The 55,090-nt window shown below is 68.9% G+C and carries 52 protein-coding genes and 2 tRNA genes (1 of these 54 running past the window's edge); 25 read left to right on the top strand and 29 right to left on the bottom strand.

Annotated features, from left to right (window positions below; translation table 11 throughout):
* On the bottom strand, positions 1-150 hold the 5' end (the start) of the coding sequence (locus ACRAQ3_RS10810) for an ABC transporter substrate-binding protein (RefSeq protein ID WP_269396037.1). The gene continues 1,434 nt to the left of window position 1, outside the view; the window shows 150 of its 1,584 coding nt (coding positions 1-150); the start codon lies at positions 148-150; the stop codon falls past the left edge of the window.
* A 233-nt stretch (positions 151-383) separates the two neighbouring features.
* On the opposite strand from ACRAQ3_RS10810, the gene ACRAQ3_RS10805 reads away from it, so the two are divergent.
* From ACRAQ3_RS10805 to nadC, 4 genes are all read left to right on the top strand, one after another.
* Positions 384-1,832 (top strand): hypothetical protein, encoded by a 1,449-nt coding sequence (locus ACRAQ3_RS10805; protein WP_432254624.1) that lies wholly within the window; start codon positions 384-386, stop codon positions 1,830-1,832.
* Positions 1,833-1,903: 71 nt separating this feature from the next.
* Positions 1,904-2,956 (top strand): quinolinate synthase NadA, encoded by a 1,053-nt coding sequence (gene nadA / locus ACRAQ3_RS10800; RefSeq protein WP_432254623.1) that lies wholly within the window; start codon positions 1,904-1,906, stop codon positions 2,954-2,956.
* Positions 2,957-2,964: 8 nt separating this feature from the next.
* Positions 2,965-4,527: an L-aspartate oxidase gene (locus ACRAQ3_RS10795; RefSeq protein WP_432256279.1), complete on the top strand. Its 1,563-nt coding sequence runs from the start codon at positions 2,965-2,967 to the stop codon at positions 4,525-4,527.
* Positions 4,524-5,366, top strand: a complete 843-nt coding sequence (nadC, locus tag ACRAQ3_RS10790; RefSeq protein ID WP_432254622.1) for a carboxylating nicotinate-nucleotide diphosphorylase — start codon at positions 4,524-4,526, stop codon at positions 5,364-5,366. Before ACRAQ3_RS10795 ends, nadC begins: the two co-directional genes overlap by 4 nt.
* Here the strand turns inward: nadC and ACRAQ3_RS10785 are convergent.
* From ACRAQ3_RS10785 to ACRAQ3_RS10765, 5 genes are all read right to left on the bottom strand, one after another.
* Positions 5,363-6,562 carry an OpgC family protein gene (locus ACRAQ3_RS10785; protein WP_269396032.1) on the bottom strand — a complete coding sequence of 400 codons (1,200 nt, stop codon included), beginning with the start codon at positions 6,560-6,562 and terminating at the stop codon, positions 5,363-5,365. The genes nadC and ACRAQ3_RS10785 overlap by 4 nt on opposite strands.
* Positions 6,555-8,315, bottom strand: coding sequence for a glucans biosynthesis glucosyltransferase MdoH (gene mdoH / locus ACRAQ3_RS10780; protein ID WP_432254621.1), 1,761 nt, complete (start codon positions 8,313-8,315; stop codon positions 6,555-6,557). The genes ACRAQ3_RS10785 and mdoH overlap by 8 nt, the downstream gene beginning before the upstream one ends.
* A gap of 1 nt (position 8,316) precedes the next feature.
* Positions 8,317-8,514 (bottom strand): hypothetical protein, encoded by a 198-nt coding sequence (locus tag ACRAQ3_RS10775; protein ID WP_432254620.1) that lies wholly within the window; start codon positions 8,512-8,514, stop codon positions 8,317-8,319.
* Complete coding sequence (locus tag ACRAQ3_RS10770; RefSeq protein ID WP_432254619.1) at positions 8,499-10,109, bottom strand: glucan biosynthesis protein; 1,611 nt, start codon at positions 10,107-10,109, stop codon at positions 8,499-8,501. The genes ACRAQ3_RS10775 and ACRAQ3_RS10770 overlap by 16 nt, the downstream gene beginning before the upstream one ends.
* Before the next feature lie 136 nt (positions 10,110-10,245).
* A complete protein-coding gene (locus ACRAQ3_RS10765; RefSeq protein ID WP_432254618.1) occupies positions 10,246-12,060 on the bottom strand; it encodes a PAS domain-containing protein in 1,815 nt (604 codons plus the stop codon).
* A gap of 225 nt (positions 12,061-12,285) precedes the next feature.
* On the opposite strand from ACRAQ3_RS10765, the gene ACRAQ3_RS10760 reads away from it, so the two are divergent.
* The gene (locus ACRAQ3_RS10760; RefSeq protein WP_432254617.1) at positions 12,286-13,470 is read left to right on the top strand and encodes a M24 family metallopeptidase; all 1,185 of its coding nucleotides are present in this window, start codon (positions 12,286-12,288) and stop codon (positions 13,468-13,470) included.
* Complete coding sequence (gene argE, locus ACRAQ3_RS10755; protein WP_432254616.1) at positions 13,467-14,591, top strand: acetylornithine deacetylase; 1,125 nt, start codon at positions 13,467-13,469, stop codon at positions 14,589-14,591. Before ACRAQ3_RS10760 ends, argE begins: the two co-directional genes overlap by 4 nt.
* 21 nt (positions 14,592-14,612) lie before the next feature.
* Here the strand turns inward: argE and ACRAQ3_RS10750 are convergent, their stop codons facing one another.
* Complete coding sequence (locus tag ACRAQ3_RS10750; RefSeq protein ID WP_432254615.1) at positions 14,613-15,203, bottom strand: copper chaperone PCu(A)C; 591 nt, start codon at positions 15,201-15,203, stop codon at positions 14,613-14,615.
* 186 nt (positions 15,204-15,389) lie between these two features.
* Here ACRAQ3_RS10750 and ACRAQ3_RS10745 point away from each other — a divergent pair, with 186 nt between their 5' ends.
* Both ACRAQ3_RS10745 and ACRAQ3_RS10740 read left to right on the top strand, forming a co-directional pair.
* Positions 15,390-16,406 (top strand): glycosyl transferase family protein, encoded by a 1,017-nt coding sequence (locus tag ACRAQ3_RS10745; RefSeq protein ID WP_432254614.1) that lies wholly within the window; start codon positions 15,390-15,392, stop codon positions 16,404-16,406.
* Positions 16,403-17,350 carry an NAD(P)-dependent oxidoreductase gene (locus ACRAQ3_RS10740; protein WP_432254613.1) on the top strand — a complete coding sequence of 316 codons (948 nt, stop codon included), beginning with the start codon at positions 16,403-16,405 and terminating at the stop codon, positions 17,348-17,350. The genes ACRAQ3_RS10745 and ACRAQ3_RS10740 overlap by 4 nt, the downstream gene beginning before the upstream one ends.
* On the opposite strand, the gene ACRAQ3_RS10735 is transcribed toward ACRAQ3_RS10740, so the two are convergent.
* Entirely contained in the window at positions 17,347-17,889 is a 543-nt protein-coding gene (locus tag ACRAQ3_RS10735; protein WP_432254612.1) for a L,D-transpeptidase, read from the bottom strand. The two genes, ACRAQ3_RS10740 and ACRAQ3_RS10735, sit on opposite strands and share 4 nt — an antisense overlap.
* 73 nt (positions 17,890-17,962) lie before the next feature.
* Positions 17,963-18,163, bottom strand: coding sequence for a heavy-metal-associated domain-containing protein (locus ACRAQ3_RS10730; RefSeq protein WP_370162943.1), 201 nt, complete (start codon positions 18,161-18,163; stop codon positions 17,963-17,965).
* 157 nt (positions 18,164-18,320) lie between these two features.
* Between ACRAQ3_RS10730 and ACRAQ3_RS10725 the strand changes: the two genes are divergently transcribed.
* Together ACRAQ3_RS10725 and cueR are read left to right on the top strand one after the other, a co-directional pair.
* Positions 18,321-20,774: a heavy metal translocating P-type ATPase gene (locus ACRAQ3_RS10725; RefSeq protein WP_432254611.1), complete on the top strand. Its 2,454-nt coding sequence runs from the start codon at positions 18,321-18,323 to the stop codon at positions 20,772-20,774.
* Complete coding sequence (cueR, locus tag ACRAQ3_RS10720; protein WP_269396019.1) at positions 20,771-21,157, top strand: Cu(I)-responsive transcriptional regulator; 387 nt, start codon at positions 20,771-20,773, stop codon at positions 21,155-21,157. Before ACRAQ3_RS10725 ends, cueR begins: the two co-directional genes overlap by 4 nt.
* Positions 21,158-21,161: 4 nt before the next feature.
* On the opposite strand, the gene ACRAQ3_RS10715 is transcribed toward cueR, so the two are convergent.
* The 4 genes from ACRAQ3_RS10715 to ACRAQ3_RS10700 all read right to left on the bottom strand — a co-directional run bounded on the left by ACRAQ3_RS10715 (position 21,162) and on the right by ACRAQ3_RS10700 (position 25,648).
* Positions 21,162-22,655, bottom strand: coding sequence for a replicative DNA helicase (locus tag ACRAQ3_RS10715; RefSeq protein ID WP_085895678.1), 1,494 nt, complete (start codon positions 22,653-22,655; stop codon positions 21,162-21,164).
* A gap of 211 nt (positions 22,656-22,866) precedes the next feature.
* Entirely contained in the window at positions 22,867-23,541 is a 675-nt protein-coding gene (locus ACRAQ3_RS10710; protein ID WP_269396018.1) for an orotate phosphoribosyltransferase, read from the bottom strand.
* Positions 23,542-23,578: 37 nt separating this feature from the next.
* On the bottom strand, positions 23,579-24,631 hold the full coding sequence (gene pyrC, locus ACRAQ3_RS10705) for a dihydroorotase (RefSeq protein WP_432254610.1): 1,053 nt from the start codon (positions 24,629-24,631) through the stop codon (positions 23,579-23,581).
* A gap of 63 nt (positions 24,632-24,694) precedes the next feature.
* Positions 24,695-25,648, bottom strand: a complete 954-nt coding sequence (locus tag ACRAQ3_RS10700; RefSeq protein WP_432254609.1) for a hypothetical protein — start codon at positions 25,646-25,648, stop codon at positions 24,695-24,697.
* A 240-nt stretch (positions 25,649-25,888) separates the two neighbouring features.
* On the opposite strand from ACRAQ3_RS10700, the gene ACRAQ3_RS10695 reads away from it, so the two are divergent.
* Positions 25,889-27,925 carry an OmpA family protein gene (locus ACRAQ3_RS10695; RefSeq protein ID WP_432254608.1) on the top strand — a complete coding sequence of 679 codons (2,037 nt, stop codon included), beginning with the start codon at positions 25,889-25,891 and terminating at the stop codon, positions 27,923-27,925.
* Between the two features lie 253 nt (positions 27,926-28,178).
* On the opposite strand, the gene infC is transcribed toward ACRAQ3_RS10695, so the two are convergent.
* Complete coding sequence (gene infC, locus ACRAQ3_RS10690) at positions 28,179-28,724, bottom strand: translation initiation factor IF-3 (protein WP_373568006.1); 546 nt, start codon at positions 28,722-28,724, stop codon at positions 28,179-28,181.
* 179 nt (positions 28,725-28,903) lie between these two features.
* On the opposite strand from infC, the gene ACRAQ3_RS10685 reads away from it, so the two are divergent.
* Positions 28,904-29,491: a hypothetical protein gene (locus ACRAQ3_RS10685; protein ID WP_432254607.1), complete on the top strand. Its 588-nt coding sequence runs from the start codon at positions 28,904-28,906 to the stop codon at positions 29,489-29,491.
* Positions 29,492-29,598: 107 nt separating this feature from the next.
* Here the strand turns inward: ACRAQ3_RS10685 and ACRAQ3_RS10680 are convergent, their stop codons facing one another.
* The 5 genes from ACRAQ3_RS10680 to ACRAQ3_RS10660 form a co-directional block, all read right to left on the bottom strand.
* On the bottom strand, positions 29,599-30,429 hold the full coding sequence (locus tag ACRAQ3_RS10680) for a ferredoxin--NADP reductase (protein ID WP_269396012.1): 831 nt from the start codon (positions 30,427-30,429) through the stop codon (positions 29,599-29,601).
* A 52-nt stretch (positions 30,430-30,481) separates the two neighbouring features.
* Entirely contained in the window at positions 30,482-30,889 is a 408-nt protein-coding gene (locus ACRAQ3_RS10675; protein WP_432254606.1) for a DUF934 domain-containing protein, read from the bottom strand.
* A gap of 65 nt (positions 30,890-30,954) precedes the next feature.
* On the bottom strand, positions 30,955-31,698 hold the full coding sequence (locus ACRAQ3_RS10670; protein WP_432254605.1) for a phosphoadenylyl-sulfate reductase: 744 nt from the start codon (positions 31,696-31,698) through the stop codon (positions 30,955-30,957).
* Positions 31,688-33,370 (bottom strand): nitrite/sulfite reductase, encoded by a 1,683-nt coding sequence (locus ACRAQ3_RS10665; RefSeq protein ID WP_432254604.1) that lies wholly within the window; start codon positions 33,368-33,370, stop codon positions 31,688-31,690. The genes ACRAQ3_RS10670 and ACRAQ3_RS10665 overlap by 11 nt, the downstream gene beginning before the upstream one ends.
* Positions 33,371-33,372: 2 nt before the next feature.
* Positions 33,373-33,672 carry a DUF2849 domain-containing protein gene (locus ACRAQ3_RS10660; RefSeq protein ID WP_085895688.1) on the bottom strand — a complete coding sequence of 100 codons (300 nt, stop codon included), beginning with the start codon at positions 33,670-33,672 and terminating at the stop codon, positions 33,373-33,375.
* A gap of 141 nt (positions 33,673-33,813) precedes the next feature.
* On the opposite strand from ACRAQ3_RS10660, the gene ACRAQ3_RS10655 reads away from it, so the two are divergent.
* A complete protein-coding gene (locus ACRAQ3_RS10655) occupies positions 33,814-34,275 on the top strand; it encodes an Lrp/AsnC family transcriptional regulator (protein ID WP_017928309.1) in 462 nt (153 codons plus the stop codon).
* A 21-nt stretch (positions 34,276-34,296) separates the two neighbouring features.
* Here the strand turns inward: ACRAQ3_RS10655 and ACRAQ3_RS10650 are convergent, their stop codons facing one another.
* Entirely contained in the window at positions 34,297-35,463 is a 1,167-nt protein-coding gene (locus ACRAQ3_RS10650) for a cytochrome P450 (protein ID WP_432254603.1), read from the bottom strand.
* Between the two features lie 61 nt (positions 35,464-35,524).
* On the opposite strand from ACRAQ3_RS10650, the gene ACRAQ3_RS10645 reads away from it, so the two are divergent.
* The 5 genes from ACRAQ3_RS10645 to ACRAQ3_RS10625 all read left to right on the top strand — a co-directional run bounded on the left by ACRAQ3_RS10645 (position 35,525) and on the right by ACRAQ3_RS10625 (position 41,918).
* Positions 35,525-37,240 (top strand): sensor histidine kinase, encoded by a 1,716-nt coding sequence (locus ACRAQ3_RS10645; RefSeq protein WP_432256278.1) that lies wholly within the window; start codon positions 35,525-35,527, stop codon positions 37,238-37,240.
* Positions 37,237-38,484 (top strand): sigma-54-dependent transcriptional regulator, encoded by a 1,248-nt coding sequence (locus ACRAQ3_RS10640; protein ID WP_269396007.1) that lies wholly within the window; start codon positions 37,237-37,239, stop codon positions 38,482-38,484. The genes ACRAQ3_RS10645 and ACRAQ3_RS10640 overlap by 4 nt, the downstream gene beginning before the upstream one ends.
* 218 nt (positions 38,485-38,702) lie before the next feature.
* Entirely contained in the window at positions 38,703-39,707 is a 1,005-nt protein-coding gene (locus tag ACRAQ3_RS10635; RefSeq protein WP_269396006.1) for a TRAP transporter substrate-binding protein, read from the top strand.
* Between the two features lie 88 nt (positions 39,708-39,795).
* The gene (locus tag ACRAQ3_RS10630; RefSeq protein WP_269396005.1) at positions 39,796-40,488 is read left to right on the top strand and encodes a TRAP transporter small permease; all 693 of its coding nucleotides are present in this window, start codon (positions 39,796-39,798) and stop codon (positions 40,486-40,488) included.
* A 2-nt stretch (positions 40,489-40,490) separates the two neighbouring features.
* On the top strand, positions 40,491-41,918 hold the full coding sequence (locus ACRAQ3_RS10625) for a TRAP transporter large permease (protein WP_269396004.1): 1,428 nt from the start codon (positions 40,491-40,493) through the stop codon (positions 41,916-41,918).
* Positions 41,919-41,985: 67 nt separating this feature from the next.
* Here ACRAQ3_RS10625 and tpiA read toward each other — a convergent pair whose 3' ends face one another.
* The 7 genes from tpiA to ACRAQ3_RS10590 all read right to left on the bottom strand — a co-directional run bounded on the left by tpiA (position 41,986) and on the right by ACRAQ3_RS10590 (position 47,066).
* Positions 41,986-42,735 carry a triose-phosphate isomerase gene (tpiA, locus tag ACRAQ3_RS10620; RefSeq protein ID WP_432254602.1) on the bottom strand — a complete coding sequence of 250 codons (750 nt, stop codon included), beginning with the start codon at positions 42,733-42,735 and terminating at the stop codon, positions 41,986-41,988.
* A 117-nt stretch (positions 42,736-42,852) separates the two neighbouring features.
* Positions 42,853-43,233, bottom strand: coding sequence for a HesB/IscA family protein (locus ACRAQ3_RS10615; RefSeq protein ID WP_085895695.1), 381 nt, complete (start codon positions 43,231-43,233; stop codon positions 42,853-42,855).
* A 63-nt stretch (positions 43,234-43,296) separates the two neighbouring features.
* Complete coding sequence (locus ACRAQ3_RS10610) at positions 43,297-44,934, bottom strand: mechanosensitive ion channel family protein (RefSeq protein WP_432254601.1); 1,638 nt, start codon at positions 44,932-44,934, stop codon at positions 43,297-43,299.
* 107 nt (positions 44,935-45,041) lie between these two features.
* Entirely contained in the window at positions 45,042-45,398 is a 357-nt protein-coding gene (locus ACRAQ3_RS10605; RefSeq protein WP_269396001.1) for an SUF system Fe-S cluster assembly protein, read from the bottom strand.
* A gap of 257 nt (positions 45,399-45,655) precedes the next feature.
* The gene (arsC, locus tag ACRAQ3_RS10600) at positions 45,656-46,078 is read right to left on the bottom strand and encodes an arsenate reductase (glutaredoxin) (protein WP_432254600.1); all 423 of its coding nucleotides are present in this window, start codon (positions 46,076-46,078) and stop codon (positions 45,656-45,658) included.
* A complete protein-coding gene (locus ACRAQ3_RS10595) occupies positions 46,075-46,749 on the bottom strand; it encodes an aquaporin (protein WP_370163261.1) in 675 nt (224 codons plus the stop codon). Before ACRAQ3_RS10595 ends, arsC begins: the two co-directional genes overlap by 4 nt.
* A complete protein-coding gene (locus tag ACRAQ3_RS10590; RefSeq protein ID WP_085895902.1) occupies positions 46,746-47,066 on the bottom strand; it encodes an ArsR/SmtB family transcription factor in 321 nt (106 codons plus the stop codon). The genes ACRAQ3_RS10595 and ACRAQ3_RS10590 overlap by 4 nt, the downstream gene beginning before the upstream one ends.
* An 82-nt stretch (positions 47,067-47,148) precedes the next feature.
* Between ACRAQ3_RS10590 and tgt the strand changes: the two genes are divergently transcribed.
* From tgt to ACRAQ3_RS10570, 4 genes are all read left to right on the top strand, one after another.
* Positions 47,149-48,273 carry a tRNA guanosine(34) transglycosylase Tgt gene (gene tgt, locus ACRAQ3_RS10585; RefSeq protein ID WP_432254599.1) on the top strand — a complete coding sequence of 375 codons (1,125 nt, stop codon included), beginning with the start codon at positions 47,149-47,151 and terminating at the stop codon, positions 48,271-48,273.
* A gap of 175 nt (positions 48,274-48,448) precedes the next feature.
* Positions 48,449-49,546: an alkene reductase gene (locus ACRAQ3_RS10580; RefSeq protein ID WP_432254598.1), complete on the top strand. Its 1,098-nt coding sequence runs from the start codon at positions 48,449-48,451 to the stop codon at positions 49,544-49,546.
* A 191-nt stretch (positions 49,547-49,737) separates the two neighbouring features.
* The gene (lon, locus tag ACRAQ3_RS10575; RefSeq protein ID WP_269395995.1) at positions 49,738-52,152 is read left to right on the top strand and encodes an endopeptidase La; all 2,415 of its coding nucleotides are present in this window, start codon (positions 49,738-49,740) and stop codon (positions 52,150-52,152) included.
* Between the two features lie 356 nt (positions 52,153-52,508).
* A tRNA-Val gene (locus tag ACRAQ3_RS10570) sits at positions 52,509-52,583 on the top strand.
* 41 nt (positions 52,584-52,624) lie between these two features.
* Here the strand turns inward: ACRAQ3_RS10570 and ACRAQ3_RS10565 are convergent.
* The gene (locus ACRAQ3_RS10565) at positions 52,625-53,521 is read right to left on the bottom strand and encodes a 5'-methylthioadenosine/S-adenosylhomocysteine nucleosidase (RefSeq protein ID WP_432254597.1); all 897 of its coding nucleotides are present in this window, start codon (positions 53,519-53,521) and stop codon (positions 52,625-52,627) included.
* Positions 53,522-53,593: 72 nt separating this feature from the next.
* Positions 53,594-53,842, bottom strand: a complete 249-nt coding sequence (locus ACRAQ3_RS10560; RefSeq protein ID WP_432254596.1) for a hypothetical protein — start codon at positions 53,840-53,842, stop codon at positions 53,594-53,596.
* A 79-nt stretch (positions 53,843-53,921) separates the two neighbouring features.
* Here ACRAQ3_RS10560 and soxR point away from each other — a divergent pair, with 79 nt between their 5' ends.
* The 3 genes from soxR (at position 53,922) to ACRAQ3_RS10545 (ending at position 55,070) form a co-directional block, all read left to right on the top strand.
* Positions 53,922-54,389, top strand: coding sequence for a redox-sensitive transcriptional activator SoxR (soxR, locus tag ACRAQ3_RS10555; RefSeq protein WP_432254595.1), 468 nt, complete (start codon positions 53,922-53,924; stop codon positions 54,387-54,389).
* Positions 54,386-54,982 carry a histidine phosphatase family protein gene (locus ACRAQ3_RS10550; protein ID WP_432254594.1) on the top strand — a complete coding sequence of 199 codons (597 nt, stop codon included), beginning with the start codon at positions 54,386-54,388 and terminating at the stop codon, positions 54,980-54,982. The genes soxR and ACRAQ3_RS10550 overlap by 4 nt, the downstream gene beginning before the upstream one ends.
* A 12-nt stretch (positions 54,983-54,994) precedes the next feature.
* Positions 54,995-55,070, top strand: a tRNA-Val gene (locus tag ACRAQ3_RS10545).
* The last annotated feature ends 20 nt before the right edge of the window (positions 55,071-55,090 follow it).

The following is a 55,090-nucleotide window of genomic DNA, read 5'->3' as shown; positions in this document are numbered from 1 at the left end:
CGAGGCGTCGAAAGTGGTGCCGGAGGTGTAGAGCGCCGGGTCGAAGCCCTCGGGGCTGCCTTCCGAGCAATAGACGAGGTTCTGCGCCTGGGCGGCGCCCGCAAGCGCGAGGGTGGCGGCGCCGGCGGCGAGCCATGTCTTCATCTTCATGTCGTTCTCCCTGTCAGCCCGACCTTCTCCGGCACATGTTTCGCCGGTTGGCCGATGCGTTGTGACGGCAGCCTGTCCCAGCGGGACGCGTCAGGCAAGACCCCCCGTTCCTCTGACCCGGCGGAAACGGGACGATCCGACCGGTTATTCGCCCCGCTTTCGGCGGCGCGGCCTGCCTTGCGGGCGCCTGCGCGCGGGGCCATGGTCGCGCGAGCAATTCCGGACCCCGATTCATGGCCTTCCAGTTCCGCTTTCCCGTGCGGCGCGCGGCGCGCCCCGCCCGCGCCGGGCACGACGCGCCGCCTGCCGCCATGCGGCCCGAGCCTCTGCTCGGCATGGCGCTGGTGACGCTGACCCTCTGCGTCACGCTCAAGGATTGGGCTCCCGCGACCGGGGCGGGGCGGGCCGCGGCGCTGCTGGTGCCGGTCGTCGTGGCGCTGCTGGCATGGCGGTTGCGCGGGCGGCGGCTGGGCTTCGTGGTGGTGGCACTTCTGGTCACGGCGGCGCTCTGGGCGCAGGGCGGCGACTGGACCGCGCGAGTCCTCGCCGGCTTCGGCTCCGCGGCCTTCATCGGCGCCTTCTTCGTGGCGCTCGCCACGCTGCGCTCGGCGGCCGAGACCTCGCCCGCGATCCGGGCCTGCGGCCAGTATCTGGCGGCGCAGCCGCCGGGGCGGCGCTACCTCGCGCTGACGCTGGGAGGGCAGGCCTTCTCGGTGCTGCTCAATTACGGCTCGATCGCGCTTCTGGGGAGCCTCTCGGTCGCCAGTTCCGAGCGCGAGCCGGACCCCGAGATCCGGTTTCACCGCACCCGGCGCATGCTGCTGGCGATCCAGCGCGGCTTCGTGTCGGTGCTGCCCTGGTCGCCGCTCTCCTTCTCGGTCGCGATCACCGGCGCGCTGCTGCCGGGTGCGCCTTATAAATCCACGGTGCTGCCCGCGATGGTGACCGGGCTGATCGTTGCCGGCACCGGTTGGGCGATGGACCAGATCTTCAAGCCGAAGCTCTCGCGCACCCCGGTGCGCCACGCGCCCGAGGGCGGCCCGAAGGCGGTGCTGCCGCTGGTGCTGCTTCTGGCGCTGCTCGGTCTGCCGGTCTGGCTGCTGCACGTGGCCTTCGAGGTGCGGGTGGTCGGCGCGGTGCTTCTGGTGGTACCGCTTCTGGCGCTGGGCTGGGTGCTGTTGCAGGAGGGGCCGCGCGGGGCGCTCGCGCGAGCGGGCCGCTACACGGCGCGCGAACTGCCGCGCTACCGGCCCGAACTGACGCTGCTGATGATGGCGGGATATATCGGCACCGCGGGTGCGGGACTGCTGGCGCCGCATGTGGCCGAGTTCGCGCCGCTGATCGAGGCGCTGCCCGGACCGTTGATCCTTGGCCTGCTGGTCTGGTTCATCCCCGTGACCGGTCAGGTCGGCATGAACCCGATCCTCGCCGTGACGCTGCTGTTCCCGCTGCTGCCGTCTCCCGAGGCGATGGGGGTGAGCCCTGTCGCGCTGTTCATCGCGATCACCGCCGGCTGGGCGATTTCGGGGATCACCTCGCCCTTCACCGCGACGACGCTGCTCACCGGCAATTTCGCGGGCAAGAGCGCGCTGCATGTCGGGCTGAAGTGGAACGGCGCCTACGCGCTGGTCACCGGCGTGCTGCTGACGCTCTGGGCGGTGGGCTTCGGCCTTTGGTCCTGAACGCGCGATCTGGAACTTCTCCGCCGGGCACTGTATGTGCCAACGCCATCGACTGACGCAAGGTGAGGCACATGTTCGAGACACGCATCATGCGCGAGGAACTCGCGCGGCATTACGATCTCGCACCATCGGTGGAGGCGGCGGAGCGCCAGGCCGATCTCTACGCCCGCATGGACAAGGTGCTGAGCCCGGTCGACTGGGCGATGCACGCCCCCTATGTCGAAGCGATCAACAAGCTCAAGCGCGAGCGCGACGCGGTGATCCTCGCGCACAATTACATGACGCCCGAGATCTATCACGGCATCGCCGACGTGGTCGGCGACAGCCTGCAGCTGGCGATCGAGGCCACGAAGGTCGAGGCGCAGGTGATCGTGCAATGCGGCGTGCATTTCATGGCCGAGACCTCGAAGATCCTGAACCCGGCCAAGACCGTGCTGATGCCCGACATGGAGGCTGGTTGCTCGCTGGCCGAGAGCATCACCGCCGAGGGCATCGCCGAGATGCGTCGCCGATACCCGGGCGCGCCGGTGGTGAGCTACGTCAACACCACCGCCGAGGTGAAGGCCGCCTCGGACATCTGCTGCACCTCGGCCAACGCGCTGCAGATCGTCGAGGCGATGGAGAGCGACACGGTCATCATGACCCCCGACCAGCACCTCGCGCGCAACGTGGCCAAGGCTTCGTCGAAGCGCATCGTCTGGTGGGAGGGCAGCTGCATCGTGCACGAGCAGTACACCGCCGAGGAGATGCGCGCCTACCGCGCCGCCGACCCGGAGGTGAAGATCATCGCCCACCCCGAATGCACGACCGAGGTGACCGCCGAGGCCGATTTCACCGGCTCCACCAGCGGCATCATCGACTGGATCGACCGCGAGCGCCCGAAGAAGGCGCTTCTGGTCACCGAATGCTCGATGGCCTCGAACATCACCGACGCGTTCCCGGACGTGGCGTTCCAGAAGCCGTGCAACATGTGCCCCTACATGAAGATGATCAGCCTCGAGAAGGTGCTGTGGTCGCTGCATACCCTGTCGCCCGAGGTGGTCGTCCCCGAGGAGGTCGCGGTGCCGGCGCGCCGCGCGGTGGAGCGGATGATCGAGCTGTCGCGCAGCCTGGCCAAGGCCTGATCTTGACGATGACCCGCCTGCGCACCGAGCGCGTCGTCATTATCGGTGCCGGTCTCGGCGCGATTTCCGCCGCCCTCGCTCTGGCGCCGCGCCCGGTATTGATGATCGCGCCGGAGCCGCCGGGGCAGGGCGCGAGCAGCGCCTGGGCACAGGGCGGCGTCGCCGCCGCCATGGACGCCGCCGACAGCCCCGAGGCCCATGCCGCCGACACGGTGGCGGCGGGCGCGGGCACCGTCGACGCCGCCATCGCCGATCTCGTCACACGGGCGGCGCGCGAGCATATCCACGAGCTGACCGGTCTCGGCACGCCCTTCGACCGCGATGCGCAAGGCGGCTACGTGCTGTCGCGCGAGGCGGCGCATGGCGCGGCGCGTGTGGTGCGGGTCAAGGGCGATCAGGCCGGTCGGCAGATCATGGACACGCTGATCGCGGCGCTGGCGCGCACGCCGTCGGTGCAGATCTTGCCCGGCGCGCTGCTCACCGGCATCGCGGCCTCCGGTGGTCGGGTCACGGGGGTCGAGATCGAGGCCGTGGCGGGTTCGGCCCCGGTGACCATCGAGGCCCCCGCCGTGCTGCTCGCCGGCGGCGGTTCGGGCGGGCTGTGGCTGCACACGACCAACCCGCCCCGCATCCGGGGCCAGGTGATCGGCGCCGCGGCGCGCGCGGGCGCCATGATCGCCGATGCCGAGTTCGTGCAGTTCCATCCCACCGCCATCGCGACGGGCGAGGACCCGCTGCCGCTCGCCACCGAGGCGCTGCGCGGCGAGGGGGCGTGGCTGGTCAACGGTGCGGGCGAGCGCTTCATGACGGCGCAGCATCCCGATGCCGAACTGGCCCCGCGCGACATCGTCGCCCGCGCCGTCTTTGCCGAGCGGCAGGCGGGCCGCAACCCGGCGCTCGACACCCGCGCCGCCCTTGGCCCGAGCGTGGTCGAGAAGTTCCCGGCGGTGGCAGAGGCCTGCGCGCGGGCCGGGATCGACCCGGTCGCGGGGACCATCCCGGTCGCGGCCGCCGCGCATTACCATATGGGCGGCGTCGAGACAGACGCGCGGGGACGCAGCAGTCTCGAAGGCCTCTGGGCCTGCGGCGAAGCGGCTTCGACCGGTCTGCACGGGGCGAACCGCCTCGCCTCGAACGGGCTCCTGGAGGCGCTCGTCTTCGCACGTCGCTGCGCCGAGGACATCATGGGCCGGACGGGCATGCCCGTCACCGCGCCCGAGATCGCCGTCGCCTTCGGCCCCGGCGGCCATGGTCCTGCACCCGAAAACGTGGCCGCTTTGCGCCGCCTGATGACCGACCATGTCGCGGTGCTGCGCGACGGGCCCGGGCTGCGCCGCGCGCTCGCGGGCATCGCCGCGCTTGAGACTGCCGAACCCGCGCCCGCGTTCCGCACCATGACCGCGACCGCGACGCTGATCGCCGCCGCGGCCCTGCGACGCACCGAAAGCCGGGGCGGCCATTGCCGCACCGATTTCCCCGATACCGACCCCGCGCAGGCGCATCGCAGCCGCCTGACGCTCGAAGATGCCCTGAAGATCCGCGCCGAATGCGCGGCCACGGAGACCGCATGACCCTGATCCCCGACCTGTTGCTCGAGCCGATGGTGCGCCATGCGCTGCACGAGGACCTGGGCGCCTATGGCGACGTCACCACCCGCGCCGTGATCCCGCCCGACACGACCTATGCCGCGCGGATCAACGCGCGCGAGCCTGGCGTGGTGTCGGGGCTTCAGATCGCGGCCATCGCGTTCCGCCTCGTCGATCCGACGCTGCGGGTCACCACCCGCCTCGCCGACGGCGCCGCCTGCGCCCCCGGCGACACGCTGATGGAGATCGAGGGCTCGGCCGCTTCGATCCTCTCGGCCGAGCGCGTCGCGCTCAACTTCGCCGGGCGGCTCTCGGGCATCGCCACGCTGACCGCCGGTTTCGTGAAGGAGACGGCCGGCACCGCCACCCGCGTCACCTGCACCCGCAAGACCACGCCCGGCCTGCGCGCCGCCGAGAAGCTCGCGGTGCTGCATGGCGGCGGCTTCAATCACCGCTACGGCCTGTCGGACGCGATCCTGATCAAGGACAACCACATCGCGGCGGCGGGCGGCATCCGCGCCGCGCTGCGTGCCGCGATGGCCTCGGCCTCGCACATGCTCAAGATCGAGATCGAGGTCGATACGCTGGACCAGCTCGCCGAGGTGCTGGAGGTCGGCGGCGCCGATGTCGTGCTGCTCGACAACATGTCGACCGCCGACCTGGCCCGCGCCGTCGAGATGGTCGGCGGGCGTCTCGTGACCGAAGCCTCGGGCAACATGCGGCGCGAACGGGTGGCCGAGGTCTGCGCCACCGGGGTTGACTACGTCTCCTCCGGCGCGCTGACCCATTCGGCACGCACCCTTGATCTCGGGCTCGACTTCTAAGCGGCGAGCGCCTTTTCCGGTGCGGGCGAGGCAGCCGCGACCCGCGCCGCGGCATCGCGATCGGCGGGCCAGTACTGCCGCGCGGCGGCGAAGGCGAATTGCAGCGCCAGACCGGCGCCGAGCATCATCGTGTCGAGCGCGAAGTTCTCGCCGGTCTCGGTCTTGATGCCCTGGATCAGGTAGATGGTGATCGAGCCCAGAGCGAAGACCGGCAGCGCCTGCCGCCCCAGGAGCGCGAAGGGGGCCGCGAGCCGCGAGGCGCAGGCGCGACGCACCGCGCCCCATGATGCCAGCACGTAGAACAACGCCAGCAGGTGCAGCAGCCGCGGCAGGTTCAGATATGGCTTGTTGAAGCTGGTCATGAAACCCGGCACGCCCTGCTGGTTCGCCATCCAGAGTAGGTGATTGCCGGTCTTGCCAAAGCCCGGAAGGTTCATCCAGGCCAGCGACAGCACCAGAAAGGCCACGGCCACCCCCATGATCCAGCGCCGCGCGGGCACGAGCCTGCGGCCCTGCTTGGCCATGATGCCCGTGACGAGGCCGAGCACGAACAGCAGCTGCCAGGCCGGCGGGCTGAACTGCCAGCCGCCCGTGGGATAGTTGGGCAGCGTCAGCCGGAAATGCGCGGCCGCCATCCACAGGAGCGCCGAGGCCGCGAGGGTCCAGAGCGGTCGCCGCACCGCCGCCCAGAGCACAAGCGGCGCCGCCATCAGCAGCACGAAATAGAGCGGCAGGATGTTGGCATAGCCGATCTGGAAGCCGAGCGTCGGCACACCGATCAGAAAGCCCAGCGGATCACGGAACAGCAGGCCCATGCCGTGCTTCCACAGCATGGCGGGCATGTCGGCGAAACGCGCCAGCGCCGCCGCGATCATCAGCGCGGACAAGGTGATCAGCAGGTGCACGAGATAGAGCGTCCAGGCCCGGCGCCAGATCTTCGCCACGCCCTGCCACGGCCAGCGGACCCGGAAGCCCGCCGAATAGGCCAGACCGGCCGAGATCCCCGCCATCAGCACGAAGCCCTCGGCGGCATCGGAAAAGCCGAAATTGCGGCTGGTCCAGTCTTCCCAGAAATTGCCCGGCACGTGGTTGATGAAGATCATCACCAGCGCCAGCCCGCGCAGCACGTCGAGCCGGGGGTCCCGGGGTTTCGGCAGCTGGCGCGCGACCGGGATCGAGACGGTTTGCTCAGGCATGTTGCGGCTCCTGCCGGGGGTGGGCGGCCTCGCTGTCGCTCAGCGGGGCCCAGGCCGCGAGAACCTCGTCCTGCTGGCCGAGGATCGGGTCGGGTCGGGTTTCGGACGGCACCGCGAACAGCGCGCGGCAGGGCAGGGAGGTGGCCCAGATCACCAGCGGCGCCGCGATCATCGGCCCCGCCACCGGGATCAGCCAGCCCACCAGCTCGGGCGACAGCCGCCAGGTGGCGGCCAGACCGGCAAGGCCCGCGACCGAGATCCAGCGGCTCGCCTGCCAGCTCTCGACGAGGCCCAGACGGCCCTCGCCGCGCGCCGAGGCCGGCCAGCCGCCATCCCGGCCCGATAGCACCTGCAGCACCGAGCGGGTCTGGAACATCAGGAAGATCGGCGCGGTGACGCTCGACAACGCGATCTCGGCCATGGTCGAGGCCATGAGGCGCACCGAGCCGCCAAAGCCCGCCGCGCGGCCCGACCGGATCGCCTGCACCGCGATCATCAGCTTGGGCAGGATCAACAGCCCGAGCACGCCGATGATCAGCCCGGCGGTGCGGGTGGTCTCGTTGGGCGGCAGCACCGGAAAGGACCAGCCGGGGAGCGGGAAGTAATCCGGCTCGACCCGCAGCGCCGGGGCGATGATCGTCGTGGCGAGGAAGCCCAGCCAGAACAGCGACGAGACATAGGCGAGAATGCCCTGCAGGAACACGAAGCGGCTCCATGGGCGCAGCCCCGGCGCCGTCAGCAGCCGCGCGTGCTGCAGGTTGCCTTGGCACCAGCGGCGATCGCGCTTGGCATGGGCGAGGATGTTCTCGGGCCCTTCCTCGTAGGAACCCGCGAGATCCTCGTCGAGCCGCACGATCCAGCCCGCCCGCGCCAAGAGCGCCGCCTCGACATAGTCGTGGCTCAGGATGTGACCGCCGAAGGGCGGCGGCCCGGCGAGGTCGGGCAGCGCGCAACTCTCCGCGAAGGCGCGCATCCTCACCATCGCGTTGTGGCCCCAGAACGGCCCGGTCTCGCCCTGCAGCCGCGCCACGCCGCGCGCGAAGATCGGCGAATGCAGCGCCGCCGAGAACTGCATCGCCCGCCCGAAAACGGAGCCGGCACGGATCACGCCCGGAAGGCTCTGCAAGAGCCCGAGCCGTGGCTCGCCCGCCATGCGGCGCGCCATCTCGATGATGGTCTCGGCCGACATCAGGCTGTCGGCGTCGAGGATCAGCGCATACTCGTAGGCCGCGCCCGAACTCTTGATGAAATCCTCGATATTGCCCGCCTTGCGACCGGCATTGGAGGTTCGGCGGCGATAGAAGATGCGCCCTTCCGCGTCACGCGCCCGCAGCAGCGCGAGATACCATGCCGCCTCGCGCGTCGCGCCCTGCGCCGAGCGGGTGTCGGACAGGATCGCGAAATCGAACAGCCCGGCCTGCGGCGTCCGGGCCAGCGCCGCGTCCATCGCGGCGATGCGCGAGAAGGTCGCGCGCGGGTCCTCCTCGTGCACCGGCACGAGGATCGCGCAGCGTCCCTGCGGCTCGGCGCGGCGTGGCGCGCGCGCGCGGCCCGGCCACAGGCCGAGCACGGCCTGCGCCGCGCCCCAGCTCAGCCAGAAGGTGGCCATCAGGATCAGCAGGCTGCGCGCGAACTCGACCCAGAGCCCGCCGGTCTGGCGCTGGGCGAAGAACAGGGTGAAGGCACCGGCCGCGAGCGCGAGGCTCGCGCCCAGCGCCGCGACCCGTGCCCGCATCGGGCCTGTCGGGGACATGTCAGGCGTCCAGACGCGGTGCCAGAAGCGCCCGCAGGCGGGCCAGCAGGGCGGGCGTCGCCGTCCGCTCCAGCCGCTGGCGCGGCATGGCCAGCGGGGCATCGGGCAGCGCTCCGCGCTCCGCGGCCTCCGCTTCGAGGCGGGCGGTGTCGAGGTCGGGCAGCGAAAGGGTCCGGTCGAGCATCAGGCGTTGATCCACTGATAAAGCCAGGTTTCCGAGAGCTTGCGGCCGAAACCGGCCACATGCGCGGTCAGTTCGACCGTAGCGTCGGGCGGGGCGGAGACATCAAGCACCGCGCGCCACTGGCCGCTGGCCTCGATCCGCTCCAGCGTCTGCGACAGGATCTCGCCGCCATGCGCCTCGGCCTTGAGTTCGACCTCGGCCTCGGCCGAAAGGCGCTCCAGCGCGCCGCCCTTGAGATCAATGACGAATTTCCGGGTGCCGGCCACGCTCTCGACGCCCGAGACACCGCCCGCCCCGGCCCGGGTCTCGGCCACATGGGCGGTCTCGGAAGCGGTGTCGGCGGACAGATCGCCCCAGCGCAGACGGTAGGCGAACTCGCGCTCATCGCCTGCGGCAATTTTGCCTTCGGGCACCCAGAAGGCGACGATGTTGTCGTTTGCCTCGAGATCGGTCGGAATCTCGACGAGCCGGACCGCGCCGCGGCCCCAGTCACCGATCGGCTCGACCCTGAGCGAGGGGCGCCGCTCGTAACGTGCGCCGCTATCCTGATAGTTCTCGAAATCGCGGTCGCGCTGGTACAGGCCGAAGGCGCGCGGGCTTTCCTCGCCGAAATAGGACGAGGAGAGGCGCGGCGGGTTGTTGAGCGGACGCCACAGCACATCGCCGTCGCGCCGCTCGATCCTCAGCCCGTCGCTGTCATGCACGGCAGGGCGGTAATCGTCGAATTCGGCCCGGTTCTTCTCGGAGAACAGGAACATCGAGGTCAGCGGCGCGACGCCGAGCTGCTCCGGGCTGCGGCGGAAGAACAGCCGCGCGGTCACCTCGATCTCGGTGTCCTGCCCGGGCGTCACCATGAGGCGGTAGGCTCCGGTCAGCGTCTCGCCCTCGAGCGCGGCATAGATCGTCACCTGCCGGTCGCCCGGCTCCAGCCAGAACCGGCTGAAGCGCGGGAATTCCTCGGCGCGCGAGGTGGCGGTGTCGACGGCGACGCCGCGCGCGCTCAGCCCGTAGCGGCTGTCGCGGCCCAGAGCGCGGAAGTAGCTGGCGCCGAGAAACGCCACCAGCTCGTCCTCGCGATCGGGCCGGTTCAGGGGCGCGTTGAGCCGGAAACCCGCGACGCCCGGAAGCTCGGCGATCTTCTCGGCCTTCTCGGAGAGGCGGCCGTGATAGTCGAAATCCTGCGTGTCGAAGCGCATCGGCCGGGCCATGCCGTCGCGCATCTGGTAAAGCCGCACCGGCTCTTCGAACAGCCAGCCCATGTGGAAGGCGTGCAGCCGGAACGGCGTCTCGGCGCCGCGCCAGCGCGCGTTCTCGGGCTTGAAGGCGATGAGGCGATAGTCGTCGTAACCCAGCGGGCCCAGGGGCAGGGCGGGGCGCTCCACCGGGGCGGGGGGCTCGGCGGCGAGGGCCCGCATCTCTGCGGTCAGCATCTCGAAGTCGAAGGGGGTCGCCACCTCCTCTTCGGCCGGGGGGATCACCCTCGGACGGTCGGTCTGGGCACGGAGCGGTGCGGCACCGCCGAGGCCGGCCAGAAGCGTGGCCGAGGCGCCGATGGCGCGCAGCAGGCTCCGGCGGTCGAAGCGCGGTGAAGTCGTCGGGAAATCGGGCATGGCTGGTCTTTTAGGCGTTTGGGGCGCAACGGGAATCGCCCTGCGCATTTCGTCTTCCCATGAGGCAGCCGGGCGCAGGTTGCAATGCGCTTGTCGGTCTACCAGCCATGCATTGGCGGCACTTGGCCAAGTCTGATCAGCCCTGCGGCGGCAAGTGGATCTCGTGCCTCATTCCAGGCAGGCTATGGCTCTTGAGCCGGGCCCCGATCTGCGCGCAGAGCCCGGCCACGAGCCGCGACCCCATGCCCGATCCGGAGCAGGGATACGACGTCGTCTCGGGCGTGTCGGGCGCGGCCCCCTCGGGGCCGTACCCGTCATCCTCGACCACCACCAGAAGCCCACCATCCGCCTTGCGGGACAGCCCGAGGCGGATCAGTCCCGCGCCTTGCGGGAAGGCGTGCTTGATGGAGTTGGTGACCAGCTCGTTGATGACGATGCCGAGCGGCACGGCCAGGTCGAGATCGAGATCGAGGGGCTCGGCGGTGCAGTCGAGCCGGATGCCGGTGCCCTCGAGCAGAGAGCGGCGCAGCTTGCCCGCGAGATCCTCGAGATAGCCGCAGAAGCTGACGCGCCCGGCGCCCTCGGAAAAGCCGAGCTGCGCGTGCAGCGCCGCCACCGCCTCGATCCGCTCGATCGCCGTGGCAAAGGAGTCCGGGCCTTGGAACCGCCCCGCCTCCAGCCGCAGCATCGACAGGATCAGGTGCAGGTTGTTCTTCATCCGGTGGTTCAGCTCGGCCAGCAGCGTCTGGCGATGCGTGAGCGCCGCCTCGCGCTCGGCCTCGTGGCGCTTGGTTTCGGTGATGTCGGTGATGGCGCCGATGAGCCGACGGCTCCCATCGGCGAGCCGGACCAGCCGGCCACGCATGCTGACCCAGCGTTGCGGACCATCGGGCGGCGCAAGGCGGTAGACCCGCGCCATTTCGGCCCCCTCGACCCGGGCATCGCGCATGTCCTGGTACACCGCGTCGCGATCCTCCGGGTGGACCCGGTCGAGATAGTCTTCGAACGGGCGCGGGCCCTCGCTTTCCGGCAGCTGGAACATCGCCTGCACGCGGGCCGAGGCGGCGATCAGGCCGGTTTCGGGGGCGAACTCCCAAGTCCCGATCGCCGCGATCTCGATGCTCATTCCCAGCATCATGGCCGAGCGTTCGAGCGCGGCTTCGCGTTCGCGCTGCTCGGTGATGTCGAGCATCACCCCGTCCCAGATCAGCGCGCCATCTGCCCGCGGGCGCGGTTGCGACAGGGAGCGGATCCAGCGGCTTTCGCCGTCGGGCAGCACCAAACGTCCCTCGCAGTCCAGCCGGCCCATGGTGCTCACGGCCTCGGCATAGCGTACCTGCATCGCAGGCAGATCCTCGGGATGGACCATCTGACCCAGCGCCTCGGCGCCGAAACGGGCCGTGCCGCCGTTCTCCCGCTCACCGGCACCGTTGAAGATCGGGTATTCGGCCCGTCCGTCGGGATGCACGATCCGCTGGAAGATGTAGCCCGGGACATTCTCCGTGACGCTGCGCAGCCGCGCCTCGTTCTCGGCGAGGGTCATTTCGGCCTCGCGGCGGACCGTGATATCGACACAGCTGCCGATGAACCCGATCAGCTCGCCATCCGGCGCGAAGCGCGGTGCGCCGGTATCCAGCATCCAGCGCCAGACGCCGTCATGCCGGCGCAGCCGGTACTCCACCTGATAGGGCCGCCCCGCCGACAGCGCGATCCTGTAGGTGTCGAGCTTGTCGTGGTCCTCAGGATGGATGCCCGTGAACCAGCCCCGGCCCAGTTCCTGCGACAGGGTCCGGCCGCGAAACTCGAGCCAGGCGCGGTTGAAGTGAACACCGCCGCAGACCGGATCGGCCACCCAGGTCGGCGACGGCAAAAGATCGAGCGACGCCGCGAGCGCCTCCTCCTCGATCCCCGCGCCGCAGCGGTGGAGTTCCGTCACGCAGCTCTGACTCATATGCACCGCCACTCATATACCACTACTTTAGAATAGGTCGATTTTCAGGGCGCGACCAAGCGCTCTCTGGATGGAAACGGAACCGGCGATTTGCCGCCGATCGTTGTGGCGGATCGACTCGCTTCGATGCGTGGGAAGGTCGCTTTTCGGACAGTTTCCGCCGCCATCGGAATTGACCCATGGTCATCGCCCGGGATCGGCTGGTCGGGTTCAGAGGAGAGATTCATGGGACCTCACGCCGCCCCGTTCGAGCGAGCCGAATACGAGCGCCGCCTTGCCGCGACCCGCCGTGCCATGGCCGAGGCAGGCATCGACGTGCTCTTCGTCACCGACCCGTCGAACCAGAACTGGCTCACCGGTTATGACGGATGGTCGTTCTACGTGCATCAGGGCGTGATCCTGCCGCTCGACGGAGAGCCCTGCTGGTGGGGCCGGATGCAGGACACCGCCGGGGCGCTGCGCACCGTCTGGATGAGCGAGGCCTGCATTCTCGGCTATGACGACCGTTACGTGCAGTCGGCCACGCGTCACCCGATGCAGGATCTCGCGGCGCGGCTGATCGGCATGGGTCATGGCGGTGCGCGGATCGGCGTCGAGATGGACAACTACTACTACTCCGCGCGGGCCCATGCGGTGCTGGAGACCGGGCTGCCCGAGGCGGAATTCATCGATGCCACGGCGCTGGTGAACTGGCGGCGGCTGGTGAAGTCGGCCCCCGAGATCGCGCTGATGCGGCGCGCGGCGCGGATTTCCGAGACCATCGCCCGGCTGGCGATCGAACTGGCCGAACCGGGGCGGCGCAAGAACGAGCTTGTGGGCGAGGTGATGCGTGCCGCCGTGCGCGGGGTCGGCGAGGATTGGGGCGATTACGCCGCCATCGTCCCTTTGATGCCGTCCGGCGCCGATGCCAGCGCACCGCACCTGACATGGAACGGCGAGGAGATGCGCCGCGGCGAGGCGACCTTCTTCGAACTGTCGGGCTGCGTCCGCCGTTACCACGCGCCGCTGTGTCGCACGGTCCATCTCGGCGAGCCGCCCGCCGACATGGCCCGCGCCGCCGAGGCGCTGACCGAGGGGCTGGAAGCCGGGCTGGAGGCGGCGCGGCCCGGCAACACCACGCAGGACATCGCCGCGGCGTTGCACGCGCCGCTGCGGCGCATCGGCATCCACCGGCCGAACCGCTGCGGCTATCCGGTGGGGCTGAGCTACCCGCCCGATTGGGGCGAGCGGACCGCGAGCCTGCGCAAGGGCGACCTGACGGTGCTGGAGCCGGGCATGACCTTTCATTTCATGCCGGGCATCTGGATGGAGGGCTGGGGGCTGGAGACCACCGAGACGATCCTGATCCGCGACAGCGGTTCCGCCGAAACGCTGTGCGATCTCGACCGCAAGCTCTTCGTGAAGCCGTGAGCGTCTTGGAGCAGGCGATCGCGCTTCTGTCCGAGATGGTGGCGCATCCGACCGTTTCGGACCGGTCCAACCGCGCCCTGGCCGAAATGCTGGCGGAGCGGCTTGCCGGGCAGGGGGCGCGGGTATCGCTCTTTCCCGACGCGAGCGGCGACAAGCTCAATCTCGTGGCGTCCTTCGGGCCAAAGGCGGAGGGCGGGCTGATGCTCTCGGGCCATCTCGACGTGGTGCCGCCCGGGGAGGGGTGGTCCTCGGACCCGTTCCGGCTTCGGCGGGCGGAGGGGCGGTTTTACGGACGTGGTACCTGCGACATGAAGGGGTTCAACGCCGCCTGCGTGGCGATGGCGCCGCGCTTCGCCGGCTGCGGTGCGCCGGTGCATCTCGTCTTCACCCATGACGAGGAGGTGGGCTGCCTCGGCGCGCGGGCGCTGGCCGAAATCCTGGTCCGCGAAGGACCGCGCCCGGCGCTGGCGATCATCGGCGAGCCGACGCGGATGCGGGTGATCGAGGGGCACAAGGGCTGCCATGAATACACCACGCGCTTCACCGGGCGCGACGGCCATGGCTCGGCCCCCGACCGTGGCATCAACGCGGCCCAGGCGGCGGCGCGCTTCGCGCTCCGGCTCGAGGCGCTGGCACAAGAACTGAAGGCAATGCGCCCCGAGGGTGTCTTCGATCCGCCATGGGCCACGATCAGCGTCGGGCGGATCGCGGCGGGCACGGCGCGCAACGTGATCGCGGGGCAGGCGGAGGTCGAATGGGAGATGCGCCCGGTCGATGCGGCCGAAGCGTCGCACGTGAAACGCCAACTCGCGGCATATGAGGCGGCGGAGCGGGCTGCCCATCCGGGGCTCGGCATCGAGGCCGAGGTCTTCGGCGAGGTGGCGGGGCTCGAGCCGCGCGCCGCCAATGCCGCGCGCGACCTGCTCCTGGGGATCGTCGGCGGTGCCCCGGGCCTCGTGCCCTTCGGGACCGAGGCCGGGATCTGGCAGGCGCTGGGCATGGATGCGGTGCTGTGCGGACCCGGCGACATCGCGCAGGCGCATCGCCCGGACGAGTATCTCGAAGAGCGCCAGCTCGCCGCCTGCCTCGATATGCTCGACGGCCTGGCCGCGCGCCTCTAGGGACGCGGTCAGCTTGTGGCCTTATTGTGCGGCGGCAGGAGCGTCGTCGCCTTCGATCATGGCGCCGTGATCCATATCGCCATGGTCCATCTCGCCCTCATTCATCGCGCCATGACCCATGGCCTCGTGATCCATGTCGCCGTGATCCATGCCCTCACGGGGGGTGCCCGCCTCGGGGCGTGGCTCGACCACGAACTCGACCTCGACCGGCCCCGCCGTCTCGAAGACCAGCGTCGCGGCAAAGCGCCCATCGACCTCGAACGGGTTCTCGAGCCCCATGAACATCACGTGGCCGCCCCGACCGGGGGCGAGGGTCACCGTTTCGCCCGGCGCGATCTCGATGCGCTCCAGCGGCTGCATCGTCATCATCCCATCGGTCTCCACCGCCTCGTGCAGCGCGACCTTCGGAAAATCGGCCTCCACCGCGATCAGCGCGTCGGCGGCATCGCCATCGTTGCGGATCGCGAAGTAGCCGGCACCGGTGGTGGCGCGCTCGGCCGTCTCGATGGCAAAGGGGTGCAGTACGGTCAGGTCGCCGCTGCCGTAGTCATGCGCCTGCGCCGCACCGGCGAGGCCGATGGTGGCGAGAAAGGCGAGGGGGCGAAGGGTCATGGGGGATCTTCCTGAATGCAGGGGCGTTTCGCGCATTGCACATAACAGCGGCACCCTGCCCGAAAAAGCGACCCGGCGTCGCAGCCCGCCCGGCCCGGCGGCGCAGGTCGCATTGACCCCATGCCCTTCCTCTGCGCCTCTGGCGCCCTAATCTGAGGCGTGATTCCGACGAAAAGGGCCATGGACATGACGCAGCCATCCGTATCGCGCGACGCCAACGCGCTCGCGCCGTTCGTGGGGGCCGTGGCGCGCGGGCCGGGGCGGGGTCGTCACCTGACCCGCGAGGAGGCGGCGCAGGCGCTGCGGCTGATCCTCGACGGGACCGCCGCGCCAGAGGCGGCGGGAGCGCTGCTGATGGTGATGCGCTATCGCGGCGAGGACGCGGCCGAGATCGCGGGCTTCGCCGACGCGCTGGCGAGCGGCGAGGACTGGCGCCGGGCCGCCCCCGATCTCGACTGGCCCTCCTATGCCGCCGGGCGGACCCGCGGCCTGCCTTGGTTCCTGCTCGCCGCCAAGCTGGTGGCGGGGGCGGGGCACCGCGTCGCGCTGCATGGCTGGAACGCGCATCGCCACGAGATTCGCGATGCGCTGCCGGGCTTGGGCATTCCCGTGGCCGAGACCGGCGACGCGCTGGGCCGCGCGCTCGACAGCGCCTCGATCGCCTATGTGCCGCTGGAGGCCTGGTCGCCCGACGGCTACCGGCTGATCCGCCTGCGCGAGGTCTTCGGCCTGAGATCCTGCATCAACACCGTGCTTCGGATTGCCAATCCGTTCGGCGCGCGGGCACAGGTCGAAGGCGTGTTCCACCCGCCCTATCGCGGGCTGCAGGCCGATGCGGGCGCGCTGATGGGGCAAGAGAACCTGCTCATCCTCAAGGGCGCCGGCGGCGAGTTCGAGCGCAACCCCTCGAAGGAGATCGAGCTGTTCGGCCTGCTGGGCGGGGCGGAGGTCGATCTGACCGCGCAGGCGCTGCGCGACGAGACGAGGCGGCTCGCCGATCCGGGCGGTCGACCTGAGGATCTGCGCCGGCTCTGGCTCGGCGAGAGCGACGATGCCTTCGCCACGGCGCTGGTCACCGGGACCGCCGCGCTGGCGCTTCTGGCGCTGGGCGCCGCGCCGGGGCTGGCGCGGGCCGAGGCGCTGGCCGAGGCGCTCTGGCAGGCCCGCGACCGTGCCGCGCTGCCCGGAAAGGACGCGGCATGAAGGCCTTCCCGATGTTCCTCGCCACCACGGGGCGGCGCATCGTGATCCTCGGTGGCGGCGAGCAGGCGGCGCAGAAGGCGCGGCTGGTGATCCGCACCGATGCCGAGATCGTGGTGGCGGGGTTCGAATTCGACGAGGAACTGCGCGCGCTGGCCCAAGAGGGGCGGGTGCGGCTCGAGGATGCCAAGGAGATCCGGGCCGGTCTGTTCGAGCGCGCGGCGCTGGTCTTCGTGGCCACCGGCTCGGCCGGGGCGGACGGGGCGCTGCACGCGCTCGCCAAGGCGCTGGGCGCGCCGGTGGTCAACGTGGTCGACCGCCCGGCCTTGTGCGACGCGCTTACCCCCTCGATCGTCGACCGCGACCCGGTCGTCGTCGCGATCGGCACCGAGGGCACGGCGCCGGTGCTGGGGCGGCAGATCAAGACCGCCGTCGAAACCATGCTCGAGCCGCGGCTCGGCGCGCTGGCGGCGCTGGCGGGTCGCATGCGCGGCGCGGTCGGGCAGCGTTTCTCGGCCCGGGCGCGGCGCGATTTCTGGGTCTGGGTCTTCTCCGGCCCGGTACGCGCGGCCCATGCGGCAGGCTCCGAACGCCGCGCCGCGCAACTGCTCAAGGCGCGGCTCGACGAAGGTCCCGGCCCGGTCGAGGGCTCGGTGGCCTATGTCGGCGCCGGGCCGGGCGAGGCGGATCTGCTGAGCCTGCGCGGCGTGCGCCGGATGCAGGAGGCGGATCTCGTGGTGCATGGCCCCGACCTGCCGCCGGCGCTGCTCGAACTGGCCCGGCGCGACGCCGAGCGCCTCGTCTCCGACGATCCGGTGGGCGCGGGGCTGGCGGCGGCGCAGGAGGGCGCGCGGGTCGTGGTGCTGGTGCCCGGCGCCGCCGCGACGCTGCCCGAACCGCTGCAGGCCGCCCGCGTCGCGGTCGAACACGTCCCGGGGGTGGGCTAGACCACGGTGACGTGCGTGCCGATCTCCACCGCGTCGTAAAGCGCGATCACGTCCTCGTTGCGCAGCCGGATGCAGCCGTTCGAGACCGAGCTGCCGATGGTCTCGGGGTCGGTGGTGCCGTGGATGCGGTAATAGGTGTCGCGCCCGTTGCGATAGAGATAGAGCGCTCGCGCCCCGAGCGGATTCTCCGGGCCGCCCGGCACGCCATCGGCGTATTGCGCGTATTTCTCCGGCTCGCGCCCGATCATGTCGTCGGTCGGTCGCCATGACGGCCATTCCGCCTTGCGCTGGATCACCGCTGCGCCCTTGAACTCGAGCCCGGCGCGGCCGACGCCGACGCCGTAGCGCATCGCGATCCCGGGCCGGCGGATGTGGTAGAGATGGAAGTCCTCGGGGATCACGTAGATGTCTCCGGGCATCAGCCCCGGATGGACCCGCACCTCCGTCGGCAGGAGCGCGGCGCGTTCATGGGCGCGCGCATTTCGTGCGATCGGCGCCATGAGCCCGGCAAGGAGAAGGCTGCGGCGTGTGATGCTCATCTGATCGTCCTCATCAGTCGTTCGGCCCGGCCCGCGCCGCCATGTTCGTGCGGCGGCAGCCGGCCCGGATGTCTCAGCCGACGGCTTTCGCCGGATAGCCCGCCTCGGCGAGCTTGGCGCGAACCGCCTCGTCCGGTGCGGCGCTGGCGATCTCGGCGGTGCGGCTCTCCAGATCCACGGCAACGCTGGCCGAAGGGTCGAGCTCGCGCATCGCGGTTTCCACGGCGGCGCGGCAATGGCCGCAGCTCATGTCGGGGATCGAGTAGGTCGCCATCGGTGCCTCCTGCGAAAGATGTGCATTCGATATGAGGGGGCGCGAGGCGCTCGGGTCAAGTCCGCCCCGCTGTTATCCAATGACAGGCAGGGCCGCGTCTTGACCTTCCCATGACTGGAACCCTAAGTGTCGCACCGGCCCACCGAAGGATCGCCGGATGACCGTCCAACCGCTCGCATTCCAGATCGACAACATGTCCTGCGCCTCCTGCGTCGGCCGGGTGGAGCGCAGCCTGCGCGCCGTGCCGGGCGTGACCGAGGCCCGCGTGAACCTCGCCACGGAGCGGGCCGAGGTGCTGGGCGGGCAGGCGGAGGAACTGGTGGCGGCGCTTGACCGCGCGGGCTACCCGGTGCGCCGCGAGACGGTGCGGCTGCGCGTCGAGGGCATGTCCTGCGCCTCCTGTTCGGGCCGGGTGGAACGCGCGCTCGCCGCTGTGCCGGGGGTGATCGCGGCGCGGGTCAATCTCGCGGCGGAAACGGCCGAGATCGAGCGCTTCGCCGGATCGGCCGGAATGCCGGAACTGATCGGGGCGGTGAAGGCCACCGGTTACGCGGCACGGGACGCCGGGGATCGGGCTGCCATGGAGGCACCTCGCGATCGCAAGGCCGAGGAGGCGGCGGAACTGAGCCGCCGCAGCTGGATCGCGGCGGCGCTGACCCTGCCTGTGGCGGTGCTCGCGATGGGCGCGCATATGGTCCCGGGCTTCCACATGGCGATCGAGGCTTCGATCGGCATGCGAGGCAGCTGGCTGATCCAGTTCGTCCTGACGAGTCTGGTGCTGGCGGGGCCGGGCCGGGTGTTCCTGGCGCGCGGATTGCCGGCATTGTGGCGCCGTACCCCCGACATGAACAGCCTTGTCGCGCTCGGCACGCTGGCGGCATGGGGCTATTCGAGTGTTGCCACCTTCGCGCCAGCCCTGCTGCCGGAGGCGGCGCGCGCGGTCTATTTCGAGGCCGCCGGCGTGATCGTCACCCTGATCCTGCTGGGCCGGGCGCTCGAGGCGCGGGCCAAGGGCCGCAGCGGCGCCGCGATCCGCGCGCTTGTGGACCTGCAAAGCCCGGTGGCGCGGGTCGAGCGCAATGGCGAGACGATCGAGATCGACGCGGGCGATCTGCAGCCCGGCGACGTGATGCTGGTGCGCCCCGGCGACCGGATCGCCACCGATGGCGAGGTGATCTCGGGCGAGAGCCGGGTCGACGAGGCGATGCTGACCGGCGAGCCGCTCCCCGTGGCCAAGCGCGCGGGCGACGCGGTCACCGGCGGCACGGTCAACGGCACCGGCGTCCTGCGGGTGCGCGCCACCCGTGTCGGCGCCGAAACCCGCCTCGCGGGGATCATCCGCATGGTCGAGGCGGCGCAGGGGGCGAAGCTGCCGATCCAGGGGCTTGTCGACCGCATCACGCTGCGCTTCGTGCCGGCGGTGCTGGGGCTGGCGGCGCTAACCGTCCTGCTCTGGCTGGGCTTCGGGCCCGAGCCGTCACTGACCCATGCGCTGGTCGCCGGGGTGTCGGTGCTGATCATCGCCTGCCCCTGCGCCATGGGCCTCGCTGTGCCGACCTCGATCATGGTCGGCACCGGGCGCGCGGCCACGCTCGGCGTGCTGTTCCGGCGCGGCGATGCGCTGCAGGCGCTCGACGGGGTGCGCATGGTGGCCTTCGACAAGACCGGCACCCTGACCGAAGGCCGCCCGGCGCTGACCGATCTCGATCTGCTGCCGGGACATGACGAGGCGGAGATCCTTGCCCTCGTCGGGGCGCTGGAGCGGCAGTCCGAGCACCCGCTCGGCGCGGCGATCGTGGCGGCAGCGCAGGCACGCGGGCTGCCGATGGAGACCGCCGAGGCGGTCGAGGCGGTGCCCGGGCGCGGCCTCAGGGGGCATGTCGGCGGGCGGGCGCTGCTGGTCGGCAATGCGCGGCTGCTCTTGGAGGCGGGGATCGACGCCGCGCGGCTCGAACCGCTGGCCCGGGCGCAGGCCGAGAGGGGTCGCACGCCCGTGCTGGTCGCGATCGACGGCGTGGCGGCGGCGGCGCTGGCCGTGGCCGATCCGGTTCGCGTCGAGGCGCGCGCCGCCGTCGCGGCGTTGCGCGAGATGGGGCTGGAGGTGGCGATGATCACCGGTGACACCCGCGCCACCGCAATGGCCATCGCCGCCGATCTCGGCATCGATCATGTCGAGGCCGAGGTGCTGCCCGAAGGCAAGCTCGCCGCGATCGAGGGCCTGCGCGCCCGCGGTCCGGTGGCCTTCGTGGGCGACGGCATCAACGACGCCCCGGCGCTTGCCTCGGCCGATGTCGGGATCGCCATGGGATCGGGCACGGAGGTCGCGATCGAGAGCGCCGAGGTGGTGCTGTCCTCGGGCCGGATCGGCGCGGCGGTCGATGCGCTGGCCATCAGCCGCAAGGTCATGCGCAACATCCGGCAGAACCTCGGCTGGGCCTTCGGCTACAACGTCGCGCTGATCCCGGTGGCGGCAGGGGTGCTCTACCCGTGGAACGGCATGCTGCTGTCGCCCGTGCTGGCGGCGGCGGCGATGTCGGCCTCGTCGGTGCTGGTATTGTCGAACGCGCTGCGGCTGCGGGCCATGAAACCCGTCATGGGAGAGACGTCATAAACATCGGAGAGGCCGCGCGCCGGGCTGGTCTGCCCGCCAAGACAATCCGTTACTACGAGGATATCGGGTTGGTCGCGCCGCATCGCGATGGCAATGGCTATCGTCGTTTCGGCGAGAGTGAGGTGCACAAGCTCGCCTTTTTGGCCCGGGCCCGATCCCTGGGCTTCTCGATCGATGACTGCCGCATGCTGCTGTCGCTCTACGAGGATCGGGGCCGGGCCAGCGCCGAGGTGCGCGGCCTTGCCCAGCGCCACGCCAAGGAGATCGACGCCCGCATCGCGCGGCTGAAGGAGATGCGCGCAACGCTGGGCGAGCTGATCGAGGCCTGCGCCGGTGACGAGAGGCCGGACTGCCCGATCCTCAAGGATCTCGCCGGGGGCTGAGCGCTCAGAACTCGCGCGGGCCGCCGTCCTGCCAAGGCTTCACGAGGTTGCCGAAGCGGGTGAAGCGGCCTTCGAAGCTGAGGTCGACCGAGCCGATCGGGCCGTGACGCTGCTTGCCGATGATGACTTCGGCCTTGCCGTGCAGCCGCTCCATCTCGTCCTGCCAGACCGCCATCTTGTCCATCTCGTGGTCGCCCGGCTTCTCGCGCTCCTTGTAGTATTCCTCGCGGAACACGAACATCACCACGTCGGCGTCCTGCTCGATCGAGCCGGATTCCCGCAGGTCCGAAAGCTGCGGCCGCTTGTCCTCGCGGCTTTCCACCTGACGCGACAGCTGCGACAGCGCGACGACGGGGATATCGAGTTCCTTGGCGATGGCCTTCAAGCCTTGGGAGATCTCGGAGATTTCGTTCACCCGGTTCTCGCCCTTGCCGGTGCCCTTCACCAGCTGGAGATAGTCCACGAACAGCGCGTCGAGCCCGTGCGTCCGCTTGAGACGGCGGGCGCGGGCGGCGAGCTGGGAGATCGGCAGGGCCGGGGTATCGTCGATGTAGAGCGGACAGCTCTCGAGCTGCTTGGCGGCATCGACGAAGCGGCGGAACTCGGCCTCGGTCATGTCGCCGCGGCGGATCTGCTCGGACGGCACCTCGGAGGCCTCGGAGAGAATACGTGCGGCTAGCTGTTCGGCCGACATCTCGAGGCTGTAGAAGCCGACGACGCCGCCATTCACGGCGCCCTCGGTGCCGTCATGGGTGATGCCGCGCTTGTAGGCCTTGGCGATGTTGAAGGCGATGTTGGTCGCGAGCGATGTCTTGCCCATCGAGGGGCGGCCCGCGAGGATCAGCAGGTCCGAGCGATGCAGGCCACCGAGCTTCTTGTCGAGATCGACGAGACCGGTCGAGACGCCGGCGAGGCCGCCATCGCGCTGGTAGGCGGCGTTGGCGACCTTCACCGCGTCGGTCACGGCGCGCAGGAAGGACTGGAAGCCCGATTCCGAGCTGCCTTGTTCGGCCAGCTTGTAGAGCTTCTGCTCGGCCTCGACGATCTGCTCCTTGGGCTCGGAGGAAACCTCGACCTTGGCGGCGCGGTCGGCGATGTCGCGGCCGAGCATGATCAGCTCGCGCCGGATCGCCAGGTCGTAGATCATCTGCGCGTAGTCGCGCGCGGCAAAGCCCGAGATCGCGGCGCCGGCGAGGCGCGCGAGATAGGCCGGGCCGCCCAGCTCCTTGAGCCCCTCGTCATCCTCGAGAAAGGTCTTGAGCGTGACAGGCGAGGCCAGCGCGTTCTTGGCGATGCGCTGGGCGGCGACGTCGAAGATGCGGGCGTGGACCGGGTCGTAGAAATGGTCCTTCGACACGATCATCGCGATCCGGTCGAACACGTCGTTGTTGGTGAGGATCGCGCCCAAAAGCTGCTGCTCGGCCTCGATCGAATGCGGCATCTGGTCCGGCTTCGCCTCTTCGAGCGCACCCGGACGGAATGTCGTGATCTCGTTCATCGCTGCTACCCCTTGGCCCGCGCGCCGTGCCCGCGGCGCGTATCGTCGCTGATAGGATGCGACGGGGCGGGGACGCAACTTGTATAAGGCTGTGGATAACCGGTGGAGAAGCCGCGCCCTGCCACATCTTGGCGCGGATCGCGGCTTCGGGTCAACATCTGGTTTCCGTTAGGGCGGGCGGGATCGGCCATTGCTGGCCGACCGTCACCTCTCAGCCACGCGCCGCCGCCCAGCCCGTCGGGTTGCGGAGGTATCGCTCGACCTCGTCGAGGGTCCCGGCGTCGAAGGCCTCAGAAGCGCGGGCCTCGGCCAGAACGTCCCACCAGGTGCACAGGTGGATGAGGCCGATGCCCTTTTCCGCCAGCGCCTCGGTCACGCCCTCGAAGATGCCGTAATAGAAGATCACGGCGGTCCAGTCGCAGGACGCGCCGGTCTCGCGGATCGCCTCGACGAAGCTCAGCTTCGAGCCGCCATCGGTGGTCAGGTCCTCGACCAGGATCGCGCGCTGGCCCTCGGTCATTACGCCCTCGATCCGGGCATTGCGGCCATAGCCCTTCGGCTTCTTGCGCACATAGGTCATCGGCAGCGCCAGCCGCTCGGCGATCATCGCGCCGAAGGGGATGCCCGCGGTTTCGCCGCCCGCGACGTTGTCGAAGGCCTCGAAGCCCGCCTCGCGCATGATCGACACGGCCAGGAAATCCATCACCGTGGCGCGGATCCGCGGAAACGAGATCAGCATCCGGCAATCGACATAGGTCGGCGCCTGCTTGCCGGAGGCATGGGTGAAGGGCTCGGTCGCGTTGAACTTCACCGCGCCGATTTCCAGCAGCATCCGCGCGGTCAGCCGCGCGATCTCGTCCTTCGGGGGGTAGCCGGTGGGGATCATCTCGAACTCTTCGTGTAGGGAATGCGTCGGGGGAGGGTCAGTCTTCGACGCGCCAGTGCAGCGCGAAGCCGGGGTCGAACACGGTCACGGGGCCGTCGCCGGTCTCGATCCGCTCGGGATAGGTCACGGGCGCGCCCCGGACCAAGGTGATGGTGTCCTCGTTGACGGGAAGCTTGTAGAAGCGCGGTCCGTTGAGCGAGGCGAAGGCCTCGAGATGATTCAGCCGGCCCGCCGCCTCGAACACCTCGGCGAGGCAGGACATGGTATTGGGCGCGGTGAAGATCCCGGCGCAGCCGCAGGGTTGCAGCTTGGCCGGATCGCTGTGCGGCGCGCTGTCGGTGCCGAGGAAGAAGCGCGGATCGCCCGAGACCGCCGCCTGTACCAGCGCCACGCGATGCCGCTCGCGCTTGGCGACCGGCAGGCAGTAGTAATGCGGCTTGATGCCCCCGGCGAGGATGTGGTTGCGGTTGATGATCAGGTGATGCGTGGTGATCGTCGCGGCGAGGTTGCGGGGGCTGTCGCGCACGTAATCCACCGCGTCGGCGGTGGTCACGTGCTCCATGACGACGCGCAGCTCCGGCGTCTTGCGACGGATCGGCTTCAGCACCTTGTCGATGAACACCGCCTCGCGATCGAAGATGTCGATCGCGGAATCGGTCACCTCGCCATGCACGCAGAGCGGCATGCCGATATCGGCCATCGCCTCGAGCACCGGACGGACCTTGTCGAAGTCGCGCACGCCGGAGGCCGAGTTGGTGGTGGCACCGGCCGGGTACAGCTTCACCGCCGTCGCGATGCCCGCGCGATGCGCCGCGCGCACGTCCTCGGGATCGGTGTCCTCGGTGAGATAGAGGGTCATCAGCGGCGTGAAGCCCGATCCCTCGGGCAGGGCGGCGCGGATCCGCTCGCGATAGGCCTCGGCCTGCGCGGCGGTGACCACGGGCGGCACGAGGTTGGGCATGATGATGGCCCGGCCGAAATGGCGGGCGCTCTCCGGAGCCACGGCCCGAAGCATCGCGCCGTCGCGCAGGTGCAGGTGCCAGTCGTCCGGGCGGCGGATCGTGATCCGGTCTGGGCGTAGGTCTTTCATGGCCGACCTCCTACACCGGGCCGCGCGGCCTGACCATAGGTCACGACCCTCACGGTCCTCGGGTCAGCTGGCGCGCGAAACCGGGCCCGTGGCGCGTGGCGCGGAGCCGGGCAGAGCCTCTAGGCGACGCGCGTAATGCGCGGCCTCGGGCGTGGCGAGGCCATGGCGGCACAGCCGCGCCAGCCGGGCCGGGCGGTCGGCCGATTCGAGCTGTCGCAGCAACCCGCGCAGGTAAAGCGCGTTCTCGCGCCGGGCGCGCCAGAGCCGGGCAAAGGCCGCGCGGTCGAGCCGGTCCTCCATCGCCAGTTCGAGCAGTTCGGGGATGAGGCCCGCCTGATCGAGGATCTGCTCCAGCCGGGCCCCGGCATGGGCCGCGCGCAGCGTCGTGACGTTGGGCCTGCGAAACAGCGCGGCGTGGACCGCGTCGGCGGCATGGCGCGGGTCGTGGATCACCGTCACCCGCTCGGCGGCGTCGATCATGTCGGGGGCGTAACCATAGCGGCTGGTGAAATCGAGCCGGCGCGCCGCGAGGTGGCGCCGGTCCCAGCCCGCCACCTCCGGATCCAGCGTGGCGATGGGGCGCAACGCCAGCACCCGCGCCCCCGGCGAAGCGACCGAGAAGGCAGCGGCGGCATAGCCGGTCGCGTGGTGACCGTAGAACAGCACCCGCTCGAAATCCTCGAAGAAGCCCTCGTCGATCAGCCGGTCGACATAGTTCCAGACGCGCGGCGCCCTGAACCATCCCTCGTTGTCGCAGATCAGCACCAGGAGCGACCACCCGGTCCTTTGCAGCATCTCGAAGCCGCGCGGCAGGCCGCGCGGGTTGCGGCGAATCGCGTCGCGCGTCTCGAAGCTGACCAGCAGCCGAGGCCCGGCATCGATGAAGAGCGCCGCGTGGTCCGATCCGAGCCGCTCGTAATAGCCATGCTCCTCGCCGATCGCGTCGATGCCCTGCTGCCAGGCCTCGACGGGCAGGCCGCTCAGATCGATCTCCGGATCGGGCAACATTTCGTTCATCTGGCGCTCCAGCGGCTGGGGGAGGTGGGGACTGTCCCTTGGCTTTCTAAAATCCTGCGCGATTACGGCGGAAATTGGCAAGGCCGGTGCTCTTATTCCGTCCTGTGGCGCCGCGACCATCCCATGACGCCACGCTGTTATTGCATAGCGCGCCCCCTCACGGACCCATGCCGCCACCGCCCGCGTTGCACTGGCAATGCCGGTCCCGTCCGACGCGGAGCGGTCCGAGAGGAGATTCTGATGAAACGAAGCTACCGCACGACCACGGCCCTCGTGGCCAGCCTGTCGCTCATGCTGCCGAACCTCGCGCCGCTGGCCTCCGCCCAGCAGGGCAGCGAGGCGCTGTTCTGCTCCGACGGGGCGACCCCGCCCTGCGAAGGCGAAGCCGATCCGCAAGGCACGCCGCTGATCGAACTGCGGGCCCGCGTGCTGCAGAAGCTCGCCGAATCCGGCCAGATCGACGCGGAGACGGCCGCGGAGGCCGGTCTCGATTTCGACCTGCTGCTGAGCGGCGACCGCGAAGCGATCCAGCAGGCGCTGCGCGCCGCCCGTTCCGCGAACCGGGCCGCTGCCAATGCAGCCGACACGGCCACCGAGGCGGTCGAAGGCGCCGCCGATGCGGCCGCTGACGCCGTGACCGGTGCCGCGGCGCAGGGCGAGGCACAGGCCGAACAGGCGCAGGCCGAGGCAGAAGCACAGGCTGCCGAAGCACAGGCGGCCGAGGAAGCAGCACGTGCCGAGGAGGCCCAGGCTGCCGAACGCGCTGCAGCCGAGGAGCAGATCCGTCAGGAGGCCGAGGCACAGGCCGAAGCAGAAGCCCAGGCTGAAGCGCAGGCAGAGGCCGAGGCTGCCGAAGCACAGGCGCAAGCCGAGGCCGAACAGCAGGCCGAAGCCGAGGCAGAAGCCCAGGCTGCGGCCGAAGCCGAAGAGCAGGCTGCTGCCGACAAGGCAGAGCGCAAGGCTGCTAGGAAGGCTGCTAAGAAAGCCGCCAAGCAGGCCGAGATCGAAGCCGAGGCGCAGGCCGCTCTCGAGGCGGAGGCGGGCAGCGCCGAGGGCGAGCAGGCCGAGGCCGGTGCCGCCGAGGAGGCTGCGCCGAAGCTGACCGCCGAGGAGCGTGCCGCGCGCCGCGCCCAGCGTGAGGCCCGCCGTGCCGAGCGCCGCGCCAATGCCGAAGAGCAGGACGTCGATCCGACCGCGCAGGAGCCGCAGCAGGCCGTCGCGGCGGCGGCCGCTTCGAACGAGGCCGAGGTCGCCGAGGTCACCGAGACCGAGATCGACGAGGAGAACTCGCGTCAGAGCGACGAGGAATTCGCCGCCAAGGTGAACGCGAATGCCGCTGCCGAAGCGCAGGCCACCGAGGCCGAGGATGATGACGACGGTCTTTCGGACTTCCAGAAGGCGCTGCTCCTGGGCATCGGTGCCGTCGCCGTCGGCTCGCTTCTCAACAATGGCCGCGAAGTCGTCGCCAATACCGGCGACCGGGTCGTGGTCGAGGGCGACGACGGGCTCGAGATCTACCGCGACGACGACGCGCTGCTGCGCCAGCCTGGCGCTGACCTGCGGACCGAGACGTTCAATGATGGCTCGACCCGCACCACGCTGACCCGCGAGGACGGCACCAAGGTGGTGACGATCCGCGACGCGCAGGGCCGCGTTCTGCGCCGCAGCCGGATCTTCGCCGACGGCACCGAGATCGAGCTGTTCGACGATCTGGCCCAGACCGAGCCGGTCGATGTGCGGTCGCTGCGCGAAATCGAACCGGCGCCGGTGACGCTTTCGGCTGCCGAGGCCGACCGGGCCGCGCTTCTGGAGGCGCTGCGCGCCGAGGCTGCGGTCGATACGGGACGCAACTACAGCCTGCGGCAGGTGCGCGAGATCGAGGCGGTGCGCTCGCTGGTGCCGGCCATCGATCTCGACACGCTGACCTTCGCCACCGGTTCGGCGGCGCTGCGGCCCGAGCAGGCCTCGACGCTGGTCGATCTCGGTCTCGCGATCGAGGATCGGCTGGCCGAGAACCCGCGCGAGGTGTTCCTGATCGAAGGTCATACCGACGCCGTGGGCAACGATGCCTACAACCTCGCCCTGTCGGATCGCCGGGCCGAGACGGTGGCGCTGGCGCTGACCGAGAACTTCGACATCCCGCCCGAGAACCTCGTGGTGCAGGGCTATGGCGAGCGGTTCCTGAAGGTCGAGAGCGAGGGCGACGTGCAGGCGAACCGCCGCGCCACGGTGCGCCGGATCACGCCGCTGCTGCAGCAGGTGGCGTCCGCGCAATAAGGCCAAGGTGACGGGCTTCGCGCCCGATGAGGACGGGCCGCTCCGAAAGGGGCGGCCCGTTCGCGTTCTGCCAAGCCACTCAATATCGGCAACCGCCCCCGCAAGCCGGGCGCCGATTCCGCTTCGGCAATCCCGGCCGAATCAGCCGTCAGTTGTACAGTCCACGGTCGCGCCGTGCTCGGAGCCGAGCCGGAAATGACAAAGGCCGCCCCGATGGGCGGCCTTTCGCATCGGCGCTTGCGCGCGAGGCGGATTATTTCTGGGTCGGCCCGATCATCATGACCATCTGGCGGCCTTCCATCTTCGGCATGTTCTCGACCTTGCCGATTTCGGCCACGTCGGAGGCGACGCGCTCGAGCAGCTCGCGGCCGAGCTCCTGGTGCGCCATCTCGCGGCCCCGGAAGCGCAGCGTGACCTTGACCTTGTCGCCGCCTTCGAGGAACCGCAGCACGTTCCGCATCTTCACGTCGTAATCGTTCGTGTCGGTGTTGGGGCGGAACTTGACCTCCTTGATTTCGAAGGTCTTCTGGTTCTTGCGGGCCTCGGCCTCTTTCTTCTGCGTCTCGTATTTGAACTTGCCGAAGTCCATGATCTTGCAGACCGGGGGCGTGGCATTGGGCGAGATCTCGACGAGGTCGAGACCGGCCTCTTCGGCAAGGGCCAGGCCACGCTCGGGGCTGACGACGCCGATATTCTCGCCGTTCTGTCCGATCAGTCGGATTTCGGCCACGCGAATACGATCGTTGACGCGAGGGCCGGTGTCGCGCGTTGGCGGCGCGTTGTGAGGTCTGCGGGCTATGGTGCAAGTCCTTCGGTTGTTCGATTGGGTAGGGCGAAAGGTAATCGCCCCGGTAGTGCGATTCAAGCCGCAAAACAAGGCCAATGCGCCTGTTGCGCTTCCCTCTCGCGGTGGCATCTGGCATGACCCGTGCTATGTGGGCCGACAAAGGTTCAGGATTTTCAGCAAGGATGAGCGCAATGATGAAAATTGTCGGCATCATCGCCGCCGCGGTGCTCGCGGTCGTCGTGGTGACTACGATCTGGGGCGGTGACGACGCCGAGGTCACGACCAATCAGGCCACCGACGAGGAAGTCGGCCAGCTGGCGGAGCCGCCGACCGCCGACATCGCCGGCGAAGAAGCCGAGGCGCCCGCCGCCGACATCACCCCCAATGACGAAGCCGGCGAGATCACCCCGCCCGAAGGCGGTGCCGCCGATACCGAGGCGCTGACCGACGAGGTCGAGGAAGAGACCATCCCCGCACCCGAGGGCGCGGAGCCGGTGATCCTGATGGATGATGTGAACCTCGCCGAGGAAGTCGAGCAAGAGGCCGAGGAAACGCTCGGTACCGAGGCCGCCGGCAGCAACGAAGGTCTCGCGATCCTCGACGCGGCGCTCGAGCCCGAAACCTTCGACTACGAGGCGGTACAGCAGGCGATCGCCGACAGCGCGCTCGAGAGCGAGCGCCGCGAGCAGCTGGCCACCGCGCTGGAGCGCGCGCGCCGCTATCCCGCGATCCGCGATTCGCTGCTCGAGGACATCCGCGCCGAGCTGGGCGTCGAGTGAGGGTGGCGCGGCCCGGATGACCGGGCCGCCTATCGCCAGCAAGGCAAAACGAAAACGCCGCGCGGATCGCTCCGCGCGGCGTTTTTTTCATGTCGATGCGGACGGGCTCAGCCGACGAAGGCCTTCTCGATCACGAACTCGGCCGGGTCGGAATTGGCACCCTCGCGCAGGCCGGCCTTCTCGAGCAGCTCCTTGATGTCGAGGTTGAAGGCGAGGCTGCCGCAGACCATCGCCCGGTCGGTCTCGGGATCGAGCGCCGGCACGCCCAGATCCGAGAACAGCTCGCCATTCTCGATCAGATGCGTGATCCGGCCCATCTTCGGGCTCTCCTCGCGCGTGGTGGTCGGATAGTAGACCAGCTTGTCGAGGTTCTCCTCGCCGATCAGCTCGCGCAGCATCTCGTCGGTCTTGACGCTCTCGACCAGCTCGCGGCCATAGGTCAGCTCGGCCACGTCGCGGCAGGTATGGGTGACGATGACTTGCTCGAACTTTTCGAAGGTCTCGGGATCGCGCAACAGCGAGGCAAAGGGTGCGAAGCCGGTACCGGTCGAGAACAGCCACAGCCGCTTTCCCGGGATCAGCGCGTCATGGACCAGCGTGCCCACCGGCTTGGGGCGCAGGATGACGTGGTCGCCTTCCTGGATATGCTGCAGCTTCGAGGTGAGCGGGCCGTCGGCGACCTTGATCGAGTAGAATTCCAGCTCTTCGTCCCAGTTCGGCGAGGCGATGGAATAGGCGCGCATCAGCGGCTTGCCGTTGTCGCCCATCAGGCCGATCATCACGAATTCGCCCGAGCGGAAGCGCAGGCTCGCCGGCCGGGTGATCCGGAACGAAAACAGGCTGTCGGTGTAGTGACGCACGGCGGTCACGACCTGTCCGTCGGGAGATTGTGCGACGCGGGCGGCGTTGGTCTGGGTCACTGGGCTTTGCTCGGTCATGTCTTTCTCGTTCGGCTCGAATAGGGGAGGAGGCGTTACGGGTAAAGGCGGCTCAACCGCGCAGCCGCGCCTGGTAGTGATGGGCCTGCCAGTCGGCGCGGGCGCGCCACTGGTCCTCGGGCTGGCGCTGCGCCAGATCGTCGGAGATCTCGACCTCGTCGAAACCCGAACGCCGGGCCATGGCGTATTGATCCGCGATCACGTGGCCCGCGGCGCGCAGTCGACCGGTGAAGCCCAGGGAGCGCAGGTCACGCGCATGGGTGAAGCCGCGCCCGTCGGAAAAGGCGGGAAACAGCACCCGGATGGCGGCGATCTCGCCCAGACGCCCGACCAGCTCGCGCGGGTCGTCGCCGGGGGCGATCTCGACGGCGGTGTCGGCCGCGTTCACCTCGGCCAGCGGCACGAAGCTGCCGGTGAAGTCGTCTGGGGCGAAGCCCTTGTCGGTCACGATCACGGTCATCTCGTCCTCTCGGGGCCGGGCCCCTGTTCATCAGTCTTCAAATCTGCGGCTTCGCCGGATCGGTTTCAGGCTTCGGCGGGCTTGCCGCGCACCATCTTCCCGTTCACGAAATGTATGCCGCACTCTTCCTTGTCGCTGTCGCGCCAGCGACCGGCACGGGGGTCTTCGCCAGGCGCGACCTTGCTGGTGCAGGGCGCGCAGCCGATCGAGGGGTAGCCCTGCGCCACCAGCGGATGCCGGGGCAGGCGGTTCTCGGCGATATAGTCCTGCAGGTCGGTGCTGGTCCAGTGGGCCAGCGGATTGATCTTGATCCGCAGGTCGTCCTCGTTCTCGAAGAACTCGAGCGCAGCTCGGGTCTTGCCCTGGTAGCGCTTGCGCCCGGTGATCCAGCTGTCGAAGCCCGAGAGCGCGCGTTGCAGCGGCTCGGTCTTGCGGATCGCGCAGCACAGGTCGGGGTTCGACTTGTGCAGCAGGTTCTCGGGGTCGTGCTCGGCCAACGCCTCGGGACGGGCCTTGATGGTGCGCACGTTCTTGAGGTTCAGCCGCTCCGTCAGCTCCATCTGGTAGGCCAGCGTCTCGGCGAACAGCATCTCGGTGTCAACGAAGAGCACCGGGGTGGTGCGGTCGATCACCGAGACGAGGTGCAGGAGCACGACCGATTCCGCGCCGAACGAGCTGACCAGGGCTATCCGGCCGAGCGCGTGCTCGGCCAGCGCCTTTTCCAGCACCGCGGTGGCGCCATGGTGGCGGTAGCGGGCGTTCAGGTCACGGATGGTCTCGTCGATGCGATGTGGCGTCTCATGCAGCATCAGCCCGCTCCCGCTTCGCCTCTTGCTCGGGGTAGAGCACGGCCTTGAACGGCGCGGGCCCGAGCCGGCGATAGGCGGCGAGGAAGGTCTCTTCCGGCCCCGAACGCAGGTCGAGATAGCCCAGAACCAGCCGCTCGATCGCGGGCACGATCTCCTCGGCCGAAAAGCCGGGGCCGGCGCGCTCGCCGATGCTCGCGGTCTCGTCGCCCGAACCGCCCAGCGTCACCTGGTAGTTCTCGACCCCGGCGCGGTCGAGCCCGAGGATGCCGATATGGCCGACATGGTGATGGCCGCAGGCGTTGATGCAGCCCGAGATCTTGATCTTGAGCGGGCCCACGTCGTGCTCCAGCTTCAGCTCCTCGAAGCGCAGCGCGATCTGCTGCGCCACCGGGATCGAACGGGCCGTGGCCAGCGCGCAGTAATCCATGCCCGGGCAGGCGATGATGTCCGAGACCAGCCCGATATTGGCCGCGGCGAGGTCGTGCTCGCGCAGCTTGGCGTGAAGTGCTGGCAGGTCCGACTTGTGGACATGCGGGATGATCACGTTCTGCTCGTGGCTGATGCGCAGCTCGTTGTGCCCGTAGAGATCGGCGAGCTCGGCCAGCACCCGCATCTGCTCGGCGGTGGCATCGCCCGGCGTCTGCCCCGGCTTCTTGAGCGATACCGACACGATGGCGTAGCCGTCGGCGCGGTGCTGCGCGAGGTTGGTATCGGCCCAGCTGCGGAACAGCGGGTCGGCGGCATAGGCCGCGTCATAGGCCTCGACCGGCGCGTTGCGCCACGCGGGCGGGGCGAACTGGGCGCGGATCTCCTCGAACAGCTTCACGTCCACGCCCGAGAAGGCGGGCTTGGTGCGGGCGAACTGCTCGTTCACCGCGTCGCGGAACGCGTCGAGGCCGTTCTCGAAGACGGTGATCTTGATGCGCGCCTTGTACTTGTTGTCGCGCCGGCCCATCAGGTTGTAGGCGGCGACGATCGCCTCGCAGTAGGGCAGCAGGTCTTCCTGGCTGACGAACTCCTCGATCACCTTGCCGATCATCGGGGTGCGCCCGAGGCCGCCACCGACCAGCACCTTGTAGCCGATCTCGCCCTTGGCGTTCTCGACGATCTGGATGCCGATGTCGTGGGCCTGGATCACCGCGCGGTCATGCGCCGCGCCGGTCACGGCGATCTTGAACTTGCGCGGCAGGAACTGGAATTCCGGGTGATCGGTGGACCACTGGCGCAGCAGCTCGGCCACGGGGCGCGGATCGGCGATCTCGTCGGCGGCGGCCCCGGCGAAATGGTCGGCGGTCACGTTGCGGATCGTGTTGCCGGAGGTCTGGATCGCGTGAAGGCCAACATCGGCCAGCGCCTGCAGCATGTCCGGCACGTCGCGCAGGGCGGGCCAGTTGTACTGGATGTTCTGGCGCGTGGTGAAATGGCCGTAGCCGCGATCCCACTTCTCGGCCAGAAGCGCCAGCGTGCGCATCTGGTCGGAATTGAGCGTGCCATAGGGGATCGCCACGCGCAGCATGTAGGCGTGCAGCTGCAGGTAGAGGCCGTTCATCAGGCGAAGCGGGCGGAACTCCTCCTCCTTGAGCGAACCGTCGATCCGGCGCTCCACTTGGCCGCGGAACTGGTTCACGCGCTCTTGGATGAAAGCGCGGTCGAAGTCGTTGTAGTGATACATGCTCAGAGCTCCACCTGCTTGCCGTGGGCGTAGTTCGACGGACCGCGGGTACGGAAGGTTTCGCGGAAATGCGTGGGCTCGGGGCCCTCGGCGCCGGGCTTGGCATCGGCGAGATAGGGGCCGACGACGATGTCGGCCTGGCTCTGCGCCGCCAGCAGCCGCAGCTCGGCATGCGCCTCCTCGTCGATCAGCTCGGCCTCGCGCATGTCCGGAGTCCAGCGCCCGTCGGCGGTCAGCCAGACGGCGTCGCCCTCGAGAAGGCGGTTGGCGGTCACGACCTTGGGCGTGAACTTGCGGGGCATGGCGCGATCTCCGTCCTGTGTTCTGACGTCGATATAGGACAGATGTCTTGCTTTTGGCCACCCGGCCGGGCAGATAAGGAATGCGTGTTCTTCTGGGAGCCTTCCGGGGGACATGCGTTCCAAAACCGAGGAGTGCCGCGAATGTCGTTCCAGCCTGACGAGATCGACCGGAAGATCCTGATCGAGTTGCAGCGCGACGCGGGTCGCTCGCTCGACGAGATCGCCAAATCGGTGGGCTCGTCCAAGACCCCGGTGTGGAACCGGATCCGCAAGATGCGCGAGCGCGGCATCATCGGCCCGCAGACCGTGGTGCTCGATGCCGAGGCGCTGGGCTTCGAGGCCTGCTTCTTCGTGCTGATCCGCACGAGCGCCCACGAGGCCGACTGGCAGGCCAAGTTCCTCGCCACGCTGCGCGACCGCCCCGAGGTGCAGGAGGCGCACCGGCTCGCGGGCGACATCGACTACATCCTGAAGGTGCGGGTCCGCAACGCGCGCGCCTATGACGCCTTTTACCAGGCGCTGATCGCCGAGGTGCGGGTGCAGAGCGTCACCGCGCTGCTGTCGATGGAGGAGATCAAGTCGACGGTGGCGCTGCCGCTCTGATCGGTGGGCGGTGATCCGGCGTCAGAACGCGCGCACCATCAGTCGCTCCAGCCCGTGGAAATGATAGAGGTCCGAATAGCGCGGCGCCTCGGCCAGCGCCAGATCGGGGCATTGGCGCATGAGCAGGCTCAGCGCGCATTGCATCTCGAGCCGCGCCAGCGGCGCGCCGACGCAGAAATGGATGCCCGCGCCGAAGCCCAGATGCGCCGGGCCGCGGCGCGCGGGGTCGAAGCGATGCGGGTCGGGATAGACCTCCGGGTCGCGGTTGGCCGCACCCAAGAGGCAGGCGATGCGGTCGCCGCGCGAGAACCGCTGGCCGAAGATCTCCAGATCCTCGTAGACCCAGCGGGTGAACATGTGCAGCGGCGGGTCGAGCCGCACCAGCTCCTCCACGCAGGCCGCGTCGATCTCGCGATGGCCGTGCATCAGCAGGGTGCGCACGGCATTGCCAAGTGAATGCACCGTCGCCTCGTGGCCTGCGTTCAGGAGCAGGATGCAGGTCGAGACCAGCTCCTCGGTGCTCAGCTTCTCGCCCTCCTGCTCGGCGGCGATCAGCTCCGAGATCAGGTCGTCGGCCGGGTTGCGGCGCTTTTCGGCGATATAGACCGCGAGGAAGTCGCAGAAGGCCTGCGTGGCCATCTCGGCGGCGTCCTCCATCGCGCGGGTGCGCTTGGCTTGGTACATGCCGACCATCGCGTTGGACCAGGCCAGCAGGTCGTCGGCGCGGCTTTCGGGCAGGCCCATGAGCCGGGCGATGACGATCACCGGCACCTGCCGCGCATAGGCGTCGAGCAGGTCGAACGGACCCTGCGGGAAGCCGTCGATCAGCCGGTGGCACAGCGCCTCGATTTCGGGTGCCAGGGCGTTGACGCGGCGCGAGGTGAAGGCGCGCAGCACCAGTCCCCGCAGCCGCGTATGGGCGGGCGGCTCCAGCTCCAGCATCGAATGCGCCTCGCAGGCATAGAAGGCGGCAAGATGCTGTGGAATCTCGGGCGCGCGCTCAAGCGGCACCTCGCGGCCCATGCGCCGGTCCCGAAGGATCGCGGAGACGGCGGCATGCGAAGTGGCGCAGGCCATGTCATATTCGCTCCAGCGGAACAGCGGCCCCGCCGCCCGCGCCCGGTCATAGAACGGGTAGGGGTTCTGCACGAAGGCGGGCTCGGTCGGGGATTGGGACAACTCCTGCATGATCGGGAGGTTGGCCCGTGGCTCTGGCCTTGGCAAGCGCGCAGACGATATGATGGGCGTCATGGACGGGTCGCGGATCAGGCGGGCGCTGCGGGTGCTCGGATTTCTGGCACTGGTGGCGGCGCTGGCGCTGGCGGTGCAGCATTGGGGCTATCGCGCCGCGCTGTCCGAGATGTCGCGACGCGGCGCCTCGGACCTAGCGTTGGCCTCGGACAGGCTCACCAGCGAGTTGCAGCGCTACCGCCAGCTTTCGGTCCTGACCGCGCGGCACCCCTACCTCGCGCCGCGTCTCGACGGGCCGGATGGCGGGCGGGCCACGGCGCTGCTGCGCCAGACCGCCGACATGACCGGCGCGCTCGACATCGTGCTGCTGGACCGGTTCGGTCGGCAGATCGCGGCGGCCGGTTCCGTGGCACGGCGCGGCGATGCGGGTACGCCGTGGTTCGAGCGGGCGATGGACGGGGCGCTTGGCGTCGCGCATTTGTCGAGCCGCCGTTACGGGCGGCGGATCTTCCTCTTCGCCGCGCCGATCTTCTCGCCCGAAGGGCCGGTCGCGGGCGCCGTGGTGGTGGTCACAGATGTCGAGGCGATCGAGGCGGGTTGGCGCGGCGATCCGCCGGCGCTGTTCTTCACCGACGATGCGGGGGAGGTCTTCGTCTCGAACCGCTCCGAGCTGGTCGGGCGCAGCGATCTGGGGCTGGTCGGGCGCGTCCGCGAGGCCGGGCACGAGATCTGGCGAATGCGCGCCGGTCCCTATCTGCCCGAGCGGGGCCTGCACCTGTCGCAGCCCCTGCCGGTGATCGGCCTGACCGGCGAGGCGCTTCTCGACACCGCGCCGGCGCGCCGCATCGCGCTGTTGCAGGCCTCTGCGGCGGCGGCGCTCTGCCTCGCCTTCGGGGCGCTTTTGTTTCTTGCCACGATCCGGCGGCGCACGCTGGCGCGCGCCAATGCCCGGCTTGAGGAGCGGGTGGCGCGGCGCACGGTGGCGCTGCAGGCGGTCAATGCCAGCCTGCAGCGCGAAGTGGCAGAACGTGCCGCCGCCGAGGCGCGGCTCCGGCGGGCGCAGGCCGATCTGGTGCAGGCGGGCAAGCTCTCGGCGCTGGGCCAGATGTCCGCCGGGATCAGCCACGAGCTGAACCAGCCGCTGATGGCGATCCGCAGCTTTGCCGAGAACGCCGAGACCTTCCTCGCGCGTGGCAATGCGGAGGCGGCGGGCCGCAATCTCGAGCGGATTTCCGAGCTGGTGCGCCGCATGGGCCGGATCATCCGCAACCTGCGCGCATTCGCCCGGCAGGAGAGCGCGGCGGTGGTCGAGGTGGACCTCGTGGCGGTCGTCGAGGCGGCGCTGGAGATGGCGATGGCACGGGCCCGGCAGGCCGAGGTGACCCTGGAATGGACCCCGCCAAAGGCGCCGGTCACGGTGCGCGGCGGCGAGGTGCGGCTGCAGCAGGTGGTGCTGAACCTCGTGGGCAACGCGATCGACGCGATGGAGGGGCGCGAGGAAAAGCGGCTCGCGATCGAGATCGCGCGAATGAGCGACCGGGCCCGTCTCACGGTGCGCGACAGCGGGCCGGGTATCGGCGAACCGGACCGGATCTTCGATCCGTTCTACACCACCAAGGAGGTCGGTGCCTCCGAGGGGATGGGCCTTGGGCTCTCGATCTCCTATGGGCTCGTGCAGAGCTTTGGCGGCGCGATACGGGGCCGCAACCACGAGGAGGGCGGGGCCGAGTTCACCGTGGAACTCGATCTCGCCAAGGCGAGCGAGGCGGCATGACGAAGCGGGTGTTGCTGGTCGATGACGACCGCGAGGTGCGCGAGGCGCTGGGCCAGACATTGGATCTCGCCGATCTGGAGCCGATCCTCGCGGGCTCCTACGTCGCGGCCAAGGACCATATCGCGCCGGGCTTCGACGGGGTGATCGTCACCGACATCCGGATGCCGGGGCGCGACGGGTTCCACCTGCTGGAACGCGCGCGCGAGGTCGATCCCGAGCTGCCGGTGATCCTGCTAACCGGCGAGGGCGACATCCCGATGGCGGTCCGCGCGATGGAGCAGGGCGCACATGCCTTTCTCGAAAAGCCCTGCGGCCCCAAGGAGTTCGTCGCCACGGTGAAGCAGGCGCTGGGCCTGCGCGCGGAGGTACTGGCGGCGCGTCGCGCGCGAGCGGCGAGCGTCGCGGGCGACGCGGCGTCCCGGATGCTGGTCGGCCGCTCGGCCCAGGCCGAGGCGATGCGCGAGCGGGTGCGGGCGATCGCGCGGGCCTCAGCCGAAGCGCTTGTCTGCGGCCCGCCCGGCAGCGGCACCTCCAAGGTCGCCGAGGTGATCCACCTGCTCTCGGCCTCGGCCCGCGCGCCCTTCGTCAAGCGGGCCGGTGCGGCGCTCGACGAGGCAGGGCTCGCGGCGGCCATGGAGGAGGCGGGCGGCGGCACTCTCTATGTCGACGAAGTCACGATGCTGCCGCCCGGCACGCAATACGCGCTTCTGGGCCGGCTCGAGGGCGGCGATACTCGCCCGCGCGTACTGGGCGGCAGCACCCGCGATCCTGCGGCCGAAGCCGAGGCCGGACGGCTCAACCCCGAACTGTTCTGGCGGCTCGACCTGATGCGCGTCACCATCCCGCCGTTGCGCGAGCGGCCCGACGACATCCCGGTGCTGTTCCGGCACTATGTCGCGCAGGCCTGCGAGCAGGCCAACCTCTCCATGCCCGAGATCGATTCCGACCTGTTGGCCCGGCTGATGGCGCGCGACTGGCCGGGCAACGCGCGCGCCCTCACCAGCGTGGCGATGCGGGTGGCAATGGGGCTCGATCCCGGCCTCGACGCACCAGAGTCGGAGAACGAAGGGGGCGGCCTCGCCGAACAGCTCGCCCGGGTCGAGCGGTCGCTGTTGATCGAGGCGCTGCGGCGGTATGGCGGCCATGCCACCCGAACCGCCGAGGCGCTGAAGCTGCCGCGCAAGACCTTCTACGACAAGCTCGGCCGCCACGGCCTGCGGGCCGAGGATTATCGCCGCGACTGACTGTGCGGATTGTCGCACAGTTTTTGGGCGAGGGTGTGCGGAACACCGCGCAGCCTTGGGGCGCGCTGAGAAGGATATACATTAGAAATGCTCACTAATATGTTATAAGAAAGCGACTTTTTCACATTTGGTGCGATGAGTGGTTTCCCGCTTGAGCGGTAGGCGGGCCGCCTGTTTGCTCGGCGCCGACGAAACAGAAGTCTCATGGGAGGAGACGCATGAAATACCTTTCCCTCGCCGCCACCGCCGCGGCGCTGAGCATTGCCGCGCAGGCCGCGCAGGCCGATCCGATGGGCTGCGACGCCGGTGAGACCGTGGTGAAGTTCAGCCATGTCACCAACACCGACAAGCACCCCAAGGGCATCGCCGCTGAGCTTCTCAAGACCCGCGTCAACGAGGAGATGGATGGCACGATGTGCATGGAGGTCTTCCCGAACTCCACGCTCTACACCGACGAGCAGGTGATCGAGGCGATGCTGCGCGGCGACGTGCAGATGGCCGCTCCCTCGCTGTCGCTGTTCGAGTCGATCACCAAGGCCTACCGCCTGTTCGACCTGCCGTTCCTGTTCGACGACATCGCCGCCGTCGACGCCTTCCAGGCCTCCGAGAGCGGGCAGGCGATGCTCGACAAGATGCAGCGCCGTGGCGTGCAGGGCTTGGGCTTCTGGCACAATGGCATGAAGCAGATGTCGGCCAACAAGCCCCTGCTCGAGCCCTCCGATGCCGAAGGCCTCAAGTTCCGCGTCCAGCCCTCCGATGTGCTGGTGGCGCAGATGGAAGCGCTCGGCGCCAGCCCGCAGCCGATGGCCTTTGCCGAGGTCTATGGCGCGCTGCAGACCGGCGTCGTCGACGGGCAGGAGAACACTTGGTCCAACATCTACGGCCAGAAGTTCTTCGAGGTGCAGGATGGCATCACCGAGACCAACCACGGCGTGCTCGACTACATGGTCGTGGCGAGCGTCGATTTCCTCGACAGCCTCGACCCGGCGGTGCGCGAGCAGCTGGTGACGATCACCGAGGAAGTGACCGCCGAGCGCAACGCCGCCGTCACCCAGGTCGATGCCGAGGCGCGCCAGGCGATCCTCGACGCCGGTGGCGAGATCCGCGAACTGACCGAGGAGCAGCGCGCGGCCTGGGTCGAGACCATGAAGCCGGTCTGGGCGCAGTTCGAGGACGAGGTCGGCGCCGACATGATCGAGGCGGCCCAGAACGCCGGCAAGTAAGCCCGCGCGATCGGGGCAGGGGCCGGGCCGCCGCCACGCGGCCCGGCCCCTCGCTTATCCGCAACATCGAACACGAAGGGACACGGGGATGAACGCCGTCCACAGCAGGCCCGGCAGGGGCCGTTTCGGGCGCATCGTCGAGGAGTTCGAGGAGGGCATGATCGCCTTCCTGCTCGGCGCGATGACGCTCCTCACCTGCACCAACGTCATCATGCGTTACGGTTTCAACAGCTCGATCATCTGGAGCCTAGAGACGGTGCTGACGTTGTTCGCATGGCTGGTGCTGTTCGGCATCGCCTACGGCTTCAAGATCACCGCGCATCTGGGCGTGGACGCGGTCATCAACCTGCTTCCCAAGCGCGGCCGCCGGATCGTCGCGCTCGTCGCCTGCGCCGCCTCGCTGGCTTACGGCGTGCTGCTGCTGAAGGGGGCCTGGGACTACTGGGCGCCCTTCGCGGACCTGCCCAAGACCACCGGCACCTGGCTGCCCACCGGCTTCGACACCCAAGCCCGCACCACGTCCTATTTCGAGACCGACCAGATCCCGATGTTCGACTGGCTGCGCTTCCTCGAGGGCTGGATCAACTACGACGAGCGCTACTCCAAGATGCCGCGCGTCATCCCCTACCTGATTCTGCCGATCTCGGCCGCCTTAATCCTGTTCCGCCTGATCCAGGCCACGATCCGCATCTGGAAGGGCGAATCCGAGAGCCTGATCGTCAGCCACGAAGCCGAGGACGCGGTCGCCGACGCCGCGCATCTGAACCGGGAGCTCTCCTGACCATGGAAGTCGTCTTTCTCTTCCTGATGATCGTGGGCCTGCTGCTGATCGGCGTGCCGATCGCCATCGCGCTGGGCCTGTCCTCGATCGTCTTCCAGCTGATGTTCTCCGAGACCTCGCTGGCCTCGATCGCGCAGTCGCTCTACCAGTCCATGGCGGGCCATCCCTCTCTGCTGGCCATTCCCTTCTTCATCCTCGCCTCCTCCTTCATGTCCACGGGCGGCGTGGCGCAACGGATCATCCGTTTCGCCATCGCCTGCGTCGGTCACCTGAAGGGCGGCCTCGCCATCGCGGGCGTGCTGGCCTGCATGATGTTCGCCGCCCTCTCGGGCTCGTCGCCGGCCACCGTGGTCGCGATCGGTTCGATCGTCATCGCGGCGATGCGGCAGGTGGGCTACACCCGCGAATTCGCCGCCGGTGTCATCTGCAACGCCGGCACGCTGGGCATCCTGATCCCGCCCTCGATCGTCATGGTGGTCTACGCCTCGGCCACCGATGTCTCGGTGGGGCGGATGTTCCTCGCGGGCGTGATCCCCGGCATCCTCGCCGGCGTCATGCTGATGATCACCATCTACGTCATGGCGCGGATCAAGGACATGCCGGCGGGCGAGTGGCTCGGCTGGGGCGAGATCTGGGCTAGCTTCCGCGAAGCGTTCTGGGGGCTGTTCCTGATCGCGATCATCATGGGCGGCATCTATGGCCACCCCTGGGTCGATTTCTCGGGCGGCTTCCCGATCGTCTGGGCACCGGGCGCCTTCACCCCGACCGAGGCCGCCGCCGTCGCCGCCGTCTACGCGTTCCTCGTCGCCACCTTCGTCTATCGCGACATGGGGCCGCTCGCGGCCCGCGAAAAGGGCGGCAAGCCGACGCCGCTCTACCGTGCCCCATGGGCGCTGGGCACCGGCTTCATCCACCGCGATACACGCGCCACGCTGTTCGAGGCGGGCAAGCTGACCATCGTGCTGATGTTCATCATCGCCAACGCGCTGATCCTCAAGCACGTGCTGACCGACGAGCAGATCCCGCAGCATATCGCCGAGGCGCTGCTGGGCGCCGGTCTCGGCCCGATCACCTTCCTGATCGTGGTCAACGTGATCCTGCTGATCGGCGGCCAGTTCATGGAGCCTTCGGGGCTTCTGGTGATCGTCGCGCCGCTGGTGTTCCCGATCGCGATCCAGCTCGGCATCGATCCGATCCATCTGGGCATCATCATGGTGGTGAACATGGAGATCGGCATGATCACCCCGCCGGTGGGTCTCAACCTCTTCGTCACCTCCGGTGTCGCGGGCATGTCGGTGATGGGCGTGGTCCGCGCGGCGCTGCCCTTCCTTGCGGTATTGGGCGTGTTCCTGCTGATCATCACCTACGTGCCGTGGATCTCCACCGTGCTGCCCAACGCCACGATGGGCCCCGAGATCATCGTCAACTGACGACCCCTCACCGAAAACGGGAAAGGGCGCCCTGAGGGGCGCCCTTTCTGCATGGCGGATACGTCGCTCAGAGCGAGGATTCGAGCGCCGAGATGATCGGCGAGAAATCGGTCGATTTCAGGCTGGCGCCGCCGACCAGCGCGCCGTCGACGTTCTCGACGCCGAAGATCTCGGCGGCGTTGTCGGGCTTGACCGAGCCGCCATAGAGCAGGCGGATGCCCTCCGCCTCCTCGCCGAAGCGCTCCTTGAGGCCGGCGCGCAGGGCACCATGCACTTCGGCGATCTGCCCGAGGCTCGGCACCTTGCCGGTGCCGATCGCCCAGATCGGCTCGTAGGCGACGACGGTGTTGGCGGCGGTGGCGCCCTCGGGCAGGGAGGCCGCGAGTTGGCGGCTCACTACCTCGAGCGTCTCGTTCGCCTCGCGCTGCTCGAGGCTCTCGCCGAGGCAGATGATCGCGGTGAGACCGGCCTTGTGCGCGGCCTCGGCCTTGGCCCGGACCATGTCGTCGGTCTCGCCGTGATCGGCGCGGCGCTCGGAATGGCCGAGGATCACGTAGCGCGCACCCGCATCCTTCAGCATCTCGGCCGAGATGTCCCCGGTATGGGCGCCGCTTTCCTTGGCGTGGCAGTCCTGGCCGCCGACCCGGATCGGCTGGCCGCCGAGGCTGAAGGCCATGCGCGACAGCAACGTCGCGGGCGGGCAGATCACAATGTCCACGCGCGGCGCGGCCCAGGCGATCCCGAGCGCCTCGATCTCCTTGAGATCGGCATTGGTGCCGTTCATCTTCCAATTGCCCGCGACCAGTTTGCGACCCATGTGCCGTCCTTTCGAATGTGAAGAGTTGCGCCTGTGTAGACCAAATGCCCCATCGGCAAAAGCCGAGGGGCCGGTCCCCTTGGAACCGGCCCCTCTCAGGCCCGAGCGATCCGGTGCTCAGCCGTTGCGGCGTTCCGCGGCCAGCTCGTTCACGTCCTTGAACTTGATCGATTCGCCGCAGCCGCAGGCATCCTCGACATTCGGATTGCGGAACTTGAAGCCGCTTTCGAGCAGCGAGGTCTCGTAGTCGATCTCGGTGCCGAACAGGAACATCTGCGCCATCGGTGCGATCATCACCCGGGCGCCGTCCTGCTCGACGGTCTCGTCGTTGGGATCGGCCTCGTCGACATAGTCCATCGTGTATTCCATGCCCGCGCAGCCGCCCTTCTTGAGGCCGATGCGCAGCCCCGCATGACCGCCCTTCTCCATGAGACGGGCGATCTGCCGCGCGGCAGCGGGGGATATGCTGACGGCCTGCTTGCCGGGGATCGAAAACATCTGGGGCCTCCTGGATTGGCACCCATCAACATAAGGCCCCGGCCACGCCGTCTCAAGCGGGGCTCAGGCGGCTTCGGCCGGATTCGCCTGCGGAAATACCGTGTGCCCCTCGGTCGCCCGCTCCCGCGCCCGTTCCAGCAGTGCCTCGCGCACCTGGCAGGACAGCGTCCAGGCGGTGTCGGCCTTGGCGCAGGCGAGGCAGAACCATACCTCCTGGCCGAACACGTCCTGATCGGCCACCATCACGAAGTGCTGGTCGCGCTCCTGCACCTCGTCGGGGTCCTGTTCGTCGACGATCTCGAAGAAGGCGTCGCGCAGCGGCTGCACCTCAGCATCATGCGCCAGCTTGAGCTTGATGGTGCGGATCATCGAGGGCGTCTGCATGGTCCAGTTCTCGAACGGCTCGGCCACGAATTCCGAGACCGGCACGATCAGCCGCACCCCGGTCCAGTCGAGCAACTGCACGTAGGTGAAGTTGATCCGCTCCACGGTGACGATGTGGCCCCGGAATTCGAGCTTGTCGCCGATCTTGGCCGAGCGGTTCATCGCGATCTGTAGGCTCGACAGGATGTTCCCCAGGATGTGCCGCGCCGCGAAGCCGATCAGCAGGGTCAGCGCCCCGGCCGAGGCGAGGATCGACAGGCCGAGGCTGCCGAAGAACTGTGCCTCGGCCAGCACGATCGCGCCGCCGATCAGCACGATCGCGATGATCAGCACCCGCCGCCATGCCGCGATCCGGGTGGCGAGGTTGCGGCGGTTCTCCATGCGCGGATCCGACAGGGCGTCGTCGTCGAAGGGCACGATCCGGTTCAGCACCGCGTCGATGCCGTTCATCACGAAGATCAGCGCGGCGGCGGTGAAGCCCAGCGCGATCAGCGGCACCAGCACGCTGTTGATCCGGCCCGAGAACATGAACAGCGAATGGCTCAGCGCCGCGGTCAGGCCCGAGCAGATCGCGAGGATGATCGGCATTCTCGTGGCACGCAGGAAATCGGTGGCCAGACGTCCCTTGGCGCGGCTGGCCAGCGCGGCCTGCAGCCGCCCGGTGGTCCAGCCGGCGGCGCCGACCAGCAAGAGCATCGCCGGGAAGGCGACCAGCTCCCACCACCTCAGCCCCCAGAAGGCCTGCTCGCGCCACGCTTCGGGCATCTCCTCCTCGAAGCGGGTGGGCCCGTAGATCGCGTGCAGCGCCGGGATGTTTGCCACGGTCTGGCGCGAGAAGACCCAGACCGGTTCGTCATCGCCGGGCTTCAGCCGGTTCAGCCGGATCGCCACCGCGCGATTGCCGAGTTCGACCACGTCGATCAGGATCGAACGTTGCGGCTGACCCGCGACCGGGCTTTCGGCGCTGGCATTGGCGTCGAGCGCGTCGGGCCTCTCGAGCAGCGCGGTCCAGTTGATGACAGCGATGCGGTCGAGCACCTCCACCAGATCGGCGGCGAGCCGCGCGCCGCGCTCCACCTGTTCCTCGGGCGGGACGTCGACGAGGTTCAACAGATGCGCGGCGGTCTCGTACTCATGCGCCTCGATCAGTTCGAACAGCGCCTCCATGGTCGATTGCGGGGTCGAGCGATCGAGCCTGTCCGGCGGGGAAGGCAGCCCCTCGTTCAGCGTCTCGACCTCGAAGACGGAGGTGTCCTGCGCCAATACGGCGACGGGCAGCCAGACCAGCAGGGCGCAGGCGGCGATCAAGGTCTTCATGGGCAAGGTCGGGTCTCCCGCGATATCGCGGACCCAACCGGGGGCGGGGGCAGGGGTTCCGATGGCTGCCCTAAGGGGCAGGGCGGGCGGGCCCGCCGGGCCCCGAACTACATGAAGCCGAGCTCCAGCCGCGCCTCGTCGGACATCATCTCCATGCCCCATTGCGGCTCCCAGACCAAGTCGACGTCGACCTGCTTGACGCCCGGCACCGCGCCCACGGCATCGGCGACCCAGCCCGGCATCTCGCCGGCGACGGGACAGCCCGGCGCGGTGAGCGACATCTTGATGTTCACCGCGTTCTCCTCGTCGATATGGATCGTGTAGACGAGGCCGAGATCGTAGATGTTCACCGGGATCTCGGGGTCGTAGACCGAGCGGCACGCCTCGACCACCTGATCGTAGAGCGCATGGTCGGTCGAGGAGGGCGCGATCAGCGGCGTGCCTTCGAGTTGGGTGTCGGGCATGGGCTGTCCTTGGGCTGGAGCGGGGCGCGCTTTGGCGGCGCCGATACCTGAGCGATCATATAGGAAAAGCGCGGGGCGGGGTAAAGGGTGCGGCTTTGCTGCCGCCGACACGAAGCGTCCGGGAGGGGTGCGCCATGCGTATTTGCCTGAAAGATGAACGGGGAGGGGCGCCGAGGCGGATCCGGCGCGGGGCCCCTCCTTCATCAATCCTCAAATACGCAGATCCCGACGCCTCATCTGTGTTGCCTCCAAGGGCTTCATCCCACCCGGCGCCCGTCGGCGTCGATCACCGCGGAGCCGTCCTCCTTGAAGAGCGGGCCCGGCGGCAGGCGGTCGAGCAGGTCGAGCACCGTCTCCGAGGGGCGGCACAGGCGCACCCCCTTGGGGGAGGCGACGATGGGGCGGTTGACCAGCACCGGATGCGCGATCATCGCGTCGAGCAGCGTCTCGTCATCGACGCTCTCGTCCAGAAGCCCGAGCTCGGCGGCGGGGGATTTGGAGGTCCTGAGCGCGTCGCGCGGGGTCAGCCCGGCGGCGGCGAAGAGCGCGTGAAGCTGCGGCCTGGTCCAGCCGGTCTGGAGGTATTCGATCACGGTCGGTTCGGTGCCCGAGGCGCGGATCAGTTCCAGCACGTTGCGGGAGGTGCCGCAGGCGGGGTTATGGTGGATGACGATGCTCATGCTGTCTGCTCCTGTGGGCGGTCCGGGGCGAAGAGCCATGCCGCCACTGCCACGCCGATCAGCGCGCCGATGATCTGCGCCGCCACGAAGCCGGGCAGGTCGAAAGGCCGGATGCCCGAGAAGGTGTCGGTGAAGCTGCGCGCGATGGCGACGGCGGGGTTGGCAAAGCTGGTGGATGCGGTGAACCAGTAGGCGGCGGTGATGTAGAGGCCCACCAGCCACGGGATCGCGGCGGGCGCCTGCCGGATGCCGGCGAAAATGGTGAAGACGAGGCCGAAGGTCGCCACCGCCTCGGCCAGCCATTGCGGCCCGCCGGTGCGGATCTTGGTCGCGGTCTGCAGCACCGGCAGATCGAACATGCCATGCGCCAGCGCCGCGCCGGCGATGCCGCCCGCCACCTGCGCGAGGATGTAGGGCGCGACCTCGCCCCAAGGGGCCTGCCGGCGCACGGCGAAGGCCAGCGTCACCGCCGGGTTGAAATGCGCCCCCGAGACCGGGCCGAGGATGGTGATCAGCACCACGAGGATCGCACCGGTGGGCAGGGTATTGCCCAGAAGCGCCAGCGCCACGTCCGGCGTGAGGCTCTCGGCCATGATGCCCGATCCGACCACGGCGCAGACCAGAAGCCCGGTGCCCAGCGCTTCGGCAAAGAGGCGGCGCGACAGGCTCATGCGCAGTCCCCCACGGGCGGGCAGAGATCGGGCCTGCCGCCGCAGCAATCCTCGACGAGGAAATCGACCAGCGCGCCGACGCGGCCCATCGCCGCAAAATAGCGGATCGAGCGCCCCTCGCGGCGGCTCTCGACCAGCCCGGCCGCGTGCAACACCGACAGGTTGGCCGACATGGTGTTCTGCCGCGCGCCCAAGGCGTCGGCGATCTCGCCCGCCGCCATGCCGTCCGGGCCCGCCTTCACCAGCAGGCGGAAGGCATCGAGCCGCGTGGGCTGAGCGAGGGCGGCGAAGGCCGTGATGGCGTCTGTCTGTTCCATGTATCTGGAATTATCGATGTGACAGCGGCGGGTCAAGCCATGTCGATTGCGTGGCGCGCCATTGGACGCTATCGGCTGCGCCATGAGCTTTTCCTTTTCCCTGAACGCCACCGACGGCGCCGCCCGCACCGGGGTCATCTCCACCCCGAGGGGCGAGATCCGCACGCCCGCCTTCATGCCGGTCGGCACCGCCGCCACCGTCAAGGCGATGATGCCCGAAAGCGTCCGCCAGACCGGCGCCGACATCCTCCTGGGCAACACCTATCACCTGATGCTGCGTCCCTCGGCCGAGCGGATCGACCGGCTCGGGGGCCTGCACAAATTCATGAACTGGGAGCGACCGATCCTCACGGATTCGGGTGGCTTCCAGGTGATGAGCCTCGCCTCCCTGCGCAAGCTCACCGAGCGCGGCGTGACCTTCAAGAGCCATATCGACGGCTCCAAGCACGAGATCACGCCCGAGCGATCGATGGAGATCCAGAAGCTCCTCGGCTCGGACATCGTCATGGCTTTCGACGAATGCCCGGCGCTGCCCGCCGACCGTGAGCGGATCGCCGAGTCGATGCGGCTGTCGATGCGCTGGGCCCAGCGGAGCCGCGACGCCTTTGGCGACCGGCCCGGCCACGCGCTGTTCGGCATCCAGCAGGGCGGGCTGGAGCGCGACCTGCGCGAGGAAAGCGCCGAGGCGCTCAAGGAGATCGGCTTCGAGGGCTATGCCGTGGGCGGTCTCGCGGTGGGCGAGGGGCAGGAGGCGATGTTCGGCTGCCTCGACTACGCGCCCGCGCAATTGCCCAAGGACAAGCCGCGCTACCTGATGGGGGTGGGCAAGCCCGACGACATCGTCGGCGCCGTGAAGCGCGGCATCGACATGATGGATTGCGTGCTGCCCTCGCGCTCGGGCCGCACCGGCCAGGCCTGGACCCGGCGCGGTCAGGTCAACATGCGCAACGCTCGCCACGCCGACGATCCGCGCCCCCTCGACGAGGATTGCGGCTGTCCCGCCTGCCGCAACTACAGCCGGGCCTACCTGCATCACGTCGTGCGCAGCCAGGAGATGATCGCGGGCATGCTGCTGACCTGGCACAACCTGCACTATTACCAAGAGCTGATGGGCGACATGCGGGCGGCGATCGCGGCAGGCGATTTCGCGGGCTTCGAAACCCGGTTTCACGCGTTGCGCGCCGAAGGGGACATCGAACCGCTCTGAGGTCTCGCCGGAAATCGCGAAGTTTCAGAACGAGGTAACTCGGCGCCGCGCCACGCGGCGTCCGGTTCCCGCTCGGAGGCGTGCAACGGCGCACATTGCACCGCGCATCCCCCCGTCTTGCGGCGGCGCGGCGATGGCATAGTTCGGCTCCAATCCGTTCGGAAAGGACCGAAGAATGACCGACAAGCTATTCACCCCCGGCAAGCTCGGCGATGTCGAGCTGAAGAACCGCGTGCTGATGGCGCCGCTCACCCGTAACCGCGCCAGCAAGCAGGGCGACGCGCCCTACGACATTCATGTCGAATATTATCGCCAGCGCGCCGAGGCCGGTCTCATCATCACCGAGGCCACGCAGATCACGCCGGAGGGCAAGGGCTATATCCAGACCCCGGGCATATACAGCCGCGAGCAGATCGACGGTTGGAAGAAGGTCGTGAATGCCGTGCATGGCGAGGGCGGCAAGATCGCGCTGCAGCTGTGGCATGTCGGCCGGATCAGCCACGTCTCGCTGCAGGAGGGCGGCCAGAAGCCGGTCGCGCCGTCGGCGCTCAGGGCAGAGGCGCAGACCGTGACCGAGGAGGGCTTCGTCGACGTCTCCGAGCCGCGCGCTCTGGAGCTCGACGAGATGCCGCGGCTGGTCGATGATTATCGCCGGGCCGCCCAGAATGCCAAGGAGGCGGGCTTCGACATGGTCGAGATTCACGCCGCCAACGGCTATCTGCTCGACCAGTTCATCCGCGACGGTGCGAACAAGCGCGACGACGCCTATGGCGGCAGCCCGGAGAACCGCGCGCGGTTGATCCTCGAGGTGGTCGATGCCGTCACGGAGGTCTACGGCGCGGGCCGCACCGGTATCCGCCTGTCGCCGCTGATCGAGGTGGCCGGGCTGAAGGACAGCGATCCGATGACCGTCTATTCCTACCTGATCCCCGAGCTGAGCCGCCGCGGCATCGCCTATATCCACATGGTGGAGCCGGGCACGCAGGGCGATCTCGATCAGGAACTCGGCCGCCAGACCGCGCGGCTGCGCGAGCTGTTCGACGGCGCCTACATCGCCAATGCGGGTTACGGACGCGACACCGCGATCCGCGTGGTCGAAAGCGGTCAGGCGGACTTCGTGGCCTTCGGTCGGCCCTATATCGCCAACCCCGATCTGGCGCATCGCCTCGAGGTGGATGCCGAGCTGAACGAGGGCGACCAGTCGACCTATTACGGCGGCGGCGTCGAGGGGTATCTCGACTATCCGACGCTCGCGGAGCAGAAAGCCGCCTGACATCCGGGGACGGGTGGGGCGATCCGCCTTGCCCGGCCGCCCGCTCCGAGGCACATTGCCGAGAGAGCCACGCGACACGCGCTTGAACTGACCGGTCGGTTCACCCAAGTAAGATCCCGGACAGGAGACGGCCTTGCGGCTGCCGCACAGCGGGGCCAGACCGTCTTGCCAAGAACAAGGATACAATGAGCATGCAAGAGCCCCTCAGCCCCTCCTACCCGGTGCTGCCTCTGCGCGACATCGTGGTGTTCCCACACATGATCGTGCCGCTCTTCGTGGGCCGCGAGAAGTCGGTGCGCGCGCTCGAGGAGGTCATGGCCGACGACAAGCAGATCCTGCTGTCGTCCCAAGTCGACCCCGGCGTCGACGAGCCGACGTCCGAGGGCATCTACAAGGCGGGCGTGCTGGCCAACGTGCTGCAGTTGCTGAAACTGCCCGACGGCACCGTGAAGGTCCTCGTCGAGGGCAAGTCGCGGGTGCGTATCGCCGAGTTCATCGAGAATGACAGCTTCTTCGAGGCGCGCGCCGAGTACCTGACCGAGATGCCCGGCGACCGCGACATCGTGGCTGCGCTGGTGCAGAGCGTCGCGCAGGAGTTCGAGCGCTATTCGAAGATCCGCAAGAACATCCCCGAAGAGGCGCTCTCGGCCGTCACCGAAGCGACCGATCCGGCCAAGCTCGCCGACCTCGTCGCCGGCCATCTCGGCATCGACGTCAAGCAGAAGCAGGATCTCCTGGAAACGCTCGACATCGGCGAGCGGCTCGAGAAGGTCTATGGGCTGATGCAGGGCGAGATGTCGGTTCTGCAGGTCGAGAAGAAGATCAAGACCCGCGTCAAGAGCCAGATGGAGAAGACCCAGCGCGAGTACTATCTGAATGAGCAGATGAAGGCCATTCAGAAGGAGCTGGGCGACGGCGAGGATGGCGGCAACGAGGTCGCCGAACTGGAGAAGCGCGTCGAGGAGACCAAGCTCTCGGACGAGGCCCGCGAAAAGGCCGAGGCCGAGATCAAGAAGCTCAAGAACATGAGCCCGATGTCGGCCGAGGCCACCGTCGTGCGCAACTATCTCGACTGGCTGCTCTCGATTCCGTGGAACAACCCGTCCAAGACCAAGAAGGACCTGAAGCTCGCGCAGAAGGTGCTCGACGACGACCATTTCGGTCTCGAGAAGGTCAAGGAACGGATCGTCGAGTATCTCGCCGTCCAGCAGCGCTCGAAGAAGCTGAAGGGGCCGATCATGTGCCTCGTCGGCCCTCCGGGCGTCGGCAAGACCTCTCTGGGCAAATCGGTCGCCAAGGCCACGGGGCGCGAGTTCATCCGCATCTCGCTCGGCGGCGTGCGTGACGAGAGCGAGATCCGCGGCCACCGCCGGACCTATATCGGCTCGATGCCGGGCAAGATCATCCAGGCGCTGAAGAAGGCCAAGACCTCGAACCCGCTGATCCTCTTGGACGAGATCGACAAGATGGGTCAGGACTTCCGCGGCGACCCGGCGAGCGCGATGCTCGAGGTGCTCGACCCCGAGCAGAACGGCACCTTCGCGGATCACTACCTCGAGGTCGAGTACGACCTGTCGAACGTAATGTTCCTGACCACGGCGAACTCCTACAACATGCCGGGGCCGCTTCTGGACCGCATGGAGATCATCTCCCTCGCGGGCTACACCGAGGAAGAGAAGCGCGAGATCGCGCGGCAGCACCTGCTGCCCAAGGTTCTCAAGAACCACGGTCTGAAGGAAAAGGAGTTCTCGATCGACGACGCGGCGCTCACCGAGATGGTGCGCACCTATACCCGCGAAGCCGGCGTGCGGAACCTCGAGCGCGAGCTGTCGAAGATCGCGCGCAAGGCGGTGACCAAGATCGTCCGCAAGGAGGTCGAGGCCGTCGAGGTGACACCCGAGAACCTGAACGACTTCCTCGGCGTGAAGCAGTTCCGCTACGGGCTGGCCGAGAAGGAGGATCAGGTGGGCGTGGTCACGGGTCTGGCATGGACCTCCGTGGGCGGCGACCTGCTGCACATCGAGGCGCTCAAGCTGCCGGGCAAGGGCCGGATGAAGACCACCGGCAAGCTCGGTGACGTCATGAAGGAATCGATCGAGGCGGCGTCGAGCTACGTCCGCTCGATCGCGCCCCAGATCGGCGTCAAGCCGCCGCGCTTCGACCGCATGGACATCCACGTCCACGTGCCCGACGGGGCGACCCCGAAGGACGGCCCCTCGGCCGGCCTCGCGATGGTCACCTCGATCGTCTCGGTGCTGACCGGCATCCCGATCCGCAAGGACATCGCGATGACCGGCGAGGTGAGCCTGCGCGGCAATGCCATGCCGATCGGCGGCCTCAAGGAGAAGCTGCTCGCGGCGCTCAGGGGCGGCATCACGACGGTGCTGATCCCCGAGGAGAACGAGAAGGATCTTGCCGAGATCCCCGAGGTGGTGAAGAAGGGGCTGGAGATCATTCCGGTCAGCCATGTCTCCGAAGTGCTCAAGCACGCGCTCGTGCGTCAGCCCGAGCCGATCGAGTGGGACGAGGAGGCGGAGGAAGCCGCCGCCGCGGCCCGCGCGCTCGAGAGCCGCGACGGCACCGCGGGCACCGCCGCCCATCACTGAACGAGGAAAGGGCGCCCTGCGGGGCGCCCTTTTCGCATGGCGGGATCAGTTCCCGTCTAGCAAAGCCAGGCAGGCCCGGTGGCCGCGTTCCGCGACGCCCCCCATGATGGCCGCCATCTGGTGCCCGGCCTCGCTGTCACCGGCACGGTCGCTCGGCAAGTGGGAAGCTCCTCGATCGGGCGAACGAGGAGCCATGGGAGATTTGGCATGTCAGCGCCGATCGCGCTTCCAGGGCCGTCCTGCGAACTGGCAGCCGTGCCTTGGCCCAACGGGGCGTATGAATTTCCACCCGAGGTGAAATTGCCGCGAAGGAGGTCTTGCGCCCCTGGGCCGGGACCGCTAAATGACGCGCCAACGGGTGATTAGCTCAGTGGTAGAGCGCTTCGTTCACATCGAAGATGTCAGGGGTTCAAATCCCTTATCACCCACCATGTTACGGAAGGCGCGCCCGACGGGGCGCGCCTTTTGCGTTTCAAAGGGATGCCGGCAGTCGCGCCAGCACCGCGCGCATCAGCCGGGCCGAGTTCTCGGCCGCCACCGACATGAAACGTACCATCTCGTTCTCGTCGCCGCCGCCGCCGGCGAGGTCGGACAGCGAGCGGAAAGCGATGAAGGGCACGCCGTTGGCATAGGCCACCTGCGCCACGCCTGCGCTCTCCATGTCGAGCACCCGCGCCTCGAAGCTGGCATGGGCGTGCTCGCGGAATTGGGCGTTGTCCATGAAGACCGGTCCGGAGATGCCATTGCCGCCGATCACCACCCGGGGCGGGGTCGCCTCGGCGTCGCAGCCCAAGAGTTCGACCTCGGCTGCGGCGGCCCCGGCCAGTTCGAGGAGCACGGGGTGGGTGTCGAACCAGAACCGGCCCTGCGGCGCGTCCGCCCCAGGCGCCACCACGCCCACCGGGCAGGTATGCATCATCCCGAAATTCGCGACCGGTGCGCTCATCCAGCCGGGCAGGGCATAGCCCGCATCCGTCTCGCGCGCGAAGGCGCCTTCGAGGAAATGGCCCCAGCGCGCGGGCACCACCACGTCGCCGATGCCGAGGCCGGGGTCGACGCCGCCGGCGATGCCTGAGAATAGGATCGAGGTGACGTTGAAGTGGTCGAGCGCCGCCTGCGTGCTCATCGCGGCGTTGACCATCGAGATGCCCGACAGGAACAGCACCACCTCACGCCCTTCGAGCCGGCCAGTGATGTAGGTCGCGGGACCAATGCGCCGCGTTTCGGCGCCTTCCAGCGCGGTTTCGAGAATCGCGATCTCGGGGGCGAAGGCGGTGACCACCGCGACGCGCGGCTGGTCGTCCGGCGCCGTTCCTGCGCGGGGGATGGCCCGCGCGGCGGGCGGGACATCGATGGGAAAATGGGTCATGCGCACTCCGCTGCTGATCGGTCGGCCCCAGCTACGGCGGCCGGCCCCCGCGCGTCCAGAGCTGGTGTCCATTTACAGCAGCGTTCCGCCCGGCCCGATGCGGGGCGGGCAGGGATCGGCATCGGGCTCGAAACCCATGTCGCGCGCCAGATGCGGGTTGCGGCGCAGCTCCCGCAGATGCAGCAGCTGCGTCTCGTGGCGCATCGACTGAAGCTCCGCGCACAGCGCGTCGTCGAGCGGGTCATGCACCCGCTTTGGCGTCGAGAACCATGCGAGCAGGCGGCGAAGGGAAAGGCGGGGACGTAGCGGGAAGGTGGTCATGGACAGGGCTCCTCGGCTCTTGTGATTCCGTATCGGAGCCCGCAATCTGCGACCTCAAGTAAGGTTGAGGTCAAGCGCCATGTCACGCTTTCCCGTTCCCTCCGATCTCAGCATCGGCCAAATGGCGGCGCGCGCCGGGGTGCCGGTGTCGACGCTGCATTTCTACGAGGCCGAGGGGCTGATCCGCAGCTGGCGCAACCCGGCCAATCATCGCCGCTACGACCGGCGAGAGCTGCGCCGCGTGGCGATCATCAAGGTGGCGCAGGCGGTGGGGGTGTCGCTGTCGGAGATCCGCGAGGTGCTCGACCGGCTGCCGCGCGATCGCGCCGTCTCGGCCCGGGACTGGGCCGAGGCGGCGGCGCCGTGGCGCGCGATGCTCGACGAGCGCATCGCGCTGATGACGCGGCTGCGCGACCAGATGGGGCATTGCATCGGCTGCGGCTGCCTGTCGCTCGACAGCTGCCCGCTCTACAATGCGCAGGACCGGCTGGGCCGGTCCGGACCCGGGCCGCGACGCTGGACCGGCACGGCAGGAGAGCGCGCGTGACGATACCCGAGATCTACGTGATGCGGCATGGCGAAACCGAATGGAACGCCATGCGCCGGATGCAGGGCGGTCTCGATTCGCCGCTCACCGAAACCGGGCGGGCGCAGGCCCGCGCGATGGGCCGGATGCTGGCCGCGCGCGGCGTCGGTCCGGCGACGCACCGCATCCTGTCCTCGCCGCAGGGCCGCGCCGTCGAGACTGCGCGGCTCGCCTTCGGCACGGCGCCGCGGCCCGAACCGCGGCTGCGCGAGATCGCCATGGGCGACTGGTCCGGGCTCGACCGGGCCGAGATCGACGCCCGCTGGCCCGGGCCGCCGGGCGAGCATTTCATCGATTTCTACGCCCGTGCGCCGCGCGGCGAGGGCTTTGCCGCGCTCTGGACGCGCTGCGCCGATCTGCTCGCCGCGCTCGAGGGTCCCAGCGTGCTCGTCACGCATGGCATGACCTCGCGCGTGCTGCGCACCATTGCAACGGGCGGCAGTCGCGCCGATCTGGCGCGGCTGCCAGGCGGGCAGGGGGTGGTGTTCCGGATCTCGCAGGGGCGACACGATCGGCTCGCCGCACCGCTTGCAGTCGGCGATGGGGGCGGCTAAACCGGCCCACGCGGGTGGTTAGCTCAGTTGGTAGAGCGCTTCGTTTACACCGAAGATGTCGGGGGTTCGAGCCCCTCACCACCCACCATGCGACTTCGATCTGCTCAG

It is taken from the genome of Limimaricola sp. AA108-03 (assembly GCF_050847355.1).
Lineage (GTDB): Bacteria > Pseudomonadota > Alphaproteobacteria > Rhodobacterales > Rhodobacteraceae > Limimaricola.
Note: the sequence above shows the minus strand (reverse complement) of the source record. Positions and strands in the feature narration are given on the sequence as shown.

Excerpts from the sequence above, each read along its gene's own strand:
- ACRAQ3_RS10805 (WP_432254624.1), top strand. The coding sequence starts at position 384 with ATGGCCTTCCAGTTCCGCTTTCCCGTGCGGCGCGCGGCGCGCCCCGCC.
- nadA (WP_432254623.1), top strand. The coding sequence starts at position 1,904 with ATGTTCGAGACACGCATCATGCGCGAGGAACTCGCGCGGCATTACGAT.
- ACRAQ3_RS10795 (WP_432256279.1), top strand. The coding sequence starts at position 2,965 with ATGACCCGCCTGCGCACCGAGCGCGTCGTCATTATCGGTGCCGGTCTC.
- nadC (WP_432254622.1), top strand. The coding sequence starts at position 4,524 with ATGACCCTGATCCCCGACCTGTTGCTCGAGCCGATGGTGCGCCATGCG.
- ACRAQ3_RS10785 (WP_269396032.1), bottom strand. The coding sequence starts at position 6,562 with ATGCCTGAGCAAACCGTCTCGATCCCGGTCGCGCGCCAGCTGCCGAAA.
- mdoH (WP_432254621.1), bottom strand. The coding sequence starts at position 8,315 with ATGTCCCCGACAGGCCCGATGCGGGCACGGGTCGCGGCGCTGGGCGCG.
- ACRAQ3_RS10770 (WP_432254619.1), bottom strand. The coding sequence starts at position 10,109 with ATGCCCGATTTCCCGACGACTTCACCGCGCTTCGACCGCCGGAGCCTG.
- ACRAQ3_RS10765 (WP_432254618.1), bottom strand. The coding sequence starts at position 12,060 with ATGAGTCAGAGCTGCGTGACGGAACTCCACCGCTGCGGCGCGGGGATC.
- ACRAQ3_RS10760 (WP_432254617.1), top strand. The coding sequence starts at position 12,286 with ATGGGACCTCACGCCGCCCCGTTCGAGCGAGCCGAATACGAGCGCCGC.
- ACRAQ3_RS10750 (WP_432254615.1), bottom strand. The coding sequence starts at position 15,203 with ATGACCCTTCGCCCCCTCGCCTTTCTCGCCACCATCGGCCTCGCCGGT.
- ACRAQ3_RS10745 (WP_432254614.1), top strand. The coding sequence starts at position 15,390 with ATGACGCAGCCATCCGTATCGCGCGACGCCAACGCGCTCGCGCCGTTC.
- ACRAQ3_RS10740 (WP_432254613.1), top strand. The coding sequence starts at position 16,403 with ATGAAGGCCTTCCCGATGTTCCTCGCCACCACGGGGCGGCGCATCGTG.
- ACRAQ3_RS10735 (WP_432254612.1), bottom strand. The coding sequence starts at position 17,889 with ATGAGCATCACACGCCGCAGCCTTCTCCTTGCCGGGCTCATGGCGCCG.
- ACRAQ3_RS10730 (WP_370162943.1), bottom strand. The coding sequence starts at position 18,163 with ATGGCGACCTACTCGATCCCCGACATGAGCTGCGGCCATTGCCGCGCC.
- ACRAQ3_RS10725 (WP_432254611.1), top strand. The coding sequence starts at position 18,321 with ATGACCGTCCAACCGCTCGCATTCCAGATCGACAACATGTCCTGCGCC.
- ACRAQ3_RS10715 (WP_085895678.1), bottom strand. The coding sequence starts at position 22,655 with ATGAACGAGATCACGACATTCCGTCCGGGTGCGCTCGAAGAGGCGAAG.
- ACRAQ3_RS10710 (WP_269396018.1), bottom strand. The coding sequence starts at position 23,541 with ATGATCCCCACCGGCTACCCCCCGAAGGACGAGATCGCGCGGCTGACC.
- pyrC (WP_432254610.1), bottom strand. The coding sequence starts at position 24,631 with ATGAAAGACCTACGCCCAGACCGGATCACGATCCGCCGCCCGGACGAC.
- ACRAQ3_RS10700 (WP_432254609.1), bottom strand. The coding sequence starts at position 25,648 with ATGAACGAAATGTTGCCCGATCCGGAGATCGATCTGAGCGGCCTGCCC.
- ACRAQ3_RS10695 (WP_432254608.1), top strand. The coding sequence starts at position 25,889 with ATGAAACGAAGCTACCGCACGACCACGGCCCTCGTGGCCAGCCTGTCG.
- ACRAQ3_RS10685 (WP_432254607.1), top strand. The coding sequence starts at position 28,904 with ATGATGAAAATTGTCGGCATCATCGCCGCCGCGGTGCTCGCGGTCGTC.
- ACRAQ3_RS10680 (WP_269396012.1), bottom strand. The coding sequence starts at position 30,429 with ATGACCGAGCAAAGCCCAGTGACCCAGACCAACGCCGCCCGCGTCGCA.
- ACRAQ3_RS10675 (WP_432254606.1), bottom strand. The coding sequence starts at position 30,889 with ATGACCGTGATCGTGACCGACAAGGGCTTCGCCCCAGACGACTTCACC.
- ACRAQ3_RS10670 (WP_432254605.1), bottom strand. The coding sequence starts at position 31,698 with ATGCTGCATGAGACGCCACATCGCATCGACGAGACCATCCGTGACCTG.
- ACRAQ3_RS10665 (WP_432254604.1), bottom strand. The coding sequence starts at position 33,370 with ATGTATCACTACAACGACTTCGACCGCGCTTTCATCCAAGAGCGCGTG.
- ACRAQ3_RS10660 (WP_085895688.1), bottom strand. The coding sequence starts at position 33,672 with ATGCCCCGCAAGTTCACGCCCAAGGTCGTGACCGCCAACCGCCTTCTC.
- ACRAQ3_RS10655 (WP_017928309.1), top strand. The coding sequence starts at position 33,814 with ATGTCGTTCCAGCCTGACGAGATCGACCGGAAGATCCTGATCGAGTTG.
- ACRAQ3_RS10650 (WP_432254603.1), bottom strand. The coding sequence starts at position 35,463 with ATGCAGGAGTTGTCCCAATCCCCGACCGAGCCCGCCTTCGTGCAGAAC.
- ACRAQ3_RS10645 (WP_432256278.1), top strand. The coding sequence starts at position 35,525 with ATGGACGGGTCGCGGATCAGGCGGGCGCTGCGGGTGCTCGGATTTCTG.
- ACRAQ3_RS10640 (WP_269396007.1), top strand. The coding sequence starts at position 37,237 with ATGACGAAGCGGGTGTTGCTGGTCGATGACGACCGCGAGGTGCGCGAG.
- ACRAQ3_RS10635 (WP_269396006.1), top strand. The coding sequence starts at position 38,703 with ATGAAATACCTTTCCCTCGCCGCCACCGCCGCGGCGCTGAGCATTGCC.
- ACRAQ3_RS10630 (WP_269396005.1), top strand. The coding sequence starts at position 39,796 with ATGAACGCCGTCCACAGCAGGCCCGGCAGGGGCCGTTTCGGGCGCATC.
- ACRAQ3_RS10625 (WP_269396004.1), top strand. The coding sequence starts at position 40,491 with ATGGAAGTCGTCTTTCTCTTCCTGATGATCGTGGGCCTGCTGCTGATC.
- tpiA (WP_432254602.1), bottom strand. The coding sequence starts at position 42,735 with ATGGGTCGCAAACTGGTCGCGGGCAATTGGAAGATGAACGGCACCAAT.
- ACRAQ3_RS10615 (WP_085895695.1), bottom strand. The coding sequence starts at position 43,233 with ATGTTTTCGATCCCCGGCAAGCAGGCCGTCAGCATATCCCCCGCTGCC.
- ACRAQ3_RS10610 (WP_432254601.1), bottom strand. The coding sequence starts at position 44,934 with ATGAAGACCTTGATCGCCGCCTGCGCCCTGCTGGTCTGGCTGCCCGTC.
- ACRAQ3_RS10605 (WP_269396001.1), bottom strand. The coding sequence starts at position 45,398 with ATGCCCGACACCCAACTCGAAGGCACGCCGCTGATCGCGCCCTCCTCG.
- arsC (WP_432254600.1), bottom strand. The coding sequence starts at position 46,078 with ATGAGCATCGTCATCCACCATAACCCCGCCTGCGGCACCTCCCGCAAC.
- ACRAQ3_RS10595 (WP_370163261.1), bottom strand. The coding sequence starts at position 46,749 with ATGAGCCTGTCGCGCCGCCTCTTTGCCGAAGCGCTGGGCACCGGGCTT.
- ACRAQ3_RS10590 (WP_085895902.1), bottom strand. The coding sequence starts at position 47,066 with ATGGAACAGACAGACGCCATCACGGCCTTCGCCGCCCTCGCTCAGCCC.
- tgt (WP_432254599.1), top strand. The coding sequence starts at position 47,149 with ATGAGCTTTTCCTTTTCCCTGAACGCCACCGACGGCGCCGCCCGCACC.
- ACRAQ3_RS10580 (WP_432254598.1), top strand. The coding sequence starts at position 48,449 with ATGACCGACAAGCTATTCACCCCCGGCAAGCTCGGCGATGTCGAGCTG.
- lon (WP_269395995.1), top strand. The coding sequence starts at position 49,738 with ATGCAAGAGCCCCTCAGCCCCTCCTACCCGGTGCTGCCTCTGCGCGAC.
- ACRAQ3_RS10565 (WP_432254597.1), bottom strand. The coding sequence starts at position 53,521 with ATGACCCATTTTCCCATCGATGTCCCGCCCGCCGCGCGGGCCATCCCC.
- ACRAQ3_RS10560 (WP_432254596.1), bottom strand. The coding sequence starts at position 53,842 with ATGACCACCTTCCCGCTACGTCCCCGCCTTTCCCTTCGCCGCCTGCTC.
- soxR (WP_432254595.1), top strand. The coding sequence starts at position 53,922 with ATGTCACGCTTTCCCGTTCCCTCCGATCTCAGCATCGGCCAAATGGCG.